49 protein-coding genes and 3 pseudogenes are annotated in these 49,896 nt (G+C 65.0%); 29 read left to right on the top strand and 23 right to left on the bottom strand.

Translation table 11 applies throughout. The annotated features are described in order from the left end of the window. Positions 1–951: ATP-binding protein (locus Q0687_RS13010; protein WP_298877099.1), on the bottom strand; the 951-nt coding region annotated here is incomplete at its 3' end. A gap of 357 nt (positions 952–1,308) precedes the next feature. Here Q0687_RS13010 and Q0687_RS13005 point away from each other — a divergent pair. Further along, entirely contained in the window at positions 1,309–2,376 is a 1,068-nt protein-coding gene (locus Q0687_RS13005) for a hypothetical protein (RefSeq protein WP_298877096.1), read from the top strand. Between the two features lie 156 nt (positions 2,377–2,532). Here Q0687_RS13005 and Q0687_RS13000 read toward each other — a convergent pair. Further along, positions 2,533–2,802: pseudogene (locus tag Q0687_RS13000) on the bottom strand (MarR family transcriptional regulator); the annotation flags it as partial. Here Q0687_RS13000 and Q0687_RS12995 point away from each other — a divergent pair. Beyond that, a pseudogene (locus Q0687_RS12995) lies at positions 2,803–3,212 on the top strand (dienelactone hydrolase family protein); the annotation flags it as partial. A 26-nt stretch (positions 3,213–3,238) separates the two neighbouring features. On the opposite strand, the gene Q0687_RS12990 reads toward Q0687_RS12995, so the two are convergent. Beyond that, positions 3,239–4,099, bottom strand: a complete 861-nt coding sequence (locus Q0687_RS12990; RefSeq protein ID WP_298877094.1) for an SDR family oxidoreductase — start codon at positions 4,097–4,099, stop codon at positions 3,239–3,241. Positions 4,100–4,236: 137 nt separating this feature from the next. Here Q0687_RS12990 and Q0687_RS12985 point away from each other — a divergent pair, with 137 nt between their 5' ends. Continuing rightward, positions 4,237–4,980, top strand: coding sequence for an HAD family hydrolase (locus Q0687_RS12985; RefSeq protein WP_298877091.1), 744 nt, complete (start codon positions 4,237–4,239; stop codon positions 4,978–4,980). 24 nt (positions 4,981–5,004) lie between these two features. Here the strand turns inward: Q0687_RS12985 and Q0687_RS12980 are convergent, their stop codons facing one another. Both Q0687_RS12980 and Q0687_RS12975 read right to left on the bottom strand, forming a co-directional pair. After that, positions 5,005–5,412: a nuclear transport factor 2 family protein gene (locus Q0687_RS12980; protein WP_298877089.1), complete on the bottom strand. Its 408-nt coding sequence runs from the start codon at positions 5,410–5,412 to the stop codon at positions 5,005–5,007. An 89-nt stretch (positions 5,413–5,501) separates the two neighbouring features. Continuing rightward, the gene (locus Q0687_RS12975; RefSeq protein WP_298877087.1) at positions 5,502–6,971 is read right to left on the bottom strand and encodes a mannitol dehydrogenase family protein; all 1,470 of its coding nucleotides are present in this window, start codon (positions 6,969–6,971) and stop codon (positions 5,502–5,504) included. A gap of 129 nt (positions 6,972–7,100) precedes the next feature. Here Q0687_RS12975 and Q0687_RS12970 point away from each other — a divergent pair, with 129 nt between their 5' ends. The 3 genes from Q0687_RS12970 to uxuA all read left to right on the top strand — a co-directional run bounded on the left by Q0687_RS12970 (position 7,101) and on the right by uxuA (position 10,230). Continuing rightward, a complete protein-coding gene (locus Q0687_RS12970; protein ID WP_298877084.1) occupies positions 7,101–7,910 on the top strand; it encodes a FadR/GntR family transcriptional regulator in 810 nt (269 codons plus the stop codon). 66 nt (positions 7,911–7,976) lie between these two features. Then, positions 7,977–9,026 (top strand): L-idonate 5-dehydrogenase, encoded by a 1,050-nt coding sequence (locus Q0687_RS12965; RefSeq protein ID WP_298877082.1) that lies wholly within the window; start codon positions 7,977–7,979, stop codon positions 9,024–9,026. A 13-nt stretch (positions 9,027–9,039) separates the two neighbouring features. Further along, entirely contained in the window at positions 9,040–10,230 is a 1,191-nt protein-coding gene (uxuA, locus tag Q0687_RS12960) for a mannonate dehydratase (protein ID WP_298877079.1), read from the top strand. A gap of 126 nt (positions 10,231–10,356) precedes the next feature. On the opposite strand, the gene Q0687_RS12955 is transcribed toward uxuA, so the two are convergent. Continuing rightward, complete coding sequence (locus Q0687_RS12955) at positions 10,357–11,295, bottom strand: LysR family transcriptional regulator (protein ID WP_298877076.1); 939 nt, start codon at positions 11,293–11,295, stop codon at positions 10,357–10,359. Between the two features lie 210 nt (positions 11,296–11,505). Between Q0687_RS12955 and Q0687_RS12950 the strand changes: the two genes are divergently transcribed. The 6 genes from Q0687_RS12950 (at position 11,506) to Q0687_RS12925 (ending at position 17,377) form a co-directional block, all read left to right on the top strand. Further along, positions 11,506–12,585, top strand: a complete 1,080-nt coding sequence (locus tag Q0687_RS12950; protein WP_298877074.1) for an ABC transporter ATP-binding protein — start codon at positions 11,506–11,508, stop codon at positions 12,583–12,585. A 30-nt stretch (positions 12,586–12,615) separates the two neighbouring features. Next, positions 12,616–13,329 carry an HAD family hydrolase gene (locus tag Q0687_RS12945; RefSeq protein ID WP_298877071.1) on the top strand — a complete coding sequence of 238 codons (714 nt, stop codon included), beginning with the start codon at positions 12,616–12,618 and terminating at the stop codon, positions 13,327–13,329. Positions 13,330–13,339: 10 nt separating this feature from the next. Then, positions 13,340–14,647: an FAD-binding oxidoreductase gene (locus tag Q0687_RS12940; RefSeq protein WP_298877068.1), complete on the top strand. Its 1,308-nt coding sequence runs from the start codon at positions 13,340–13,342 to the stop codon at positions 14,645–14,647. A gap of 20 nt (positions 14,648–14,667) precedes the next feature. Beyond that, on the top strand, positions 14,668–15,714 hold the full coding sequence (locus Q0687_RS12935; RefSeq protein ID WP_298877066.1) for an ABC transporter substrate-binding protein: 1,047 nt from the start codon (positions 14,668–14,670) through the stop codon (positions 15,712–15,714). Positions 15,715–15,782: 68 nt separating this feature from the next. Beyond that, a complete protein-coding gene (locus Q0687_RS12930) occupies positions 15,783–16,595 on the top strand; it encodes an ABC transporter permease (RefSeq protein ID WP_298877102.1) in 813 nt (270 codons plus the stop codon). Next, positions 16,592–17,377, top strand: a complete 786-nt coding sequence (locus tag Q0687_RS12925) for an ABC transporter permease (RefSeq protein WP_298877063.1) — start codon at positions 16,592–16,594, stop codon at positions 17,375–17,377. Before Q0687_RS12930 ends, Q0687_RS12925 begins: the two co-directional genes overlap by 4 nt. A 62-nt stretch (positions 17,378–17,439) precedes the next feature. Here the strand turns inward: Q0687_RS12925 and Q0687_RS12920 are convergent, their stop codons facing one another. Next, positions 17,440–18,087, bottom strand: coding sequence for a TetR/AcrR family transcriptional regulator (locus tag Q0687_RS12920; protein ID WP_298877060.1), 648 nt, complete (start codon positions 18,085–18,087; stop codon positions 17,440–17,442). A 213-nt stretch (positions 18,088–18,300) separates the two neighbouring features. Between Q0687_RS12920 and Q0687_RS12915 the strand changes: the two genes are divergently transcribed. From Q0687_RS12915 to Q0687_RS12900, 4 genes are all read left to right on the top strand, one after another. Beyond that, positions 18,301–19,638 (top strand): MFS transporter, encoded by a 1,338-nt coding sequence (locus Q0687_RS12915; protein ID WP_298877057.1) that lies wholly within the window; start codon positions 18,301–18,303, stop codon positions 19,636–19,638. Positions 19,639–19,651: 13 nt separating this feature from the next. Then, positions 19,652–21,148 carry a carboxylesterase family protein gene (locus Q0687_RS12910; RefSeq protein ID WP_298877054.1) on the top strand — a complete coding sequence of 499 codons (1,497 nt, stop codon included), beginning with the start codon at positions 19,652–19,654 and terminating at the stop codon, positions 21,146–21,148. Next, the gene (locus tag Q0687_RS12905; protein WP_298877051.1) at positions 21,145–22,788 is read left to right on the top strand and encodes a carboxylesterase family protein; all 1,644 of its coding nucleotides are present in this window, start codon (positions 21,145–21,147) and stop codon (positions 22,786–22,788) included. Before Q0687_RS12910 ends, Q0687_RS12905 begins: the two co-directional genes overlap by 4 nt. A gap of 111 nt (positions 22,789–22,899) precedes the next feature. Next, complete coding sequence (locus tag Q0687_RS12900) at positions 22,900–23,058, top strand: hypothetical protein (protein ID WP_298877049.1); 159 nt, start codon at positions 22,900–22,902, stop codon at positions 23,056–23,058. 15 nt (positions 23,059–23,073) lie between these two features. Here Q0687_RS12900 and Q0687_RS12895 read toward each other — a convergent pair whose 3' ends face one another. Both Q0687_RS12895 and Q0687_RS12890 read right to left on the bottom strand, forming a co-directional pair. Further along, positions 23,074–24,375: an MFS transporter gene (locus Q0687_RS12895; RefSeq protein ID WP_298877044.1), complete on the bottom strand. Its 1,302-nt coding sequence runs from the start codon at positions 24,373–24,375 to the stop codon at positions 23,074–23,076. Positions 24,376–24,620: 245 nt separating this feature from the next. Then, a complete protein-coding gene (locus Q0687_RS12890) occupies positions 24,621–25,457 on the bottom strand; it encodes a transporter substrate-binding domain-containing protein (RefSeq protein ID WP_298877042.1) in 837 nt (278 codons plus the stop codon). 105 nt (positions 25,458–25,562) lie between these two features. Between Q0687_RS12890 and Q0687_RS12885 the strand changes: the two genes are divergently transcribed. The 9 genes from Q0687_RS12885 (at position 25,563) to Q0687_RS12845 (ending at position 33,700) form a co-directional block, all read left to right on the top strand. Beyond that, entirely contained in the window at positions 25,563–26,480 is a 918-nt protein-coding gene (locus tag Q0687_RS12885; protein ID WP_298877040.1) for an NAD(P)-dependent oxidoreductase, read from the top strand. A 17-nt stretch (positions 26,481–26,497) separates the two neighbouring features. Beyond that, positions 26,498–26,851, top strand: coding sequence for a RidA family protein (locus Q0687_RS12880; RefSeq protein ID WP_298877037.1), 354 nt, complete (start codon positions 26,498–26,500; stop codon positions 26,849–26,851). Between the two features lie 113 nt (positions 26,852–26,964). Continuing rightward, positions 26,965–28,626, top strand: a complete 1,662-nt coding sequence (locus tag Q0687_RS12875) for a thiamine pyrophosphate-binding protein (RefSeq protein ID WP_298877034.1) — start codon at positions 26,965–26,967, stop codon at positions 28,624–28,626. Between the two features lie 4 nt (positions 28,627–28,630). Next, complete coding sequence (locus Q0687_RS12870; RefSeq protein ID WP_298877030.1) at positions 28,631–29,896, top strand: FAD-binding oxidoreductase; 1,266 nt, start codon at positions 28,631–28,633, stop codon at positions 29,894–29,896. A 9-nt stretch (positions 29,897–29,905) separates the two neighbouring features. Next, positions 29,906–30,649, top strand: coding sequence for an aspartate/glutamate racemase family protein (locus tag Q0687_RS12865; protein ID WP_298877027.1), 744 nt, complete (start codon positions 29,906–29,908; stop codon positions 30,647–30,649). Between the two features lie 93 nt (positions 30,650–30,742). After that, positions 30,743–31,444, top strand: a complete 702-nt coding sequence (locus tag Q0687_RS12860; protein ID WP_298877024.1) for a GntR family transcriptional regulator — start codon at positions 30,743–30,745, stop codon at positions 31,442–31,444. 292 nt (positions 31,445–31,736) lie between these two features. Next, positions 31,737–32,267 carry a thiamine pyrophosphate-binding protein gene (locus Q0687_RS12855; RefSeq protein WP_298877022.1) on the top strand — a complete coding sequence of 177 codons (531 nt, stop codon included), beginning with the start codon at positions 31,737–31,739 and terminating at the stop codon, positions 32,265–32,267. A 5-nt stretch (positions 32,268–32,272) separates the two neighbouring features. After that, on the top strand, positions 32,273–32,863 hold the full coding sequence (locus Q0687_RS12850; protein WP_298877019.1) for a thiamine pyrophosphate-dependent enzyme: 591 nt from the start codon (positions 32,273–32,275) through the stop codon (positions 32,861–32,863). Positions 32,864–32,920: 57 nt separating this feature from the next. Further along, entirely contained in the window at positions 32,921–33,700 is a 780-nt protein-coding gene (locus Q0687_RS12845; RefSeq protein ID WP_298877016.1) for an SDR family oxidoreductase, read from the top strand. Between the two features lie 11 nt (positions 33,701–33,711). Here the strand turns inward: Q0687_RS12845 and Q0687_RS12840 are convergent, their stop codons facing one another. From Q0687_RS12840 to Q0687_RS12830, 3 genes are read right to left on the bottom strand one after another with little or no spacing between them, the layout of a single operon-like run. Then, a complete protein-coding gene (locus Q0687_RS12840; protein ID WP_298877013.1) occupies positions 33,712–34,506 on the bottom strand; it encodes an IclR family transcriptional regulator in 795 nt (264 codons plus the stop codon). A gap of 17 nt (positions 34,507–34,523) precedes the next feature. Further along, positions 34,524–36,257 carry an FAD-dependent oxidoreductase gene (locus Q0687_RS12835; RefSeq protein WP_298877011.1) on the bottom strand — a complete coding sequence of 578 codons (1,734 nt, stop codon included), beginning with the start codon at positions 36,255–36,257 and terminating at the stop codon, positions 34,524–34,526. Positions 36,258–36,265: 8 nt separating this feature from the next. Next, positions 36,266–37,480 carry an ABC transporter substrate-binding protein gene (locus Q0687_RS12830; RefSeq protein ID WP_298877008.1) on the bottom strand — a complete coding sequence of 405 codons (1,215 nt, stop codon included), beginning with the start codon at positions 37,478–37,480 and terminating at the stop codon, positions 36,266–36,268. A gap of 369 nt (positions 37,481–37,849) precedes the next feature. Here Q0687_RS12830 and Q0687_RS12825 point away from each other — a divergent pair, with 369 nt between their 5' ends. Next, positions 37,850–39,151, top strand: a complete 1,302-nt coding sequence (locus Q0687_RS12825) for an MFS transporter (RefSeq protein ID WP_298877005.1) — start codon at positions 37,850–37,852, stop codon at positions 39,149–39,151. Between the two features lie 4 nt (positions 39,152–39,155). Here the strand turns inward: Q0687_RS12825 and Q0687_RS12820 are convergent, their stop codons facing one another. After that, positions 39,156–40,691, bottom strand: coding sequence for a hypothetical protein (locus Q0687_RS12820; RefSeq protein WP_298877002.1), 1,536 nt, complete (start codon positions 40,689–40,691; stop codon positions 39,156–39,158). Positions 40,692–40,914: 223 nt separating this feature from the next. Between Q0687_RS12820 and Q0687_RS12815 the strand changes: the two genes are divergently transcribed. Both Q0687_RS12815 and Q0687_RS12810 read left to right on the top strand, forming a co-directional pair. After that, a complete protein-coding gene (locus Q0687_RS12815; protein WP_298876999.1) occupies positions 40,915–41,706 on the top strand; it encodes a fumarylacetoacetate hydrolase family protein in 792 nt (263 codons plus the stop codon). A 132-nt stretch (positions 41,707–41,838) separates the two neighbouring features. Further along, positions 41,839–42,255, top strand: a complete 417-nt coding sequence (locus Q0687_RS12810) for a hypothetical protein (RefSeq protein WP_298876997.1) — start codon at positions 41,839–41,841, stop codon at positions 42,253–42,255. 67 nt (positions 42,256–42,322) lie between these two features. On the opposite strand, the gene Q0687_RS12805 is transcribed toward Q0687_RS12810, so the two are convergent. Together Q0687_RS12805 and Q0687_RS12800 are read right to left on the bottom strand one after the other, a co-directional pair. Further along, complete coding sequence (locus Q0687_RS12805) at positions 42,323–43,174, bottom strand: CoA ester lyase (RefSeq protein ID WP_298876995.1); 852 nt, start codon at positions 43,172–43,174, stop codon at positions 42,323–42,325. Beyond that, positions 43,174–43,296 (bottom strand): annotated as a pseudogene (locus Q0687_RS12800) (MaoC family dehydratase); the annotation flags it as partial. The gene Q0687_RS12805 and the pseudogene Q0687_RS12800, both read right to left, overlap by 1 nt. A gap of 264 nt (positions 43,297–43,560) precedes the next feature. Between Q0687_RS12800 and Q0687_RS12795 the strand changes: the two are divergent. Beyond that, positions 43,561–44,727: an acyl-CoA dehydrogenase family protein gene (locus tag Q0687_RS12795; protein ID WP_298876989.1), complete on the top strand. Its 1,167-nt coding sequence runs from the start codon at positions 43,561–43,563 to the stop codon at positions 44,725–44,727. On the opposite strand, the gene Q0687_RS12790 is transcribed toward Q0687_RS12795, so the two are convergent. The 8 genes from Q0687_RS12790 to Q0687_RS12755 all read right to left on the bottom strand — a co-directional run bounded on the left by Q0687_RS12790 (position 44,724) and on the right by Q0687_RS12755 (position 49,801). Next, positions 44,724–46,292, bottom strand: a complete 1,569-nt coding sequence (locus Q0687_RS12790) for an AMP-binding protein (protein WP_298876986.1) — start codon at positions 46,290–46,292, stop codon at positions 44,724–44,726. The genes Q0687_RS12795 and Q0687_RS12790 overlap by 4 nt on opposite strands. A 33-nt stretch (positions 46,293–46,325) precedes the next feature. Further along, positions 46,326–46,961 (bottom strand): uracil phosphoribosyltransferase, encoded by a 636-nt coding sequence (gene upp / locus Q0687_RS12785; RefSeq protein ID WP_298876983.1) that lies wholly within the window; start codon positions 46,959–46,961, stop codon positions 46,326–46,328. 97 nt (positions 46,962–47,058) lie between these two features. Next, positions 47,059–47,184 (bottom strand): hypothetical protein, encoded by a 126-nt coding sequence (locus Q0687_RS12780; protein ID WP_298876980.1) that lies wholly within the window; start codon positions 47,182–47,184, stop codon positions 47,059–47,061. Positions 47,185–47,275: 91 nt separating this feature from the next. Further along, complete coding sequence (locus tag Q0687_RS12775) at positions 47,276–47,659, bottom strand: hypothetical protein (RefSeq protein WP_298876977.1); 384 nt, start codon at positions 47,657–47,659, stop codon at positions 47,276–47,278. A gap of 17 nt (positions 47,660–47,676) precedes the next feature. Next, positions 47,677–47,868: a hypothetical protein gene (locus Q0687_RS12770; protein ID WP_298876974.1), complete on the bottom strand. Its 192-nt coding sequence runs from the start codon at positions 47,866–47,868 to the stop codon at positions 47,677–47,679. Between the two features lie 128 nt (positions 47,869–47,996). Next, positions 47,997–48,914, bottom strand: coding sequence for a 4-hydroxy-tetrahydrodipicolinate synthase (dapA, locus tag Q0687_RS12765; protein WP_298876971.1), 918 nt, complete (start codon positions 48,912–48,914; stop codon positions 47,997–47,999). Positions 48,915–48,940: 26 nt separating this feature from the next. Next, on the bottom strand, positions 48,941–49,189 hold the full coding sequence (locus Q0687_RS12760; RefSeq protein WP_298876968.1) for a hypothetical protein: 249 nt from the start codon (positions 49,187–49,189) through the stop codon (positions 48,941–48,943). Positions 49,190–49,333: 144 nt separating this feature from the next. Then, entirely contained in the window at positions 49,334–49,801 is a 468-nt protein-coding gene (locus Q0687_RS12755) for a hypothetical protein (RefSeq protein WP_298876966.1), read from the bottom strand. Between the last annotated feature and the right edge of the window lie 95 nt (positions 49,802–49,896).

Genomic DNA, 49,896 nt, shown 5'->3' with positions numbered 1-49,896 from the left:
CTCTTCGGTGCTGATGTCAGGCGCCGCCGCCTTGGCCGCGCGGAGCTGCTCGAGCAGATCGGGCGCCGGCCGGCGCTGCGGCCGGCTCGCGTCCGGCGGCGGCGCAGCCAGGATCACGGCGCGCGCATCTTCAAGCGTCGCTTCCGGGAGCGGCATCAGCCGCGGCGTCGAATTGCGTGGGGACGTTTCGGTCGGGCCGATGTTCAGCCGCAGCGGACGGCGCGACAGCGCAGGTCCCAACGCCATGAACTGGCCGCGTTCGAGGTCGCGAAAGGCTTCCGCCTGCCGCCGCTCCATGCCGAGCAAATCGGCGGCGCGCGCCATGTCGATATCGAGGAAGGTGCGGCCCATCAGGAAGTTCGAGGCTTCGGCCGCGACGTTCTTGGCGAGCTTGGCGAGGCGCTGCGTCGCGATGATGCCGGCAAGGCCGCGCTTGCGGCCGCGGCACATCAGATTGGTCATAGCGCCAAGCGACAGCTTCCTCGCCTCGTCCGACACTTCGCCCGCGACCGCCGGCGCAAACAGCTGCGCCTCGTCGACCACCACCAGCATCGGGTACCAATGGTCGCGCTCGACGTCGAACATGCCGCCGAGAAAGGCGGCCGCGCGCCTCATCTGGTTCTCGGCATCCAGCCCTTCGAGGTTGAGCACGGTGGAGACGCGATGTAGCCGGGCGCGCTCGCCCGCGACTTGCAGGCCGCGCTCGGTGTGGTCTTCGGCGTCGATCACCAGATGGCCGAAGCGATCGGCCAGCGTGACGAAATCGCCTTCGGGGTCGATGATGGCCTGCTGCACCCACGGCGCGCTCTGCTCCAGGAGGCGCCTGAGCAGATGCGACTTGCCGGAGCCCGAATTGCCCTGCACCAAGAGACGGGTCGCCAAGAGTTCCTCGAGGTCCATGGCCGCCCCGGCGCCGGCCGTGGTCAGCCCCATCTCGATCGCAACCGTCATGTCCCGACTCAAAGCCCCGTCATTCGCGGACAGGGGCTTATCAATCGAAGCGGGATGCGTCGAGCGAAACAGGTGGGAACACGCCGCGTTGCCCACGGTGGAATTTCAGCTGTGAATTGAAAGTCGTAGAAGTGCGGGCGGGAATCGCTGCGGCATCGGCCAGGCCATCATATTTCGGTTAAGCCGCAATGGCTGCGAGGTGGCCGATCCGTCTGTCCGTCCGCGTGGCGGAATATGCTGCTTTCCTTGTATGCATTATCCCAGTTGCCATCCCCGGACGGTTTGCCTTAGATGCTGCAATGCACCCGCGGATAACGGCCGGGGCCCAAAATCACACACATTCTCGAGGGGACGAACATGGCGCGCAACGTTCTGATTCTGGGAGCTTCCTACGGCTCCCTGCTAGGCACCAAGCTCTTGATGGCCGGGCACAACGTGACCCTGGTTTGCCGCGCCAAGACTGCGGAGCTGATCAACCGTGATGGCACGGAAGTGCGCATCAAGCTGCGCGATGAGGCGACCCATCGGGCGATCTTCTCGCGCGATCTGCGGCCGGGCAAGCTCGATGCCGTAACGCCGCAGAATGTGGACCTCTCCCGCTACGATCTCGTCGGTCTTGCGATGCAGGAGCCGCAATACACCAATCACACGGTTCGCATGCTCATGGTCAAGATCGCCGCGGCGAAGCTGCCGTGCCTGTCGATCATGAACATGCCGCCGCTGCCCTATCTCAAGCGCATTCCGGCGCTGGCAGACATGGATCTCGAGGAGGCCTACACGAATGCACAGGTGTGGGAGCGCTTCGAGCCTGGCCTCGTGACGCTGTGCTCGCCCGATCCGCAGGCCTTCCGCCCGCCGGAGGAAGCGGCGAACGTGCTGCATGTCGGCCTGCCGACCAACTTCAAGGCCTCGGCCTTCGCCGACGAGAAGCACAACAAGGTGCTGCGCGAACTCGAGGCCGACATCGACGCTGTGACGCTCGACGGCAAGGACGTGCCGGTGAAGCTGAAAGTGTTCGATTCCCTGTTCGTGCCGCTGGCGAAGTGGTCGATGCTGCTCACCGGCAATTATCGCTGCATCACCCCGCAGGAGCCGCAGTCGATCCGCGACGCCGTGCACGGCGACCTCAAGCGCTCGCAAACGATCTACGATCATGTCGATGCCATCGCCCGCCGCCTCGGCGCCGACCCCGAGGACCAGGTGCCGTTTGCGAAATACGCCAAGGCCGCCGAAAGCCTGCTCAAGCCGTCCTCGGCCGCGCGGGCCGTGGCCAGCGGCGCGCCCTTCATCGAGCGCGTCGACCTCCTGGTGAAGCTGATCTCGCATCAGCTCGGCGTGCCCAACGCCGAGATCGACCGCACTGTCGACACGGTCGACCAGAAGCTGAACGAGAAGATCGTGCAGGGCGGATCGGGCGCGGAGTAAACGGCGCGCGCCGATCGTCGGCTAATGCGGGCGGCCGGCGCGCAGCAGACCGCGGGTGCCAGCCGGCACCCGGCTTTCCCTGCGCCCCTCGGATCCGAGGGGTGGAGAGATCAAGCAAAGTTCGGACGAATTGCGTCGGAGAACCAGACCGCCCCCTCAGCCCTGGCTTGCGACGCGCGCGCGATCGAAATGATCCTCGATCTTGGGGCGGTCGCGGGTGCGCTCGAAGCTGGTGCACAGCAGCTCGGTCTCTTCGAGCGAGACGGGGGCGCGGTACAGCCGGCACATGAACTCGGCGGTGGCGCGGCCCTTGCCCGTGGCGGGGCTGCGCTCGGCCAGGAACATGCAATCGCGGCAGATGCTGGCATCGAGCCGCTGATGCGCCGCATCGAGATGATTGAGGACCTCGCGGAGCGAGTCGCGCAGCAAGGCGGCGACACTGCCAAGCTCGGCATCATTGGCTTTTGCCGCGGTGCCCGCACTGTCTGGGAATATGCCGCCCATAGCGGCACCTCAAGGCCGGCGTTGCCTTCTATGGTCCGCCGGTCGTCGCGCCCAATCCGCTCTGGCCGAAGAGCCCGTTGCAGCTCGCGCCCGAGATGAAGGCGCCGGTGTTCGGCCTCTATGGCGGCGCCGATACTGGCATTCCCGTCGCCCAGATCGAGCAGCTCAAGGCCGCGCTCGCGGAGAACAAGAAGACGGCGGAGTTCAAGATCTATCCCGAAGCGCCGCATGGCTTCCATGCCGACTATCGCGGCAGCTACCGGAAGGACGCAGCAGGGGATGCGTGGGCGCAGGCGCAGGCCTGGTTCAAGAAATACGGCGTTCTGAGCTGACGCCAAAGGGCGGCCGATCGGCCTTTCTATTTCACGACGGGTCGCGATTCTGCCTCGCGCCACAGCGCATCGAGGCCGTGCCGATAGGTCGGATAGGCCAGCGTGACGCCGAGCTCGCGCTTCAGTTTCGTATTGGAGACGCGGGCGCTGCTGGCATAGAAGCTTCGCGCCATCGCTGACATCTCGGCGGTCGCGAACGCCTCTTCCGCCGGTGGCGTAACGCCTATCAGCTGCGCGGCATAGGTGATCACGTCTTGCGGTGGTGCGGGCTCGTCGTCGCAGAGGTTCCAGGTGCCGCCGCTCCCGTGGTTGATTGCGGCCATGATGGCGCTCGCGATGTCCTCGACGTGGATGCGATTGAAGACCTGGCCGGGCTTGATGATGCGCCGGGCGGTGCCGCCCCGCAGCGTCACTAGCGCGTTGCGGCCGGGACCGTAGATGCCGGCAAGCCTGAGGATCGCGACATTGCCGTGCGCCGTCTCCGTCCAGGCCTGCTCCGCCGCGACGCGCATCCGCGCGCGGTCAAGGGAAGATTGCGGCGGCGTGGTCTCGTCGACCCATCCGCCGGCGTGATCGCCATAGACGCCGATGGTGGAGAGATAGACGACCTTGCGACGGTCGGCCGCCAGCACATCGCCGAGCGTGGCGAGTGCGGGATCGCCGGTGCTGCCGGGCGGGATGGAGACGATGAGGACATCGGCATCGCGGATGCGGTCGACCGTGGCGTCAGCCGGGCGGCTGCCGGCAAAGCCGTGCAGCTCGAGGCCGGCGAGGTCGTCTCTCGTGGTGGGATCCCGCACCGTGCCGGCGACATGCGAGAAACTGCCGCCGTACCGGCGGAAGAAATGCCGGGCGCTATAGCCGAGGCCGAGGATGAAGAGCCGCATGCGTCTCCCGTAAGTTCCAGATCGCGCTGGTCGCGCCTCCTCGCTCATAAGAGATTTTTGGGGCCGGCAAAAGATATTGCGATTTTACTCGCCTGCTGCCTCGGGCGATGGTCGCGCGTGACAGGGAGGCGGCGACCATGCAGGCGGAGGCGATCGTGCCGTTGGATGCGGCAGAGCGGATCCGGGCCGCGGCCGCGCTGATCTTCGATGTCGACGGCACCCTGGCCGAGACTGAGGAGCTCCACCGGCGCGCCTTCAACCATGCCTTCGCCCGTCACGGTCTCGACTGGCAATGGGACCGTATCCTCTACCGGGACCTGCTGCGGGTGACCGGCGGCAAGGAACGCATCCGCGCCTTCCACGCCGGCCAGTCGACCGCGCCCGCCTTGTCGGACGTCGAGATCGCCGAGCTTCACCGCATCAAGACGGCGCATTATGCCGAGCTGATCGAAACCGGCTGCTGCCCTTTGCGGCCCGGCGTGGCGGAGCTGCTGGCCTCCGCAAAGGCGCGCGGCCAGCGGCTTGCGCTCGCGACCACCACCTCGCACGGCAATATCGATGCACTGCTGTCGCGGGCGCTGGGGCCGGCGTGGCCTGCGGATTTCGCTACGATCGTTGCCGGTGATGATGTCAGGCACAAGAAGCCGGCGCCTGATGTCTATCTCGAGGTCCTGGCGCGGCTGAGGCTGGCGCCTTCGGATTGCGTCGCGATCGAGGATTCCGCCAACGGGCTGGTCGCGGCCTCGCGGGCCGACATTCCCGTGCTCATCACGCGCAGCCTGTATTTCCGGGATGATGATTTCAGCACGGCGCTGATGGTGCTGGACGATCTGTCGGAACTTGCTGAACCAAAAGACACAAAACAACCCCATGCACAGTAGATCACCCCAACGTGATCGTTGTCGTCAGTGCACCCGGTGGCTCGCTCTATCGTCCTCGACCTGCTCGACAATCTGCGCGATCGGGCTCGACTGGTGATGCACCATGCGCCAGGCGTCGCCGACGCGGCGAAAATGGTTGGCCGCGGCCAGCGCGGTGCCGTCGACGATCTCGATGCAGAGCACGCGCGCGCTGTCGCCATCGACGATCGCCTGCGGCTCGGCGCAGACGATCTGCGGCCTTTCGGGATTTTGCAGGATGTCGCGCCAGCTTCCGATCACCGTCGCATGGCCGACGATCGCGGGCCAGCCGGGATGAATGCAGGAAATGGCGTCGTCATCCGCCCACATCCGCTTCATGCCGTTGAAATCGCCCGTCGAAAAGGCGGTGTAGAAAGCCGCGTTCGCGGCGATGATCTTGCTGTCCTTTGCCATCACTCTCGGGTGGGCCAATGGCAGGCAAAAATCAAGCGCGACTTGCGTCCGACTTTGAACGCAGTGCAGCATCGCTGCCCAGTATCTGGTCACGCCGAAACCTGCGTCTCCACCGTGCGCCGCGCACCTTCCGCGTAGAGGCGCCGGAGCGCTGCGATGACGGCCTCGCGCAGCCGCGGCTCGGCACCAAGCGGTCCGAATATTTTTTCCACGCCGAGAAATGCGGGCGCAAGCCGTTCCGCCATGGGACCTGCCTCGCGCGCCAGCGCCGCCAGCTCGGCAGCGAGGGGATCGCGCACGTCGATGGCGCGGCCCTGTTCGTCTGACGCGGTGACGTAACGCATCCAGCCGGCCACCGCGAGCGCATGCGTCGCGATCGGCAGGTTCCTGGCGAGACGATCCTGGATCGCACCGAGCAGCCGCTGCGGCAGTTTTTGCGAGCCGTCCATCGCGATCTGCCAGGTGCGGTGACGCAGTGCCGGATTGGCAAAGCGCTTGAGCAGCGAGGCGCGATAGGCGGCAAGATCGGTGCCTGCAGGCATCGTCAGCGTCACCGCGGCCTGTTCCATCACCTGTGCGGCGAGGCGCGCGAAATGCGAATTCTGCATGGTGTCGGCAATGGTCTCGTAGCCGGCGAGGTAGCCGAGATAGGCGAGTGCCGAGTGGCTGGCATTGAGCAGCCGCAGCTTCATCAGCTCGAACGGCTTGACGTCGCTCACAAGCTCGACGCCTGCCGCGGCGAGATCGGGCCTTCCCGCGGCAAAGTGATCCTCAACCACCCATTGCGTGAAGGGCTCGGTCATCACGGGCCAGGCGTCACGCATCCCGAGCGCCACAGCGACCGCGTCACGATCAGCATTGGTTGTTTCAGGCACGATGCGGTCGACCATGGTGCAGGGGAAGGTAGTGCTATCCGCGATCCATTTGCTGAGCTCCTTTGAGCGGAGCGCGGCGAATTGCGTCACGATCCGCTGCACGGTGTGGCCGTTGGCGGCGAGATTGTCGCAGCACAGCACGGTGAAAGGTGCAATGCTCAGCGCCCGCCGGCGCGCCAGCGCCGCCACTATGAAGCCCGGCGCCGAGCGCGGCGCCTCGATGTTGTTGAGGTCGTGCACCACGTCGGGATGGCGATCGTCGAGATCGCCTGACTGCGGCGTGTGGCAATAGCCCTTTTCGGTCACCGTCGTTGAGACGATGCGAATGGCGGGATCAGCCATCCGCTCGACCAGCGCAGCCGGCTTCTCGCGCGCGACGACGCTGTCCAGCAGCGCGCCGACGATCCGATGCTCGGTGCCCTCGGCCGCGCGCACGGCGAGTGTGTAGAGATGATCCTGCGGGGCGAGGGCGTCGCGTGTGTCAGGGCTGCGCAGGCTCGCGCCGACGATGCCCCAGGCGTTGCTATCAGCGGCAAGGCAATCGTCGATGACGACAGCCTGATGCGCGCGATGAAACGCGCCGAGACCAAGATGCACGATGCCTGGTGTGACGCGGGAACGGTCATAGGCCGGGCGGCGGATCGAAGATGGCATCTGGTCGAGATTGGCGTGACCCAGCCGCATGGTCGTCTCCCCTCTATTCCGCTGCTGCTTGACATGATGGCCGTCATCGGTCAATTGGTAAGGCCAATTATCCAAAATCGACGGGGCCGCCGGACAGCAAGCCGCCCCGGCGAGACCCCGGAGGCCGGCGTGCCGCTGGAAGCTGTGGAGGCGAGACGGCTTTACCGCCAGGTCGCCGATCAATTGCGAAGCCTGATCGACAGCGGCGAGTACGCGGTCGGCAGCCGCTTGCCGACCGAGCGCGAGCTCGCCGAGCAGCTCAGGATCTCGCGGCCGACGGTGCGCGAGGCCCTGATCGCGCTTGAAGTGGAAGGACGCGTTCGCATCCGCGTCGGCTCCGGCATCTATGTGACCGAGCCCGCCGACGCTGCGCCGGTGTCGTCGGCCGCCATCGAAGGTCCGTTCGAGCTGCTGCGCGCCCGCGAATTCCTCGAAAGCGTGATTGCGGAGCAGGCCGCGCGCGTGGCCACCAAGGACGACATCGCCCGCATCGACGCCGCGCTTGTCGCGATGGAGAGTGTCGAGCATCCCGGCGAGGCCTCGATGGTCCATGACCGTGCCTTCCACATCGCGATCGCCGGATGCCTCGGCAACGCCGTGCTAGTGCGTGTGGTCGGCGAGCTGTTTGACCAGCGCCTCAATCCCTATTTCGCGCAGCTCGCGCATTATTTCGAAAACCCCGGAACCTGGCGCGCCGCGCTCGATGAACACCGCACCGTGCGCGATGCCATCGCGGCGCGCCGGCCAATGTCGGCTCACGACGCCATGCGTGACCACCTCGCGCATTCGCAGGAGCGCTTTGCGCAGAGCTTTGGTGCCGAGACATCAGCAGGTGTGCCGGCGGCGCGGAAGCGGGCGGCGCGATCCGGAGGTGAGCCGGGCAAGCCAAAACGCTCTTCTGCCGTGCAGGCCAAAAGCGGCAGCGCGCGGCGGCGATGAGATTGGAGGACTCGCCTCGATCTCGGGGCGGGTGAACGAAGCTGCAGACACAATGGGATTTGACAGATGACCTCGACCTCTCTCGCCGCAACACTGTTCGGACCCGAAGATCTGCGCATGATCGAGCATCCGCTCGACAAGCTCGCTGACGGCATGGTGCGCATCCGCTTCGGCGCCGGCGGCATCTGCGGTTCGGACATGCATTACTTCCGTCATGCCAGGACCGGCGATTTCGTGGTGAAGTCGCCGCTGGTGCTCGGTCACGAAATATCGGGCCAGGTCGTCGAGATCGCAGGCACGGCCGCGAACCTGAAGGTCGGCGACCGCGTTGCCGTCAATCCGTCGCGCTGGTGCGGCCATTGCGCCGCTTGCCGCGAAGACCGGCAGAATCTCTGCGAAAATATCTACTTCATGGGCTCCGCCTCGAAGACGCCGCACATGCAGGGCGGCTTTGCCGACTATTTCGACGCGGTCCCGGCGCAGTGCGTGAAGATCCCCGACCACGTATCCTATCAGGCCGCAGCTCTCGCCGAGCCGCTCTCTGTTTGCCTGCACGCCGTTGCGCGCGCCGGCAACATCCAGAGCAAGCGCGGCATCATCTTTGGGGCCGGCCCGATCGGGCTTCTCACCATGCTCGCCGCGCGCCGCGCGGGCATGGCCGACGTCACGGTGGCCGACATCGCGCCCGCCCCGCTGGCCTTCGCGACCAGGCTCGGTGCGTCCCATGTCGAGAACGTCTCCGGCGGCGAGGAGGGCTTCAAGGCGCAGGCCGCATCGCGCCCCTTTGACGTCGCCTTCGAGGTGTCGGGAACGGCCGCGGGTCTTGCCAGTGCGATCGGCATCGTGAGGCGCGGCGGCGTGGTGGTGCAGATCGGCAACCTGCCGGGCGGCCAAATCCCGACGCCGTCGAATGCGGTGATGGCCAAGGAGATCGACCTGCGCGGCTCGTTCCGCTTCGGCCTCGAATTCATGACCGCGGTGGAACTGATTGGCGACGGCAGCGTCGATGTGCTGTCTCTGGTCACCGCCGAGCGGCCTCTCTCGACCGCGCCGGATGCGCTGCGGCTGGCGCTCGACCGCTCGCAGAGCGTCAAGGTCGTGCTGACCGCGAACTGATTGGAGAGCCTCTATGATCCTTGAAGGATGGCGCTGGTACGGGCCCAATGATCCCGTGTCGCTCGACGATATCAGGCAGGCCGGGGCGAGCGATATCGTCTCGGCATTGCATCAGGTGCCGATTGGCGAGGCCTGGGCGCGCGAGGCCGTCGAGGAGCGCAAGACCTTCATCGAGAACGGCCAGCCCGGCCGCTCGCAATTGACCTGGTCGGTGGTGGAATCGATTCCGATTCCTGATGACGTCAAGCGTCTCGGGGCCAAGGCGACCAAATCCATCGACGCCTGGATCGCGAGCCTGGAGGCAGTGGCAGCCTGTGGTATCAAGGTCATCTGCTACAATTTCATGCCCGTGGTCGATTGGTGCCGGACCGATCTCGAACGGGAGCTGCCGAACGGCGCTCGCGCCCTGCGCTTTGATCAGGACCGGTTCGCGGCGTTCGAGCTGCATATCCTGAAGCGCCCGGCGGCGCTTCAGGAGTACTCGCCGGAGCAGCAGGCACGCGCCAAGGCGCGGTTCGAGAAGATGAGGCAGGCCGACATCGACTATCTCATCATGGCGATCGCCAGCGCGCTGCCTGGCTCGACCACCGAGCCGCTGACCATTCCGCAATTCCGCGACAAGCTGGATGCCTATCGCGACATCACGCCAAAAATCCTGCGGCAGCATCTCGCCGAATTCCTGAGCCGCGTTGCGCCGGTTGCCGAGCAGCTTGGCGTCTCGCTGACGCTGCACCCGGACGATCCGCCGCGGCCGCTGTTCGGCCTGCCGCGCATCGCCTCGACCGCCGACGACTACCAGGCGCTGTTCGACGCCGTGCCGTCAAAAGCCAACGGCATCTGCCTGTGCACGGGCTCGCTCGGTGTGCGGCCCGAGAACGACCTGCCCGCGATGGCCTCGCGCTTCGGCCCGCGCATTGCCTTTGCGCATCTGCGCGCGACGAAGCGCGAGGCGGACGGGCTATCGTTCCATGAGTCGGATCATCTCGACGGTGACGTCGACATGATTGCAGTGCTGAAGGCGCTGCTCAAGGAGAACGCGCGACGCTCAGCCGATCAGAGGATCGTATTCCGCCCCGATCATGGTCACCGCATGCTCGACGATCTCGTCGCCGCCAAGCGCACCAATCCCGGCTACACCGCGATCGGCCGTCTCCGCGGCCTCGCCGAGCTGCGCGGTGCGATCAGGGCGATCGAGCATCGGTAGGGTGCAAAGCTCCATCCACATCGTCATTGCGAGCGTAGCGAAGCAATCCAGAGTCTTTCCGTAGAGGCAGTCCGGATTGCTTCATCGCTTCGCTCCTCGCGATGACGCGGGGAGAGCGGCGCCAGCTCAATAACAGGCCGCCATCGCGCCGAGCTTGGGATAGAGCTTGTCGATCGCCGCGATCTCGCTGTGCATCTGGTCGATAATCCAGTCGCGGATCTCGGCGGCGATGGGGCGCATTGGGCGATTGCGCGGCGGCAGGAATTCGCAGATGCGGCGCGTGGTGCTGAGCCTGTCGGAGGCCGGCACCAGCGCGCCGGTCAGCAGCCAGTGCGAGGCGACTGTGAGCCAGCCGAGCGCGATGCCCTGGCCGAGCAGGGCGGCCTGCACCACAACGGCATAGTCGGTGAAGCTCAAGCCCTTGGCTGCGCCGCGGCGTCCGGTGAGCAGTGATGCGTAATCCTCGGCCCAGTCGCCAGGCGTCTCGGCAAGGCGGATGATGGTGTTGCCCTCGGCGGGATCGGTCTCGCCGAGATAGGCTGGGCTGCACATCGGCAGCATGACCTCCTTCATCACCAGCGTGCCGCCTGAGGACGGCTCGTCGCGGTCGCGAAAGCGCATACCGAGATCCACATTCTCGACCGGCCCGCGCAACGCGCCGGAAATGAGCTGGAAGCGCAGATCGACCTGCGGAAACTGCTTCTGCAGCTTGTCGATGCGCGGCATCAGCCAATGCGTGGTGAAGGCGGAGGAGACCGACAATGTCACGGTCTCGGTGTCCTTGCGGCGCCGCTCGATCTCGGTGAGCCCGGTCTCGATGCTGCGAAATCCTTCGAGCACGCGGCGATAGAGTAATTCGCCTTCCTCGGTGAGCACCGCGCGGCCTGCTCGACGGTCGAACAGCCGCACGCCGAGATGCTCCTCGAATTGCCCAAGCATCCGGCTCACCGCCGGCTGCGTGACGTTCAACTCGGCCGCCGCAGCCGTGAAGCTGCCATTGCGCGCCGCTGCGTCGAAGACGAACAGGGCGTTGCTGGAGGGCAGCATGCGGCGGAGCTCTGGCATAACGTCATGTTATGAGGCGCGTGAGAATTTGGCAATTGCCGGATTTTCGCAAGTCTGGTGTCATTGACATGACAGCTTAAACGCAGGGGCTTCCGGAGAGGTTTGGTTGCGGTGCACGCTGCAACCAAGAGTATTCCGAGCTTCTGTCTATAAAGCAGTCTTATGGCGTGCAGTGAGGCACGCCATTGCGGGATTGCGCGAGGTCGATCCTTGGACAAACGAGCGGAAAGCGTCGAGATCAGGTCCGCGAGCAAGGCGTATGGCGCCGTTCGCGCCCTAGACGATGTGTCCCTCAATGTCGGTGCCGGCGAGTTCCTCTCGCTGCTCGGCCCGTCCGGTTCCGGCAAGACCACGCTGCTTGGCATTTTGGGCGGCTTCATCCTGCCGACCTCCGGCACCATCCTGTTCGGCGGCCGCGACGTCACCTACATGCCGCCGCACAAGCGCGATATCGGCGTGGTCTTCCAGAACTACGCGTTGTTTCCGCATATGAGCGTGGGCGAGAATGTCGCCTTTCCCCTGCGCGCACGCCGCCTGCCGAAAGCGAGCTGGCCCGACAAGGTGCGCGCGGCGCTCGGCATGGTCGGCCTTGCCGGCTACGAGGAACGCGGCATCGCGCAGCTCTCCGGCGGCCAGCGCCAGCGCGTGGCGCTGGCGCGTGCCATGATCTTCGAGCCGCAACTGATCCTGATGGACGAGCCGCTCTCGGCGCTCGACAAGCAGCTGCGCGAGACCATGCAGATCGAGCTGCGCGCGCTGCACAGGCGCATCGGCGCGACCATCATCTACGTCACCCATGACCAGCGCGAGGCGCTGACCATGAGCGACCGCGTCGCCGTGATGAAGGACGGAAGACTGATCCAGATCGATGCGCCCGCCCGGCTGCACGATTATCCGGCCGATTCTTTCGTCGCCAGCTTCATCGGCGAGGCGACTATGCTGCCGGTCCGCCGCGTCGACGCCACAAGCATCGCGCTCGGCAACGCGCTGCTGCGCAGCGCACGCGCCATTCCCGATGGCGACGCACTGATGCTCGCCGTACACAGCGAAAAGCTGCTGATCGAGGACGGCGCGCAGGATGCCGCCTGCAACCGGCTGACCGGGACGGTCACCGACATCGTCTATCAGGGCGAGAGCCTGCGCATCTTCCTGGCGCTCGAAGGCGGCGTCGCGCTCAGCCTGCGCCAGCCCAGCTATCACCAGGCCTATGGCCGCATTCCGCCGCTCGGCGGCAGCCTCATCGTCACCCTCCACCCCGAGGACACCATTGTCGTGCGCCGGGTGGATTGAAGCCCTGTTGCAACCTGAGAGAAGAAGCCCATGTCGACCCAAGCCGCGTTCAGCAATTTCAAGGTTCTCACCTTCGACGTCGTCGGCACCTTGATCGATTTCGAAACCGGTGTGCTCGAAGCCGTGCGCAGGATCGGAGGCAAGCAGGCGGCCGGGCTCAGTGACGAGCAGATCTTCGAACCCTACAAGCGCGGCCGCGACAAGCACTACGAGCGCTCGAGCGAGGTGATGTTCCACGTCTATCGCCATCTCGCGACCGAGCTCGGACTGCCGGCTGATGATGCGTCCTGCGACGTATTCCAGCTCTCGGTGCTGCGCTGGGGGCCCTTCGCCGATTCCGCCGAGGCGCTGAAGCGGCTGCGGACGAGGTTCCGCCTGGTGGCGATGACCAATGCCGACCGCGTCGCGCTGTCGTGTTACGCGCATGCGCTCGGCAATCCCTTCGACGACACCGTCTGTGCGGACGACACCGGCGTCGCCAAGCCGAACCCCGAATTCTTCGCTTACAACAAGGGTCGCCAGTCAGCGTTCGGCTACAAGCAGTCCGACATTCTGCACGTGGCGCAGAGCCAGTACCACGACATTGGGATCGCGCGGAAACTCGGATACAAGGTGTGCTGGATCGAGCGCCGCCAGGGCATCGCAGGTTTCGGCGGCACGCCGGCGGTGGAGGCATTGACCAAGCCGGACTTCCACTTCCCGACGCTGAAGGCGCTCGCCGACGCCGCCATCGGTCCGGCGTAAGGCCGCGGGCATGGCACACGACTGGCGCGCACTGGCATCTGCCAACTCGCTGTGGGAAGCCACGGCGGAGCCGGCGCGCGTCTTTCCGGTTTTGTCCGGCGAGCAACAGGCGGACGTGGTGATCATCGGCGCGGGCTACACCGGCCTCTCCGCGGCGCACCACATCGCCAAGAGCGGGTTGTCGCCGATCGTGCTCGAAGCCAACAAGCCCGGCTGGGGCGCCAGCGGCCGCAATGGCGGTGTGATCACCGCGAAGTTTCGTCTCTCGTTTCGCGAGATCGACGCCGTGCATGGCCGCGCGATGGCCAGGCGCATGTACGAGATCGCACATGAATCGACCGACATGGTCGAGGAGCTTGTATCCGAGTTCGGCATCACCAGTGCGAATCTGACCCGCACTGGCCAGGTCAAGGCCGCGCACAACGAGACCACGTTGAAAGCGGCCATCGACGAAGCTAACTGGATGACGCGCGAGATGGGTTCCGCCGAGGTCCGCATTCTCGACAAGCGCGGCGTGCGCGACGAGACCGGCTCGGACATCTTTGTCGGCGGCGTGCTCAATCCTGGCTCGGGCGGCATTCATCCGCTGCATTATCTGCGCGGCCTCGCCGACGGCGTGGCGCGCCGCGGCGTTCCGATCTTCCAAGAATCTCCGGTCGTGAGACTTCGGCGCGATGGCGACGGTATCGTCGCCGAAACGCCGCAAGGCGCGGTGCGCGCCAGGCAGGCCATAATCGCCACCAACAGCTATTCCGATCTGACCGGTGCGACCGCGCATCTGCAGCGCAGGCTGATCCCGTTTCGCAGCGCCATGGTTGCGACGGAGCAGCTGCCGCGCAATCTCGCCGGACAATTGATGTCGACGGGGCGCACGTACACCGAGACTAAGCGCATGATGCGCTGGTTCCGCATGGTCGACAACCGCGTGATTTTCGGGGGCCGCGGTGCGTTCGGCAAACAGGACTCGCAAGCCGCCTTCGACGCTTTACGCAAGGCGATGGTGGGCATCTTCCCTGAACTCGCCGATGTCCCGCTTGCATTTAAATGGTCGGGTCTCGTCGCCATGACGCTGGACTCGGTGCCGCATATCGGTCGGCTCGATGACCGCACGCTGTTCTCGGTCGGCTACAACGGCGCCGGCGTTGCGATGTCGAGCCTGATGGGCCGCTATCTTGCCGCGTTCGTGCGCGGCGAGACGCCCGACGTCGGCCTGCTCGATGCGCGGCGGATGAAGGCGATTCCGTTCTATCCGCTGCGCGAGCCCGCCGTGCGCATGGTCGCAGGCTGGTACCAGTTTCTCGATGCGATCGGTCAGTGAGATCATTGGAGGAGGCGAGGATGACGATGAAGCAGGGCTTTGGATTGGGCTGCGCGCTGCTCGGCGCATTTGGGTTCACCACGGCGGCCGATGCCGCCGAGCAGATCACGTTCGTGTCGCAAGGCGGCGCCTATCAGGAGGCGCAGACGGTGGCGATCCTCGATCCCTCCGCCAAGAAGCTCGGCATCACCATCAACCAGGATTCGATTCCCGATGCCTGGCCTGCGATCAAGACCCAGGTCGGCAGCGGCAAGCCGATCTGGGACGTCGTCGACACCCCGACCGGCAACTGCCTGCGCGGCGGAGAGCAGGGGTTGATCGAGAAGCTCGACTTCTCGAAGATTCCAAACGGCGCGGCGATGCCGGAGTCCTATCGCAGTCCCTATTCGGTCTCCTATGAGTTCTATTCCAGCGTCCTGTCCTACAGCCAGAAGACGTTTCCGAAGGACGCGCCGAATAGCTGGGCCGATTTCTGGGACGTGAAGAAATTCCTCGGCCGTCGTGCGTTGCGCAACCATCCCTTCGCGACGCTGGAAGCGGCCCTGATGGCCGACGGTGTCGCGCCTGACAAGCTCTATCCGCTCGATGTCGACCGCGCCTTCAAGAAGCTGGAGGAGATCAAGCCGCACATCACCGTGTGGTGGACATCAGGTGCGCAGTCGGCGCAGCTCCTCAACGACGGCGAGGTCGACATGGAGATGGCCTGGAACGGCCGCGTCAGCGCGGTTGCGAAGGAAGGCGCCAAGGTGGCCTTCACCTACAACCAGGGTATCCTGCAGAGCACCTCGCTTTGCATCCTCAAGGGCGCGCCGAACCTCGACACGGCCGTCAAGTTCCTCAACGAGGCCGTCGATCCCATGCACCAGGCCAACCTGCCGCTCAACATCGACTACGGCCCGGGCAATCCCAAGGCTTTCGAGACCAATGTGATCAAGCCCGAGCGTGCGGCGCAATTGCCGAGCGAGCCGGCGAACGCATCGAAGCAGGCGCTGATGTCCTACGCCTGGTGGTCCTCGCCCGCGGGCGAAGCCGCCGAGAAGCGCTGGGCGTCCTTCATGCAGAAGTGAGCGAGGCAGCGTTGACGATATCTGTGCCAGATCCATCGCAAAAGCATCAGCGCCGTGAGCACGGCCTGATGCTGGCGCTGGTGTCGCCGGCGCTGCTCGTGATTTTGCTGCTGATCGTACTGCCGGTCGGATGGCTGGCCTGGCAGTCGATCTACCATGACGGCTTCACGCTGGAGAACTATCGCCGCATCTTCACCGAGGACATCTACTGGCGGAGTTTCGCGCTGACCTTCGAGATAAGCCTCGCGGTGACGGTGATCGCGCTGCTGCTCGGCTATCCCGTAGCTTACCTCGCCAATTCCGTGCCCAAGTGCTGGAGCATCCTGATCCTCTCGCTTGTGGTGCTGCCGTTCTGGACTTCCGTGCTGGTGCGCGCCTACGCCTGGCTGGCGCTGCTCCAACGCACCGGTGTGATCAATCAATTGCTGCGCTATCTCGACGTGATCTCCGAGCCGCTCGCGCTGGTCCACAACACCTTTGGCACGGTGGTCGCGACCGTGCATATCCTGCTGCCGTTCATGGTGCTGCCGCTCTATGCGACCATGCAGAAGATCCCCGGCGATCTCATGCAGGCCGGAGCGAGCTTAGGGGCAAGCCCGTCGCTGACCTTCTGCCGCGTGTTCCTGCCGCTGTCGCTGCCGGGCGTGCTCGCGGGCTGCACCATGGTGTTCGTGCTTTGCCTCGGCTTCTACATCACGCCTGAATTGCTCGGCGGCGGGCGGACGGTGATGGTGTCGATGCTGGTGAGCCGCAATGTCGAGCTCTACAACCAGTTCGGCGCCGCGAGCGCGGTTGGCGTGGTGCTGCTCCTCAGCGTGCTCGCGATCTTTTTCATCGTCAGCCGCTTCATCTCGCTCGATCGCGTGTTGGGGCAGAAATGACACGGATCTCGCCCGCACGCATTGCCCTCTATGTGATCAGCGCGCTGGTGCTGATCTATCTGATCCTGCCCGTGCTGATCATCGCGCCGATCTCGTTCTCTAGCGCGCGCTTTTTGACCTTTCCGCCGCCGTCGTTCTCGACGCGCTGGTATCAGCAATATTTCGCCAATCCGGCCTGGATGCAGGCGACTCGGGTGACGCTGACGGTCGCGCTCCTGACGGTGGTGATTGCGACCCCGTTCGGGGTGGCGGCCGCCTATGCCATCAGCCAATCGAAGCTGCGCATCATGCGCGTCATCCACATGGCGCTGCTACTGCCATTGGTGGTGCCGATCATCATCACCGCGGTCGGCATTTTCTTCGTGTACGCAAAAGTCGGCCTGGTCGCGACCATGCCCGGCCTCGTGCTGGCGAATGTGATGCTGGGCCTGCCCTATGTCGTGATCTCGGTGCTGGCGGGCCTGCAGAGCTTTGACCCAGCGCAGGAGATGGTGGCGCGCAGCCTCGGCATGAACCGTTTGCGCAGCTTCTTCGCGGTAACGCTGCCGCAGATCAAGTCGAGCGTGGTCGCCGGGGGCATCTTCGCCTTCATCTCGGCGATGGACGAGACCATCGTCGCGCTGTTCATCTCCGGTGGCCAATATCAGCCGCTGACCAAGCGGATGTTCACCGCGCTCCGCGACGAGATCGACCCGACCATCGCCGCGATCTCGACGCTGATGACGGCGGCCTCCTTCATGCTGGTGCTGCTGGCGAGCGCGCGGCAGAAGAAGGCGGGGTAGGGGCAACTTGTCGTCCTGGCTTTTCGCCAGGACGACAGCGGAGTTTGTAGCGCGGTTGCGCCTTACTTCTTCCCCAGCCACGCCAAGATCATCTCCACGATCTGCGTTCTGCTCTTCGCAAGCACCTTGGGCTCGCTCAAATCCCGGTCGAACAGCGCGCCGAACGTATGGCGGTTGGCGACGCGGAAGAAGCAGTAGGAGGAGATGGCCAGATGCAGATCGATGGCGTCGACGTCGTCGCGGAAGACGCCCTCGCTGCGGCCGCGCTTGAGGATGCTGTCCAGCGTTGCGATCACGCTGGCGTTGAGTTGGCGGAGCTGCAGGTTCTGCTTCAGATGCTTGCCGTGGTGGATGTTCTCGATTGAGACGAGCCGGATGAAGTTCGGGTTGCGCTCGTCATGGTCGAAGGTCGCCTCGATCAGCCGGCGCAGGCCTTCGCGCGCGTCGCAGCTCGCGATATCGAGCTGGTCCTCGAGCGCGCGGATGCTGCGATAGGCTTCTTCCAGCACCGCGAGGTAGAGCTGCTCCTTCCCGCCGAAATAATAATAGATCATCCGCTTCGACGTGCGCGTCCGCGCGGCGATCGCATCGACGCGGGCGCCGGAATAGCCCTCCGAGGCGAATTCGGCCATCGCCACTTCGAGGATGTCGCGCTTGGTGCGCTCGGGGTCATTGGTGCGCTTCGATGGCGGTGGCATGCGCTTGAGCATCACTGTTTCTCCCGCACGTTTCTATGGATCACCTTGAAGGTGAAGGCAAATTTCGCCCAATCCGACGTTTTCCCGCATCAGCTTGCATAAACGGACTAGTTCGTACATTATGTGCTCAAACCAAGGTTGCGGCAACAAAAGCAAAAAGCGCGCGCATGGCCGGACGGGCATGAGGCGAGCTGCGACCGCCATCGCACACGGGGAGGACTACTGATGAGCTTGACCTCAACTGCATCGCTGCGCGCGCCTTCAGCCTCGGAGCCGACACAGAGCAGGCTGCCGAACCGCGCCGCGCTCGTCAGCTTCGTCGGCAGCATGCTCGAATACTACGACTTCTTCATCTACGGCACCGCGGCGGCGCTGATCTTTCCGAAAGTGTTCTTCGCCAATGTCGCCCCCGGCACCGCGACGCTGCTGGCGCTGCTGTCGTTCGGCATCGGCTATATCGCGCGTCCCGTCGGCGCCGTCATCCTCGGCCATTTCGGCGACCGCATCGGCCGCAAGACGGTGCTGCTGTTCACGCTGGTCGTGATGGGCTTCTCGACGCTTGCGATCGGCCTGCTGCCTGATGCCAAGACCATCGGCAACGCCGCGCCCATCATCCTGACGCTGCTGCGTCTGCTGCAGGGCCTGTCGGCGGCCGGTGAGCAGAGCGGGGCGAACTCGCTGACCCTGGAGCATTCCGCCAATTCCAACCGCGCCTTCTTCACGAGCTGGACCCTGAGCGGCACCCAGGCCGGCGCGATTCTGGCGACGCTGGTGTTCATCCCCGTTTCCAGCATGCCGGAAGATCAACTCCTGAGCTGGGGCTGGCGCATTCCGTTCCTGCTCTCGGCGCTGGTGCTGCTGGTCGCCTATCTGGTGCGCCGGACCATGCCCGAGACGCCCGTGTTCGAGAACATCAAGGACAAGGCGCAAGTGGCGCGCTTTCCCGTCATCGCGCTGCTGCGCGACTATTGGCCGGATGTGCTGCGCGTCATCGTCTGCGCGCTGATCGCGACCGTCTCTACGCTGACGGCGGTGTTCGCGCTCGGCTATGCCACCAGCAAGTTCGGCGTCGCCCGTCCAACCATGCTGTGGGCCGGCGTGCTCGGCAATGTCGTGGCGCTGTTCGCGCAGCCGCTCTGGGCTTTGCTTGCCGACAGGATCGGCCGCAAGCCGGTGTTCATCGGCGGCGTGCTCGGCTGTGCCGCCTTGCTGTTCCCGTATTTCATGCTGGTGACCTCGGGCAGCACGCCCGCGATCTTCACTGCTGCGATCGGCCTCTACATCATCTATTCCGCGCCGAACGCGATCTGGCCGTCGTTCTACGCGGAGATGTTCGAGGCGCGGGTGCGCTATTCCGGCACCGCGATCGGCACCCAGCTCGGCTTCCTTGCCGCCGGCTTCACGCCGCTGGTGAGCGCGAGCCTCGTCGGTGAAGGACCGAACGGCTGGATCCCGGTTGCGATCTTCGTCGGCGGCTGCTGCGTCGCCTCGGCCGCGGCCGCAATGACGGCGCGCGAGACCCACAAGGTCGACATCGCCGATCTCGGCAAGCGCCGCGCGTGAGACAGGGCTGGGCATGCTGACCAACGCTGTTACGACCACGTTCGGCCCCGTGATCGGGGCCGAGCATGGGCACGTCCGCGCCTTCAAGGGCGTGCCGTTTGCGATGGCGCGGCGCTTTGCCAAGGCTACGCCGCCGCTCGCGTGGACGGAGCAGCGCCGCTGCACGGACTACGGCGCCTATGCGCCGCAGCCCGGGCATCTCGATCAGGCGGAAGAATCCTGTCTCAGCCTGAATATCTGGACGCCCGATGGCGCCGAGCACCCGCTGCCGGTGCTGTTCTTCATTCATGGCGGTGCCTTCGTCACCGGCGGCGGCGCCGACTATGACGGCGCCTTCCTCGCCGCGCTCGGCCCGGCCGTCATCGTCACCATCAACTACCGGCTCGGACCGCTCGGTTTCCTGCAGCTGCATCGCCACGGCCTTGGCGAAGCCAACAACCTCGCCATCTCGGATTCACTCGCCGCGCTCGACTGGGTGCACGCCAACATCGCCAATTTCGGCGGCGATCCTGACCAGGTGACGCTGTCGGGCCAGTCGGCCGGCGCATCCATGGTGATTGCGATCGCAAGCTTGCCGCAGGCCAAGGGCAAATTCGCCCGCGCGCTGGCGCTGAGCGCGCCCGGTCGCAGCATCATGAGCGCTGATCATGCCGACATCGTCGCGCGCAACGTGCTGGCCGAGCTCGAACTCGCGCGTGATGCGAGCGCAATCGCATCCACGCCGCTCGCAAGACTCTTCGCGGCTGTCGAGCACGTCGGCCGCAGGATCGCGGACGAAACCGATTCAGGCACCGTGTTCGGACCGGTGCTCGACGGCACGGTGATCCCGCGCGAGCCGCGCGACGTGTTTGCAAGTGGGGCCTTGCGCGATATTCCGCTCTGGCTGGGCTCCTGCCGTGACGAGATGGTGATGTTCCTGAAGAGCACGCCGCCGGCCGCGATGATCCGCACCACCGAGCGCAATGTGCGCACAGCTTTCGGCGATGCCGGCTGGGAGCGCCTGCTGGCCTGCTATCGCGGCTCGGCACGCCCTGACGAGGATCCGTACGAGGCGCTGCTGTCGGATGCGTTCTGGCATCGTCCGATGGCCGATCTGGCGCGGAGCCACGCAAGCGCAGGCGGCGCAGTGTGGCTGAGCCGGTTCGACCATCGTCCGGCGCTGCAGCCGTTCCTGTCACAAGGGCCGACCCACGGCGCCGACAATGCCTGCCTCTGGGCGCATCTGCCTGATTTCATCGATCGCCCGATCCTGAAGCGCAAGGGCGGCCCGATGACGCCTGGTGATATCGACGTCGCGGCGCGGTTCCAGACCAGCCTGCTGCGGTTCGTGACATCAGGAAAACCCGATGTCGCAGAAGCCTGGCCGCGGTTCGCGGAAGGCAAAGAGCCGTTCGCTATCTTCGCCCAGCCGTTTCATATTGTGCCGCTGAACGAAGGCGCGCGCTTCCGCGTGTGGGCGGAGCTTAGCGCCGGCGCCAACGATAAAAAGAACATGAGGCAGGCCGTATGAGCAACTTGAACAGGAAAGCTGCCTGGTCTTCGATCGCTTCGCTCTTCATGGCGCTCGCGGCATCGTCCGCGTCGGCGCAGATCGTCGCGACCCCTGTTCCCGGCGATCCCGTCAGCATCGACAGCGGCGCCGTGTCCGGCAAGGTGCTGCCGTCCAACGTCAAAGCCTATTTCGGCATTCCGTTTGCCGCACCGCCGCTCGGTGAACTCCGTTGGCGCGCGCCGCAGAAGGTCGAGGCATGGAAGGGCGTCTATCACGCCGACCGCCTCGCGCCGGAATGCATCCAGGTGCTGCGACGGCACAATCTCAACCATTATTTCGGCGAGGAGGCGACCAGCGAAAATTGCCTCTATCTGAACGTCTGGGCGAGCGCGGATGCCAAGCCCGGCGCAAAGCTGCCGGTGGTGGTGTGGATCTATGGCGGCGGCTTCACGCTCGGCTCCAGTGGCATGGCGATGTATGACGGCGAGAACGTCGCCAGGAAAGGCACGATCTTCGTCAGCTTCAACTACCGCGTCGGCATTTTGGGCAATCTCGCCCATCCCGAGCTGACCGCGGAATCACCGCATCACGCCTCCGGCAATTACGGCCTGATGGACCAGGTCGCGGCGCTGCAATGGGTCAAGCGCAACATCGCGCAGTTCGGCGGTGATCCCGACAACGTCACCATCACCGGGCAGTCGGCCGGCGCGATGTCGGTGTCGGCGCTGGAAGCGAGCCCGCTGGCGAAGGGCCTGTTCAATCGCGGCTTCGCGATGAGCCTGAGCATGTTCGATGCCAGATTCAAATTCCCGGCTCTTCCGGCGGCCGAGAAGATCGGTCTCGAGGTGCAGTCGGCGCTCGGTGCATCGTCGCTGGCCGAGATGCGCCTGATCCAGGCCGACAAGATCCAGAAGGATTGCCAGCTCGGCTGCGCTGGTACGATCGCCGTGACGCCCGACATCGACGGCTACGTGCTGCCTGACACGGTCTCGAACATCTTTGCGGCCGGAAAGCAGAACGACGTCGCGACGGTGGCCGGTTTCACCAGCGATGAAAGTTCGAACGATTTGCGCACCGCCGGGACATTGGAGGCCTATGTGGCCGCCGCAAAAAAGCTCTACGGTGATCAGGCTGACCGCTTCCTCGCGCTTTATCCCGCGAAGACCGACGCCGAGGCGAAGGCGATGGGCCTGCTTGCCGCACGCGAGGGGCTAGTTGAGATCGGCACGCGCAACTGGGCCGAAGCGCAGGCCAGGAACGGCAAGGCGCCGTTCTACATGTACATGTTCTCGCGCGTGCATCCGTTCGCACCTGGCGTCGAATTCTTCGACAGCCCGCAGAAGATCGGCGCCTATCACACCTCCGATGTGCCTTACTGGTTCGGCACGCAGGATGCCTTCAACAAATTCCGCACCACGCGCAACTGGACCGAGTTCGACCGCGCACTGTCCGACCGCATGATGGACACGCTGGTCGCCTTCGCGCGGTCAGGCAATCCGGCGACCGCCGCGACGCCATGGCCGCAATGGAAGCCGGACGCGCAGACCTATGTCGAGTTCGGCGATCAATCCGGCGTGCGCGAGGAAAACCGGGCCCGGCTCGAATTCCACACGCCCGCCAACGTCACGCCCTCGACGCCGCGAGTGTCGCGCGACTAGCGCCGGGCCGATCGCTCCGCCGCACCTGTAATCTGCTTCACAGGCAGGCGCGCCGATCTGCGCTAGATGAAGTCAGGCCCCGCGTCCGCGCGGCCGGCTTCGGAGCTGGCGATGATTGCTGCACTGGCAAGAGCATTATCCCGCGCGATGGGAACCAATGTCGATATCGAGACTCTGAAGATCCTGGTGATCTTCTCGGGCGCAGGCCTGCTGGTCTCGCTCGTCGCCGCGATGATCTACGGACAGGCCCTCAACGCCGCTCTGTTCTGAGCGCCTCGCGATCCGTCAGGCCACCGGTTCCTTGGGACGGCTTCGCTCACGCGGCGCCAGCGGCGGTGCCTGCTTCAGCGGAGCTGTGTCGCGCGGCGCGGCGTCGCTGCCTGAGACGTGTTCGACCGGCGCAGGGCCGGTGTCGCGCCAGGCGACCATCCAGATCAGAAGACCGAGGACCGCGAGGCCGGCACCGACCGGACCGGTGGAGGTCCAGCCCCAGCCTTGACGAATGGCGAGGCCACCGAGGAAGGGGCCGAGCGCGTTGGCCGTGTTGAAGGCCGAATGGTTGAGCGCGGCGGCAAGCGCCTGCGCGTCGCCGGCGACGTCCATCAGCCGCGTTTGCAGAACAGCGCCGAGCGCGACGCTGGCGCCGATCGCGAAAATGTCGATTGCGAGGAGCCAGGGGTTGCCGGCGACAAGCGGAAAGGCCAGCAGCGCCACGGTGGCAAACACCAGAATGCAGCCGGCCGTCGGCATCAGCGCGCGGTCGGCAAAGCGCGGCACGACCAAATTGCCGAGCGTGGCGCCGATGCCGAAGATCGCCAGGAAGAACGGGATGACCTCGGTACTGACCTTGGTGACCTCGATCAAGGTCGTCGCCAGATATGTATAGACGGCGAACATGCCGCCGAAGCCGATGGCGCTGATCGCGAGCGTGGTCCAGACACGGCGGCTTTTGAGCGCGCCCAGCTCGCGCAGCGGATCCGACCGGCCGGCCTGGTCGCGCGGCGCGTACAGCGCGCAGAGCACCATCGTCAGCAAGGCCAACACCGACACGAGGCCAAAGCTCGCGCGCCAGCCCATCGCCTGGCCGATCAGATTGGCGAGCGGCACGCCGATGATGGTGGCGATCGTCAGGCCCAGCATCACCTGGCCGACCACCTGCGAGCGGCGATGTTGCGGAACGAGCGAGGCGGCAACCAGCGCGGCGATGCCGAAATAGGCGCCGTGGGGCAGGCCTGAGAGGAAGCGAGCCGCGACCATCGAACCAAAGCCGGGTGCGAGCGCGGTGAGGGCGTTGCCCAGTGCGAACACTGCCATCAGCGCCAGCAGCTGCGTGCGCCGCGCGAACTTGGCGCCGAGCACCGCGATCAGCGGCGCGCCCAGCACCACGCCGAGCGCGTAGGCGCTGATCGCATGGCCGGCGGTCGGCTCGTCAATATGAAGGTCGCCTGCGAAGAACGGCAGCAGGCTCATCGATGCGAATTCGGTGGTCCCGATCGCAAAGCCGCCCATCGCGAGCGAGAACAGGACGATGGCGAGATGAGGGGGCACTGAAGTGCGAGGCGAGGTCGCGTGAGGCGAGGTCGTCATGTGTCCTGCTTAGGTGACGGCAACGGGAACCAGCCCAGAAAACGTCGCCATCCCTGCAGTCTTTGTCTCACCTACTTAAACGCGCATGTGTCAGCGTCAACACCGGAAGGCCCACGTGAGGCGGTGCGCATATCTGCGTCCCGGTTTGCTCAGGGCATCCGCGTCAATCTGTCCAGTGGATCAGCACAAAACCGTCACCAGCCGCGTGTTGCGCAGCTGGAGACGCTTCAGACCCAAATGACCGATCAGAACTGCACTTCGCTCGGGATGTCCCCGGCGCTGAGGCCGACGGTTTCATAGGCCTTCAGCAGCCATTCACGGGTTTGGCCGAGCGAACGGTTGTAGTCGGCCCAGGCGCTGAGGAAATCCTTATAGCGGCGATCGGCTTCGGCGCGGATGCCGAGATTGGTCGGCAGCGTCAGCAGCGGCCGCGGGATCGCGAGCTCGCCGAGCGTCGGATTCTTCTTGAGCGTGAACACCGAAAGCACCGCCAGCGAGACATTGCAGTCGGCGCGGCCGGTCGACACCGCCAGGATCGCCTCGTCGCGGGTCTTGAAGCCGAGGATATCGGCCGTCGGGCAGTAATGCCGTGCGATCGTCTCATGCGTCGAGCCGATGTCGACGGCGATCTTGACCTCGGGCTTGTTGAGCTCGGCCCAGCTCTGCGGCTTGGCGAAGCCCTTCTTGGTGATGACGGTGAAGGAGTGCACCAGGATCGGGGTCGAGAAGTCGATCACAAGCGAACGCTCGGGCGTGGGGTTCACGGCGAAGGCGAGGTCGATCTTGTCGGCCTGCAGATCGAGGATCTGGTTGCCCCAGGTCGATTCCAGCGTTTCCACCTTGGCGCCCAGCTTGGACGCGATGTCATTGGCCATGTCGATGCAGGCGCCCGACCATTTGTTAGTCGCGAGGTCCTTGTGGAAATATGGGTCCTGGCCGGCGATCACAGCGATGCGCAGCACGCCGCTCTTCTTGATGCGATCGAGCGTGGAGGTCGGCGCGGTGTCGGCCTTGACTGAAGTGGTCGCGGCCATTGCGGCGCCCGCCAGTGCCACGGTGGTGAGTGCGTCCCTGCGATTCATGGCAGTTCTCCTGCGCTTCTGGACATTCAACCCGGCGGTGGACTATTCCTGTATTCAGATTAAAATGCAATACGGTATTTCATTATTGGCCGGGACACACAGATAGTGCGCGCTCTCTTCGTCGACGCCAACGACACCCTTGCCGCGGTCGCTGAAAAGCTGCTGCGCACCGATCATCTGCCGGTCGACATCAACCGCAATCCCTCCATCAAGCCTGACGATCTGCCCGGTCTGCTCGGGGACGCCGAGATCATGATCGTCGATCACACGGCCGTGCCATCGGCGATTGCCGCGAAATGCGCCGGGCTGAAGCATGTCGTTTTCCTCGGCACCGGTGCGCGCAGCTACATGAATCCGGAGGAGCTCGCTGAGCGCGGCATCGCCGTCCACACCATCAAGGGCTATGGTGATACGGCCGTGGCCGAATGCGCGATCGCGCTGATGTGGGCGTCGGCCAAAAGCTTTGGCGAGATGGACCGCGGCATGCGCGAAGGCAACTGGCTGCGGCGAGATGCCGTGCAGCTCACCGGCAAGACGCTCGGCCTGATCGGCTTCGGCGGCATCGCCGCGGAAGCCGCACGGATGGCGGCAGGCTGCGGCATGAAGGTGATCGCCTGGAACAGGACGCCGAAGACGCATCCGGGCGTCGAATTCGTCTCGCTGGAGAAGCTGCTGGCCGAGAGCCACGTCGTCTCGCTGCATCTCCTGCTCAATGACGAGACCAAGGGATTCCTGTCGCGCGAGCGCATCGCGCAGATGCGCAAGGGCAGCATTTTGATCAACACCGCGCGCGGCGCGATCGTTGACGAAGACGCGATGCTGGAGGCGCTGCGCTCGGGCCACATCGCCCATGCGGGCCTCGACGTCTTCACCGTCGAGCCGCTGCCGGCAGGACATCCGCTGACAAAGCTGCCGAACGTGACGCTATCGGCGCATTCGGCGTTTCGCACGCCCGAGGCGAGCGACAACCTCATCGGCGCGGCCCTCGATCACTGCCGCCGCATCATCGCAACCGGCAAGTAAAGCAAGAAGGACATCCCATGTCTGACATCACCCGGATCGACCAGAACGCGCGCCGCAGCCGTGCCTCCGTGTTCGGCGATCTCGTTTTCCTCGCCGGACAAGTGGCGGACACCAAGTCCGCCGACATCACCCAGCAGACCAAAGAGGCCTTGGCCAAGGTCGACGACATGCTGGCGCGCGCCGGCACCGACAAGTCGCGCCTGCTCAGCGTGCAGGTCTGGCTGAAAACCATGGACGATTTCGATGCGATGAATGCGGTCTACGACGCCTGGGTCGTATCAGGCGACACGCCGTGCCGCGCCTGCGGCAAGGTCGAGCTCGCCGATCCCGGCTTTCGGATCGAGGTGATCGCCATCGCCGCGCGACGCTGACATGCGCGGCGGTGCCCTCTGCACTGCCCGCATCGGCCTTGCACCTCATGTCCGCCTGTCCTAGGCCACGGCGGAACAAAAAACACATTCGCCAAAGCCTGCAGGGAGCTGTCATGACCATCAGAAACACCCGCACCGGGGGCCAGATCCTGATCGACCAGCTGGTCGCGCAAGGCGTCGAGCGCGTCACCTGCGTGCCGGGGGAGAGCTACCTGGCGGCACTCGATGCGCTGCATGACAGCCCGATCGACGTCGTGATCTGCCGCGCCGAAGGCGGCGCGGCGATGATGGCGGAGGCGTATGGCAAGCTGACCGGGCGGCCGGGCGTCTGTTTCGTCACCCGCGGCCCCGGCGCCACCAATGCCAGCCACGGCGTTCACATCGCGATGCAGGATTCGACGCCGATGATCCTGTTCGTCGGCCAGGTCGACACCGGCATGCGCGAGCGCGAGGCGTTCCAGGAGCTCGACTACAAGGCGGTGTTCGGCTCCATGGCGAAATGGGCCGTCGAGATCGATCGTCCCGACCGCATTCCGGAGCTGGTCGCGCGCGCCTTCCGCGTCGCCATGCAGGGTCGCCCCGGTCCCGTCGTGATCGCGCTGCCGGAGAACATGCTGACCGAGACTGCGGCCGTTGCCGATGCGATGCGCATCGAGCCGGCGGTGAGCTGGCCGTCGCCTGCGGACATCGAGCGCGTCAGTTCGATGCTCGCGAGCGCCAAGGCGCCGCTGGTCATCCTCGGCGGCTCGCGCTGGACTGACGAGGCCACCAAGAGCATCGCGCGCTTTGCCGAGCGGTTCGATCTGCCGGTCGCAACCTCGTTCCGTCGTGCCTCGCTGATCGACGCCGATCATTCGCACTATGCCGGCGATCTCGGCATCGGGCCGAGCCCGGGTCTGAAGGCGCGCATCGACAACGCCGATGTCATTCTCCTGATCGGCGGCCGCATGTCGGAGATGCCATCCTCGTCCTACACGCTGCTCGACATTCCCTCGCCGAAGCAGAAGCTGATCCACGTGCACCCGGGCTCCGAGGAGCTCGGCCGCATCTATCAGCCGGAGCTTGCGATCCAGGCAACGCCTGCGGCGTTCGCCGCCGCCGTCGAGACGCTGAAGCCTTCAGGCGCGGTCGCCTGGAAGGGCGAGGCCGCCAAGGCGCATGCGGACTATCTCGCCTGGACCGGCAAGGCGCGGGAGCTGCCGGGCACGTTCCAGTACGGCCAGGTCATGACCTGGCTGCGCGATCGCCTGCCGAAGGACGCGATCGTCTGCAACGGCGCCGGCAATTATGCCGGCTGGATCCATCGGCATCACCGCTTCCACAGCTTCGCCTCGCAGCTTGCGCCGACCTCGGGCTCGATGGGCTATGGCGTGCCGGCGGGCGTGCTGGCCAAGCGGCAATTTCCTGACCGTGTAGTCGTCGCCTTCGCCGGCGACGGCTGCTTCCTGATGAACGGCCAGGAATTCGCGACCGCCGTGCAGTATGATGCGCCACTGGTCGTGATCGTCGTCGACAACGCGCAATACGGCACCATCCGTATGCACCAGGAGCGCGACTATCCCGGCCGCGTGGTCGGCACCCAGCTCAAGAATCCTGACTTTGCGATGTACGCAAAAGCGTTCGGCGGCCATGGCGAGCGCGTCGAGCGCACCGAGGAATTCGCACCGGCGTTCGAACGCGCGCTCGCCTCCGGCAAGCCGTCGATCCTCCATTGCATCATCGATCCCCGCGCGATCTCGGTCGGCAAGGATTTTGTGCCGGCGGTGAAGGCGTAAAGCGATGGCAGAGGCTCGCCACGTCGCCATCATCGGAGCCGGCGCGGTCGGCGTGATCAGCGCCATCGAGGCGCTGCGCGAGGGCCATCGCGTCACGCTGATCGATGCGGGCGAGCCCGGTGGCGAACAGGCGGCGAGCTATGGCAATGCCGGCTGGCTCTCCTCGCATTCGGTGATTCCGCCGGCCGAGCCTGGCACCTGGAAGAAGGTGCCGGGCTATCTGATGGATCCGCTCGGCCCGCTGGCGATCCGATGGTCTTATTTGGGGAAGGCGTTGCCCTGGCTGATCAAATATCTGCTGTCGGGCTGGACCGCGGGGCGGGTCGAGCAGACGGCCTTTGCGCTGCGCGATCTCCTGAAAGACGCGCCGCTCTTGCACCGGAAGCTGGCCGAAGAAGCTGGTGTCTCCGAGCTGATCGAGCGCAACGGCGTGATGCACATCTTCCCCTCGCGCGGCAATTTCGACAACGATCTCGGCTGGCGCCTGCGCAAGAAGGTCGGCGTCGCGTGGATGGAGCTGAGCGCCGACGAGATGCGTCAGCGCGAGCCGGATCTGCATCCGCGCTACACCTTTGGTGTGGTGGTGGAAGAGGCCGGCCGTTGCCGCGATCCCGGCGCCTATGTCGCCGCGCTTGCCCAGCACGCGCTGGCGAGGGGCGCGAAGCTGGTCCATGCCAAGGCGACCGGGCTCAAGCTCAGCGGCAACAAGCTTGTCGCCGTCCTCACCGAGACAGGTGAAATTCCTTGCGATGCCGCGGTGGTCGCGGCCGGCGCGCATTCAAAGAAGCTCACCGCATCCGTCGGCGATCCCTTGCCGCTCGAAACCGAGCGCGGCTATCACGTCATGATCGAGAACCCGGAAACCGGCCCGCGGAGCTCGATGATGGCATCCGACGCGAAGATGGTGGTGAACTGGACCAACAAGGGCCTGCGCGCCGCCGGCACGGTCGAGATCGCCGGCCTCGAGGCCGCGCCGAACTGGAAACGCGCCGAGATCCTGCGTAACCACCTTCTCAGCATGTTCCCCAAGCTACCGAAGGACATTCCGGCCTCCCGCATCAAGATGTGGTTCGGTCATCGCCCGAGCATGCCCGACGGCATTCCCTGCATCGGCTATGCGCGCGCTTCGCGCGACATCGTCTACGCCTTCGGCCATGGTCATGTCGGCCTGGTCGGCTCGGCTCGCACCGGCCGTCTTGTCGCCCAGCTCTTGAGCGGCAAGCAGCCCGAAATTCCACTCGCGCCGTTTTCGCCCAATCGCTTCCTCTGAGATCGCGCCATGACTTATCCCAGCAACTCACCCTCCCGCATCGCCCGCGGCGGCAAGGCCATCTATGGCGCGCCGCTCGGCATCCTGATGCTGGAAGCGCGCTTTCCGCGGATCGCCGGCGACATGGGCAACGGCACGACCTGGCCATTTCCGGTGCTCTATCGCGTGGTGAGCGGTGCATCGCCCGAGAAAGTGGTGCTGAAGGGCGCGGCGGGCCTGCTGCCTGACTTCATCGATGCGGCCAAGGACCTGGTGCGGCTCGGGGCCGAGGCCATCACCACCAATTGCGGCTTCCTCTCGCTGTTTCAGAAGGAGATCGCCGCGGCTGTCGGAGTGCCCGTTGCGACCTCGTCGCTGATGCAGGTGCCGTGGGTGCAGGCGACCTTGCCGCCGGGCAAGCGCGTCGGCCTCGTCACGGTGTCGGGCTCGACGCTGACGCCGGCCCATCTCGAAGGCGCCGGCGTGCCGCTCGATACGCCGCTGGTCGGCACCGAGCACGGCAAGGAATTTTTCCGCGTCCTGATCAAGGCCGAGAAGGACGATATGGACGTCGCGCAGGCCGAGCGCGACGTGGTCGAGGCCGGCAAGGAGCTTGTCGCCAAAAATCCTGACGTCGGCGCCATCGTGCTCGAATGCACCAATATGCCACCTTATGCGGCGGCGTTGCAGGCCGAAGTCGGGTTGCCGGTCTACGACATCTATTCCATGATCACCTGGTTTCATGCCGGACTGCGCCCGCGCGCGTTCGGCTGAGTCTTGGCGTCACAACCTGCACTATTGTCTGCATTGCAATCGCTCCTGCAGCGCCGATATATTGGTCTGTGTGCGGGTATGAATGCAGCTGATATGAGCAACGTAGAACTGGCTTCCGATAGCATCGTCGATCGCGTCTATGAACAGCTCAAGGCCATGGCCGTGAGCTACGAGTTCAAGCCGGGCGAACGGCTCAACGAGGGCGAGCTGGCGAAACGTCTCGGCGTCAGCCGCACGCCGCTGCGTGAGGCGCTCAATCGTCTCAACACCGAGGGTTTCCTGCGCTTCACCCCGGGCAAGGGCTTCTTCTGCCGCGAGCTCGACGCGCACGAGATCTTCGATCTCTACGAGCTGCGCAAGTCGATCGAGGTCGCCGCGGTCCGCCTCGCCATCAAGCGCGCCAGGGACGAGGACATCGATGCGCTGCTGAAATTCCTCGAAGCCACCGGCCCCGATCCGGGCGAGCGCACCTCGGTCGAGCTGGTCGAACTGGATGAGACCTTCCACGAGCGGCTGATGGCGATGTCTGATAATGCCGAGATGCTGCGCGTCCTGCGCAACGTCAACGCCCGCATCCGCTTCGTGCGATGGATCGACATGGACAGCATCAACCGCTCCAACACCCAGGCCGAGCACCGCGTGGTGATCGAGGGCCTGAAGGCGCGCAACGAAGAGGTCTGCGTCTCGGTGCTGGAGAAGCACATCGACCGTCGCCTCGATCGCATTACCTCCGCGATCAAGGAAGGTTACGCGCAGATCTATATGCCGGCGGCGAGAGCTGGGGCGAATAATTGAGGTTCCGCGAGCGGCGATGCCTCTTCCCTTCTCCCCTTGTGGGAGAAGGTGGCGCGAAGCGCCGGATGAGGGGTATCTCTCGGCGCGTACGGATGGGCCTGAGTGCGGGAGACATACCCCTCACCCAAGCGAGTCCGCGTCATCCAGCGGCGATGCCCTCTCCCACAAGGGAGAGAGCGCAGTCATGCGCACCCCAGCTATACAATCCTTCAATATCTGATCGTGCCAGACGGTCAGCGCCTTCGCGCGCAGACATCGCTAGCGTGCCGTTAGACATCCGCGGAGACCTCTGGTGCATAGCCCCACGCCCAATCCTGAAATCGACTGGCCATCCGAGCTCTATCGCGTCCTGAAAGCCGCCGACGTCAGGCAGATGTCCTACGTGCCGGACGCCGGCCACAGTCAGCTGATCCGCATGTTCTCGGCCGACAAGGACGTCATCACCAATGTGCTGACGACCGAGGAGGAGGGCATCGCCATCGCCGCGGGCGGCTGGCTCGGCGGCCAGCGCAGCGTGCTGCTGATGCAGTCGAGCGGGGTCGGCAATTGCATCAACATGCTGTCGCTGTCGGTGATCGGCCGCTTCCCGCTGCTGATGCTGGTGACGATGCGCGGCGAATGGGCCGAGTTCAATCCCTGGCAGGTGCCGATGAGCCGGGCGACGCAGCCTTCGCTGGAGGCGATCGGGGTGAAGGTGATGCGGGCTGAGACGGCGGAGGATCTGATCGAGACCGTCGAAGCCGCAGCCGCGCTCGCCTATGACTCCGACCAGCAGATCGCGGTCCTGATCGGGCAGCGCCTGATCGGCAAGAAGAAATGGTGATGTCGATGTCCAACCCCTCCCAGCTCGATCGTCGTGCGGCCGTTGCCGCCCTTTTGAAGAACCGCGCAGATACGCTGGTCGTCTCCGGCCTCGGTTCTCCCACCTATGATCTGCATGCGACCGGCGACCGCGACGACAATTTCTATCTCTGGGGCGCGATGGGCGGCGCCGCGCTGATCGGCCTTGGCCTTGCCCAGGCGCAGCCTTCCAAGCGCGTCCTTGCTCTCACCGGCGACGGCGAGCAGTTGATGGGCCTCGGCGGCATCGCCACCATCGGCGTCGCGCGCCCGTGCAACCTCGACATCGTCGTGATCGACAACCAGCACTTTGGCGAGACCGGCATGCAGGCGAGCCACACCGGCCGTGGCGTCGATCTCACGGCGATCGCTGCGGCCTGCCGCTTTGCCGCGACCGCGACGGTGCGGACACTCGAGGAGGTTCAGCGCCTCGCGGCTGACATCGCCGAGCCTCCTCATGGCCCACGGCTTTTTGTCATCAAGGTGAGGGCGGAGAACCCGCCGCGCTCGCTGCCCTCGCGCGATGCCGTCTTTATCAAGAACCGGTTCCGTGCTCATCTCGGCTTTGCGGCGGCCTAGCGCCTGGTCCTCATTCGGAGTAGGCCTGCCGCAAGCAGCTATTCTGGAGTGAGACCCATGAAACTATCCGGCAAGGTCGCCGCCATCACCGGCGCGGCACGCGGCATCGGCAAGGCCTGCGCAAAGCGATTCCTCGATGACGGCGTCAAGGTCGTGATCTCGGATGTCGATGCCGAGGGCCTTGCTGCAACGGCTGCCGAGTTAGCGCGCCCGGATGCCTTGCGCACAATCGTCGGCAATGTCGCCAAGCGTTCTGACGTGGATCAGCTGGTCGCAATCGCCGTGAAGGAATTCGGCCGGCTCGACATCATGGTCAACAATGCCGGCGTCGCGCGTAATCGCGACATCCTGGAGATCACCGAAGCGGAGTTCGACGAAATCATCGGCATCAACCTGAAGGGCGCGTTCTTCGGCGTGCAGGCCGCGGCCAGGCAGATGATCGCGCAAGGCGGCGGCGGGGTCATCATCAACATGTCCTCGGTGAATGCGCTGCTGGCGATCCCGGCGCTCGCAACCTATGCGATGTCCAAGGGCGGCATGAAGCAGCTGACGTCGGTTGCCGCCGTCGCGCTCGCCCCGCACAACATCCGCGTCGTCGCGGTCGGGCCGGGCACGATCCTGACCGACATGGTGGCCTCGTCAATCTATACCTCCGAGGATGCCCGCAAGACCGTGATGTCGCGCACGCCCGCGGGGCGCGGCGGCGAGCCGAGCGAGGTGGCGTCCGTCGTGGCGTTCCTCGCGAGCGACGATGCGTCCTACATCACGGGGCAGACCATCTATCCGGATGGCGGCCGGTTGATCCTGAACTACACGGTGCCGGTGAAGGACAAGTAGGGGCACGCCACTCACTCCGCCGCGTTCGTCATCCCATAACCGAGCCGCTTCGAGATGCCGCCGGCGCAATCCCGCAGCGCGTGCGCGATCGGGCTGTCCCAGCGGGCATCGAACGTGCCTTCCGGCCCCATCGCGGTGATGACCAGCGCGACATGGCCGGCATGGTCGAACACCGGCGCCGAGAACGCGTTGACGCCGGGCAGGGGATCGCCGAGCGCGCGGGCGAGGCCGTGCTTGCGGACCTCGGTGAGCATCTCGGCGACCTTGGCGCCTTTCACCGGGCGTTTCGGGTTGTAACCGACGCCCTGGCGATCGAGACCGCTTTCGAGCGCGGCATTGATGGTCTTCTCCGGCAGGAACGCCGCAAAGGCGCGTCCCGTCGCGGTTTCCAACAGCGCCATCACCGAGCCGGCGCGCATCACGATGTGCACGGGAAGGCCGGGCTCTTCCAACTGCACCACGGTCGGGCCATGCGTGCCCCACACGGCGAGCGAGACGGCGTGCCCGATCTGGCTTGCGAGCGCAGCGATCTTCGGCTGCGCGATGCGAACGCCGGAGAGACGGCGCAGGCTGATCAAGCCGAGCTCGAGCGCCAGTGCGCCGATTTCATAGCGGCCGGTGGTCTCGTCCTGCTCGATCAGGCCGATGCGGGAGAAGCTGGCAAGATAAGGATGCGCCTTGGCCGGCGTCATGCCGGCTTCGCGCGCGAGATCGCGCAGCATCATCGGCTCGCCGCACCTCGCGAGCGCGCGGAGCAATTCTCCGCCGACCTCGATCGACTGGATGCCGCGGCTTTCTTTCTTCATGCGCCTCCTGGCGTGGCCTAAGCCGCATTGCGCTTGGTGGCGCTGTCGGCGAGATGACGGCCGGCAATGTAGCCGAAGGTCAGAGCCGGCCCAAGCGTGATGCCGGCGCCGGGATAATTGCCGCCCATGATGCTCGCCATGTCATTCCCGGCGGCATAGAGCCCGGGAATCACCCGTCCTTCAGCGTCGAGCGCCCGCGCATTCTCGTCGGTGACGATGCCGGCATAGGTGCCGAGATCGCCCGTGACCATCTTGATGGCGTAGAACGGACCGTTCTCGATCGGCGCGATGCAAGGGTTAGGGCCATGCATGGCATCGCCCTGATAGCGGTTATAGGCTTTCGAGCCTTTGCCGAAGGCAGCATCCTGGCCCAGCAGTGCGGTCGCGTTGAACTGCTTGACCGTCTCGGCGAACGCCTTGGCATCGATACCGGCCTTCGTTGCGAGCGCCTCCAGCGTGTCGCCGCGCATGAGATAGCCGGTCGAAAGGTGATGACCCAGCGGCATCGGGAACGGCGGCACGCAGCCGAGACCGTATTTGCGCAGCGTCTTGTGATCGCAGACGAGATAGGCCGCGATCTCCTCGCCGGGTTTTGCCGCCTTGATCATGGCCTGGACGAAGTCGTGATAGGAATTGCCCTCATTGGCAAAGCGCTTGCCGTCGCGCATCACCGCGATCACGCCGGGCTTGGCGCGGTCGATGAAGTGCGGCATCACGCCCTTCGAGCCGTCCTTGCGCGTCGTCAGCGACACCGGCACCCAGGCGGCCGCATTCGGCAGGCGCTCCTCGACATGCCCGCCGGCGCTCTCCGCAAGGCGCAGGCCGTCGCCGGTGTTGCCGGTCGGGCCCGGCGAGAAATGTTCATGGCCGGTCGGTGCATGCGGAAACATTTTCTTGCGCCGTTCGACGTCATGCGGAAAGCCGCCGCAGGCGAGCACGACGCCTTGCCTTGCACGAACGCGCACTTCGCGCCCCTCGCAGGTGACGATCGCGCCGGTGACAGTGCCGTTTTCGACCGTCAGCTCACGCACCGGCGAGGACAGCCACATCGGAATCTTCAAATCCTGCGCGGATTTGGCGAGGCGCCCCGCCAGCGCATTGCCGTTGGTCAGCGTCATGCCGCGGCCATAGCGCAGCACATCCATCAGATGCCGCGACAGGCGCTTGGCGACATAGATCGCCGAATTCAGCGATTTCGTCACCCGCATGAAGTGAATGATCTCCTTGCCGCTGCCCAGCATCATGCCGAACACGGTGAGCTCGGGCAGGGGCATGCCGAGCGTCTTGATGAGGTCGCCGAGCTCGCGGCCGTCGAACGGGCGCGTCACCATGGAGCGGCCGCCCTGCGCGCCGCCGGGCGCTTCGGCGTGATAATCCGGAAACACCAGCGGCATGTCGAAGCACAGAGACGTCTTGGTGGTGAAGAAATCGACCGCCTCGGGGCCGGCGCTGAGGAACGCATCGACGCGGGCCGCGTCGAAATTGTTGCCGGCTTCGTGCCGCAAGTATGTGCGCGCCTGGTCCGGCGTCTCCGCGATGCCGTAGGCCTTCGCCAGCGACGTGCCGGGAATCCAGAGCCAGCCACCGGAGCGGGCGGTGGTGCCGCCAAAGCGCGGCTCCTTCTCGACGATCAGCACGTCGAGGCCGCGGTGGCGCGCAGTGATCGCCGCCGACATGCCGGAGCAACCCGATCCGGCCACGAGCACATCGCACTCGTAGGTTTCGCTTGCGCTATGCTCGTTGCCGGCCATGTCTCACCTCACTTCTTCAGGAGCGGGCATTTGGATTCGGAGACGGGGCGGAAGGCGTCCTCGCCCTTCACGGTCTTGATGATCTCGAGATAATCCCAGGGCTCCTTGGACTGCTCGGGCGACTTTACCCTGGCCAGATACATGTCGCGGATGACGCGGCCATCCTCGCGCAGCTTGCCGCCGTGAACAAAGGTATCCTCGATCGGCAGCTCGCGCATCTTGGCCATGACCTTGGCGGGATCGTCGGTTCCGGCCGCCTTGATCGCCTTGAGATAATGCAGCACCGAGCCGTAGACGCCGGTGTGGATCATGGTCGGCATCACATTGGTGCGCGCGAAGAATTTCTTCGACCAGGCGCGGGTCGCCTCGTCCATGTTCCAGTACGAGGCCGTCGTCATGTAGGTGCCCTGCGCCGATTTGAGTCCAATCGCATGCACGTCGGTGTCGAACATCAGAAGCCCCACGAGCTTCTGGCCGCCTTGCACGAGACCAAACTCGCCTGATTGCTTGATGGCGTTGTCGGTATCCTGGCCGGCATTGGCGAAGGCGACGACGTCGGCCTTGGAGCTCTGCGCCTGCAGCGCGAAGGAGGAGAAGTCCGCGGTGTTGGTCGGATGCTTGACGCCGCCGAGCACCTTGCCGCCCATCTCGTTGATGAAGCGGGTGGCATCCTTCTCGAGCTGCTGGCCGAAGGCGTAGTCCGCGGTGATGAAGTACCAGGATTTGCCGCCTTCCTTGATCACGGCGGAGGCCGTCACCTTCGACAGCGCATAGGTGTCGTAGGTGAAGTGCACGGTGTTCGGGCTGCACAGCTCGTCCGTCAGCGAGCTCGCACCTGGGCCTGACAGCAGTGCGATCTTGTTGCGCTCGCGCACCATGTTGTGCACGGCGATCGCGATGCCGGAATTGGGAATGTCGGCGACCGCATCGACCTTGCCGTTGTCGAACCAGCCGCGCACGATATTGACGCCGACGTCGGTCTTCATCTGGTGGTCGGCGCTGATGATCTCGATCGGCTTGCCGAGCACGGTCGGCCCGAACTCCTCCACGGCCATCTTGGCGGCTTCGACCGAGCCGGGCCCGGAATTGTCGCGGCCCCAGCTCGACAGATCCGTCAGCACGCCGATCCGCACCACGTCGTCGGAGACTTGTGCACTGGCGGCTGTGGTCATGGCAGCAGACATCATGGCCGCGAGCATGGCGCAGGCCAAAAGCCCTCTCATCGAAGTTTCCTCTCTTTTATGGACCGGTTGGCGCGGCGGTTGTTATGGAGGTAAATTAGATATTAGCGAATAAATTTGTCAATGGCGAATGAGGGAGTTGAGGCGAGTTCCGCGATCGCCGGAGTGCCGTCACAGAGAGCGCACACAACTGCTTCAACACCGTCATTGCGAGCGGAGCGAAGCAATCCAGGCTTTCTCCGTGGAGGCAGTCTGGATTGCTTCGTCGCAAGAGCTCCTCGCAATGACGGTCGTGGAGGCAGCGACGCGTAAAATCTCGCGGTGTTATCCTGTGAGAGGCAATACCTCTACAGATTGCAACAGCGATCGCGATTGACCATGATGTCCTCTGAAAGCTTGGGGCTGAAAGCAATGACTGTGGCAGCGGGGGTCTCCGGCGCGGCGGAGCGATCGACGACGGCGCATGTGGTGTGGGCGAGCGCGCTCGGTACTGCGATCGAGTGGTACGATTTCCTGATCTACGGCACGGCGGCCGCGCTCGTGCTCAACAAGCTGTTCTTCCCGAGCTTCGATCCCTTTGTCGGCACGTTGGCGGCGTTCTCGACCTATGCTGTCGGCTTCGTGGCGCGGCCGATCGGCGGCGCCATCATCGGGCATTATGGCGATCGGCTCGGCCGCAAGAGGATGCTGGTCGCGACCATGATCGCGATGGGGCTCGGCACCTTCCTGATCGGCTGCCTGCCGACCTACAGCCAGATCGGCGTGTGGGCGCCGATCCTGCTCGTCATCCTCCGTTTCATCCAAGGCATCGGTCTCGGCGGGGAATGGAGCGGCGCGGTGGTGATGGTGGCCGAGCACGCCGGTCACAGGCGCGGTTTCTATGGCAGCCTGGTGCAGATAGGTTTTCCCGTCGGCGTTGCGGCCTCCACCGGCATCTTCGGGCTGATGACGCGACTGCCGGAAGCGGACTTCCTTAGCTGGGGCTGGCGCGTGCCGTTCTGGATCAGCATCCTGCTCGTCGGCTTCGGCTTCATCGTCCGGCTGAGGCTCGCGGAGACGCCGCACTTCAAGCAAGTGGTCGAGCGCAAGGAAGTTCTGGCGCAGCCGGTGTGGGAAGTGCTGCGGAGCGACTGGCGCAGCTTTCTGCTGGCGATCGGCATCACGGTGTCGGAAGTCGGGCTCGCTTATCTCCTCACCGTGTTCGTGGTGGTCTATGCCACGGCAAAGCTCGGCGTGCCGCGCCAGGTGATCCTGAATGCGGTGGTCTATGCCGCGATCGTCGAGTTCGCGACGTTGCCGCTCGCCGGCTGGCTCTCCGATATCTTCGGCCGCAAGGCACTGTATCTCGCCGGCGGCGTGTTCACGGTGGCGCTGGCGTTTCCGCTGTTCTGGTTCCTCGACACCCGAGAGCCAATGCTGATCACGCTTGCGCTCGTCGTCACGATGACGCTGACGCATGCGCTGCTGTTCGGGCCGAAGGCTGCCTTCATGCCCGAACTGTTCCGCACGAAGGTGCGCTACAGCGGCGCTTCGCTCGGGGCAAATGTCGCAGCCGCGCTCAGCGGCGGCTTCTCGCCGCTGATCGCGACCGCGCTGCTAGCCTGGGCCGGCACCTACTGGCCGGTGTCGCTCTACATCATCGCGCTCTCGATCATCACGATCATCGCGACCTTGATGACGTCGGAGACGGCGCGCGACGTGCTGAAGTCGTAGGCGGTCAGAGGCAGGCGGGGTTGGCCACGCTGGGGATCGTCAGGAATGTGATCGTGGCCGGCGCGAGATGGATCATGCCGGCCGGCGTTGGAACGCCCGCGATGTCAGGGATTCTGTCGCCAGCCACAAGCGCGAGCGGGTTGCCGTTCAATTGCACACTGGCACTCGGCAGCCGGGCGGAGCTGAGCGTGTAACGCTCGGACGGAAGCGGCAAAGCGAGCGAGCGCGAAGCGTCGCGCGAGGTGTTGATTGCGAGCAGCGTGACCGCGCCGTGCAGCTTCGGATGGCAATGCGCGTAGACGTGAAGACTCGGGACGACGGCGAGGCCTGCGTCGAGCACCGTCGTTCCCATCAGCCGATGCCAGAGCAGCGCAGCCCAGTAGTTCGGGCGGGGACGGAATGTCGTCTCGTCCAGCAGGCCGTAGTCGCTGGCGGCCAGCGTATTGTGCATCACCACCTGGACACCGGCTTTGGCCAGGCGCCCGAGCTGGTCGAGATAGCGAAAAATGTCGAGGAACGTCTTGTCCCAGCGATTGCCGCCGCAGGCCGCATTCGCCGTCTCCGTCAGCCAGATCGGCTTGCCCGGCTCGAAGCTGTCGCGCAAGTCGCGATAGATCGCCAGCGTGGAATCGGTGCGCGCGAGCCATTGCTCCGAAAGCGCTTGCGCTGGATCGTCGCGGCCTCCACAGCGCGGCGAGATCGTGTTGTAGTGATGATAGGAGAAGCGGTCGACGCCAGGGCCGGATGCTGTGAGCAGATCGCGCGTGGTGATGCCTGGGGCAGATGGGGAGGCGGTATCGCCGACCGAGCCGGGGCCGACGATCAGCGTTTCCGGCGCACTGTTCCGGATCCATTGGCGAAACGTTTTGACGTCACGGCCATAGGCGGTCGCGTCATAGCCGGGCGGAGCGCCGACTGCGAGCGTCGGTTCATTCATGAACTCGATGGCGTCGAGACGACCGCCGAGCGAGCGCGTGACATCGATCAGCCATTGAGCCTGATCCGGTTGCCAGGCCCCACTGCTGTCGCGGCTGCCGGAACTGATGGCCAGGGAGGTGACGATCTCCGCATCGACAGCGCGCGCGAAATCGACGACGCCGCGCCATTGCGCGCGGTTGAGCACGGAGTTGAAGCCGGCCGGCGGTTTCGCACGCGCGCTCTCCGTGTCGGAAAAGTACGTCGCATTGGCCCAGGTTCCGCTGACGCGCATGTAAGCCGGCGACAGGGCGGCTGCGAGCCTGCGCAGGCGCGCGTTGGACAGATCGATCGGAGGCCTGAAGCTGTAGCGATCGCGCTGATCGAAGCCGTGGCCCGCGCGCGGATACGGCTTCCAGAACCGCCCGCCCGTCACCTCCACCATTTCGATATTGTAGGACTGAAAGCGCAGATCGATCTTGCCGATCGCTTGCAGCGTCGCCGCCGCAACGGATGTTTCACCGGCATGCGCGGTGTGCGAAATTGCGGCAACGAGCAGCGCGATCGTCGCCGCCGCTGCCGCGCGAAGAGCCCTACGCCGTAGTCTGCGTGTGCTTGTATGCACGGCCTGACGCCTTATGCGCGCTGCAGAAAGAAAATGCAGCGACCTGATCCGTTAGCCACGTTTATACGCCGAATTTTTCACGAAACATCCGCCAGGCACAAAAGGACCGCCGGTACTTCCGCTGTGCCTCGACTTTAGGCGTAGCGGATGGCCCATTGGCCGGATGTGCGTTTGGCTCTAAGAACGATTTGAGGAAACGATTGCCCGAGCCAGGGAATAGAACATGACAAAGACGACACGACGAAATGTGCTCACGGCCGTAGCCGCAGTGGCGGCGACGGGTCTTGCGGAAACGGTGCCGGCCGCTGCGCAGGCCGCGCCCAAGCCGATCTTCCCGGTGCCGATGGTCACGATTCCGATCGTCGGCGAAACGGATGTGTTTCAGGTCCGCCGCATCTACTGCATCGGTCGCAATTATGCGGCGCATGCGATCGAGCGCGGCTCGGATCCGAACCGCGAGCCGCCGTTCTTCTTCCAGAAGCCGACCGACGCGATCCAGAACGTCGCGATCGGTGAGGTCGCCGATCATCCCTATCCGTCGCTGACCAAGAACTACCACCACGAGGTCGAGCTGGTCGCCGCGCTGAAATCCGGCGGCAGCAACATCGCGCCTCAAAAGGCGCTCGATCACGTCTATGGCTACGCGCTCGGCCTCGACATGACCCGGCGCGATCTCCAGAACGGCATGGCCGCGGAGAAGAAGCCCTGGGAGATCGGCAAGAGCTTTGATCACGCCGCGGTGCTCGGTCCGATCCATCCGGCGAGCAAGACCGGCCATTTCGAGAAGGGCGCGATCTCGCTCGCGGTGAACGGCACGGTGCGCCAGAGTTCGGATCTCAGCAAGATGATCTGGAGCGTCGCCGAGCAGATCGCAAAATTGTCGGAAGCGTTCGAGCTCAAGGCCGGTGACATCATCTATTCCGGCACGCCGGAGAATGTCGGCCCGGTGGTGAAGGGCGACGTGCTGCTGTGCAAGCTCGACGGCTTGCCTGATATGTCGATCAGGATCGTCTAGCTCCGCGCTTCTTGCCGGCCGCGGCCCTTGAATTGCCGGAGTTCCATCGGCGGTTGCCCCGCGTCGGGCAACGAACAAACTTCGTGCGGCCATATTTGAGTCAGAGGGATCTCAGGTGGGGGAGACGCTCTGATGAAGAAGGTTCTGATCACTGCCATCGTGATGCTGGCCGGCGTGCCCGCAAGCGCAATTGCACAGGAGCGCGCGAGCTCTGCGGCGATCGGAGCCGTGTCCGGCGCGGTCGTGCTGGGGCCGGTCGGTGCCGTTGCGGGCGCGGTGATCGGCTATACCGCCGGTCCTTCCATCGCCCGGTCATGGGGCGTGAGAGATTCGCGTTCGGCAAGACACCGGCAGCCGCCACGTCGCGAGGCGTACCGGTCGGCCGCGAGCCTTGCTCCGCCACGCACGCGCCAGGCGATGGAGGCCAACGGTCAGATGCGAGGGGCCGGCAATCCGCCGGTACAGGCCGCTCCCGTGACGCAACCGGCTCCAATTGCGCCGGCAGCGGCGGCGGCAACCACGGCGCCACCCGTTCAGGGATTCGATTGAGACTCTCCGCGGTCAGCCACAGCCGACCCGCCGCCCGCGCGATCGATCATGACCAGGCCTTTGCGTCCTAGCTCTGGCCGAGGATCTTCTTCGCGGCACGAAGATGCGGCTTGTCGATCATCTGGCCGTCGAGGCGCAGCGTGCCGGCATCCGGATTGCCGGCGAACGCAGCGATCACCTTCTCCGCCCATATCCGCTCGGCGTCCGTTGGCACGAACGCGGCATTGACGATGTCGACATGCTTGGGATGGATCAGCGCCTTGGCCGCAAAGCCGTCGCGCCGCGCTGCGCGCGTTTCCTGCTCGAGGCCCGCGAGATTGTCGATATCGGTATAGACAGTGTCGATCGGCGCCACGTCCGCCGCGGCCGCCGCCATCAGGCAGAGATCGCGCGCGAGGCGATAGGGGCTGTGGAACACGCCGCCCGAGGCCTTTTCCGTTGCGCCCAGCGACGCCGAAAGATCTTCCGCGCCCCACATCAGGCCGGCAAGGCGTGGGGAGCAGCCCTTGTAGCTGCCGAGCCCGAAGATCGAGCCGGCGGTTTCCGTGGCGACGCAGACGATGCGTGTCGCGCCGACCGTGAGGCCAGATGCCGCTTCCAGCGCTTCGAGCCAGGTCGCGACCTGCCGCACGTCGTCGCCGCCCTGCGATTTCGGCAGCACGATGCCGTCGGGCTTGCCGGGTATCACCGCGGCAAGATCCGTCAGCGTCATTCCGGTATCGAGCGCGTTGACGCGGACATAGAGCTGGTGCAGGCCGGGGCGGCTCTCGAGCATCTCGCGCGTCAATCCGCGCGCCTCCGGCTTCTTGTCGGTGACGACGGAGTCTTCGAGGTCGATGATCAACGCGTCGGCCTTGCCTTCGCTGGCCCTCTCGAATTTGCGCGGGGAATCGCCGGGCACGAACAGCATCGAGCGCATCAGACCGGCCTCTTGTGCATCATCGCCATGCGGCGGCATTTGCCGACGACCTCGTCGTTCTGGTTCAAGGCGTGGTGCTCGAATTCGACGATGCCGGCTCTCGGGCGTGATCTGGATTCTCTGAACTCCTGGCCCACGGAAAAGTCCTCGAAATAGAGTCCGGCCATCGCGGTTTCCTCCTCACGAAATAACGGCGCTTCGCACCGCATGACGCCATGCATGTTAGACACAGTTGGTCGGCAGATTCACGTATCTGGATGCGGTTTTTCGAGCTAAAGAACGCGAAGCGAAGGCATGTCGGGGCGCGGCAAGCGGCCATGGCCTTCGGGTGGGGAACGCGATCGGGAGATGGCGCAAGCGCGGCTCCCAGCAAGGAGATCAGGACCATGGATTTCGCGCTCACCGATCAGCAGGAAGCCATTCGCGACGCTATCGCCAAGATCTGCGAAGGCTTTCCCGACGCCTATTGGCTGAAGAAGGATCACGACGGCGGTTTCCCGCACGACTTCCACAAGGCGCTGGCCGACGCCGGCTGGCTCGGCATCTGCGTGCCGGAGGCATATGGCGGCTCTGGCCTCGGCATCACCGAGGCGGCGATCATGATGCGCACCATCGCGGAGTCCGGTGCCGGCATGTCCGGCGCCTCCGCGGTGCATATCAACGTGTTCGGTCTCAACCCCGTCGTCGTGTTCGGCACCGAAGAGCAGCGCAAGCGCATGCTGCCGCCGATGGTCGAGGGCCGCGAGAAGGCGTGCTTCGCCGTCACCGAACCCAATACCGGCCTCAATACCACGCAGCTCAAGACCCGTGCGGTCGCCAAGAACGACCGCTACATCGTCAACGGCCAGAAGGTGTGGATCTCGACCGCGCAGGTCGCGCACAAGATCCTGCTGCTGGCGCGCACGACGCCGCTGGAAGACGTGCGCTCGCCTACTCACGGCCTCAGCCTGTTCTATACGGACTTCGACCGAAAGAAGATCAAGGTCCACGAGATCGAGAAGATGGGCCGCAAGGTCGTCGATTCCAACGAGCTGTTCTTCGAGGATTTCGAGATCCCGATGGAGGACCGCATCGGCGAAGAGGGCAAGGGGTTCCAGTACATCCTCGAAGGCATGAACCCCGAACGCATCCTGATCGCGGCGGAAGCCGTCGGCCTCGGCAAGCTCGCGCTGTCGCGTGCGACCGAATACGCCAAGACGCGCACCGTGTTCAATCGCCCGATCGGCAAGAACCAGGGCATCCAGCATCCGCTGGCGGTGAACTGGGTCGAGCTCGAGGCGGCCTGGCTGATGGTGATGTCGGCGGCGTGGCAATATGACAAGGGCATGCCCTGCGGTGCCGCAGCCAATGCCGCGAAGTACCTCGCGGGCGAAGCGGGTTTCTCGGCTTGTGAGCAGGCGGTGATGACCCATGGCGGTTTTGGCTACGCCAAGGAATTCCATGTCGAGCGCTATTTGCGCGAGGTCCTGATCCCGCGCATCGCGCCGGTCAGCCCACAACTCGCGCTCAGCTTCATCGCCGAAAAGGTGCTCGGCCTCGCAAAGTCGTATTAGCTTGGTTCAGCCGCGATCCGCTCCATCGCCATGTCGCGGAGTTTTGCGCGCTGGATCTTGACGCCATTGGCGCTGTCGGTGACGGGGAAGGCATCCACCACATAGATCCGCGCCGGGACCTTGTAGCCAGCGAGCCGTTCGCGCAGGCGCGCCGTCAGCACGTCCTGCTGCGGCGGAGTCTTCGCCGGAATCACAAAAGCAACGCAGCGCGCCTGGCCCTTCAGATCGACCGCGACAACCTGCGCATCGGCAACGCCGGCGCAGGATTTGAGCTCGTCCTCGATCTCGCCGGGCGCGACCAGGAAGCCGCCGAGCCGCATCGCATCGCCGGCGCGGGTCTCGTAGACGAATGCGCCGCCGCGCAGGCGACCGATATCGCCGGTGCGGAAGAAGCCGTCCGCGGTGATCGCATCGCGCGTTGCCTCGGGATTGTTGAAATAGCCGAGGAAGAGCGACGGCGCGCGGATCTCGATCTCGCCGGAGACGCCGGGGCCTGCGAGTTCGCCGCTCTCGGTATTGCGGATTCGGACTTTCGCCTCTGGTGACATCGGCCAGCCGCCGCCCTCGACGCGGTCGGCGAACGCGTCACTTGCACGCCCGATCGAGAACAGCGCCTGCACCTCGCTCGATCCGTAGAGGCCGAACAGCGGCAGGCCGCGTGCCTCGGCCTCCGCAGCAAGCTCTCGCCAGCCAGGTTGGAATGCGGCGAAGCCGCAGACTTCCAGATGCGGGAACGGCGCACCGGTCAGCTCAAGGATCCGGCGGAACATCTCGTCGGAGCCGAAGCTGTGCGTAATCCTGTGCTCGCTGAGGATCTTCAGCGCCAGCGCCGCCTCGAAGGCGTCGAGTACGTGAACAGTGGCACCGGCCGCGATGAAGCCGAGCAGGCTCGTCATGCCGAAAGTGCCGCAGAACGGCAGCATCGCCAGCAGCGCATGACGCTGCGGGGAAAGCTGGAGCGCCCTGGCAACGGCGTTGGCGTGGCTCGCAAGCGTTCGCTGCGAATGCGCGACCAGCTTTGGCCCCTTGGTCGTGCCCGATGTGGTGTAGAGCAGCACGGGCAGATCGATGTCATGCTGAGATGGAGCCGGGGGATAATGCGTGTCGAAGGCGTCGAAGCGTATGCAAGGCCATTGTGCCGGAATCGCATCCGCGCCGACCACAGCGAGCTTTTGCAGACCGGGGACATCGGTCTTGGCGATGTCGGCGAGAATGGCCGCGAAATCGATCGAGCGGAACGCCGCCTCGATGATCAGGAGCTTTGCGCCTGATAGTTTCAGGAGATGCGAGACCTCCGCGCTGCGATAGCGCGTGTTGACGGCCGCGACGATCGCACCGAGCCTGGCGGCGGCAAACAGCAGCGCAACCCATTCGACGCGGTTGACCAGCCAGACCGCCACGACGTCGCCCGTTCCGATGCCCTGCGCGGCAAGCCAGGCCGTGGTCTGTTCGACCTTCCCGGAAAACTCCGAGCGCGAGACCGACGTGCCGTCAAACACGAAGGCGGGATCGGCTGTGATCTCCGATCTGATCAGCGATTGCAGGGAAGCATCGTCAGCATGCATGGAAACCGGAGTAGCCCGATCGCGCAAACCTGTCTACTTGGTGCCGAACATCCGGTCGCCGGCATCGCCGAGACCCGGCACGATGTAGCCGTGATCGTTGAGCCGCTCGTCGATCGCGGCGGTCCAGATCGGGACGTCGGGATGCTCGCTCTGGAACTGCGCAATGCCCTCGGGGGCCGACAGCAGGCAGACGAAGCGGATGTCGCGGGCGCCGCGCGCCTTGAGCAGGGTGGCGCCGGCGCAGGCCGAATTGCCGGTCGCCAGCATCGGGTCCATCAGGATTACGGTACGGTCGGACAGGTCCTGCGGCGCCTTGAAGTAATATTCCACGGCCTGCAATGTTTCGGGGTCGCGGTAGAGCCCGATATGGGCGATGCGGGCCGAGGGCATCAGCGCCAGCATGCCGTCGAGAAAGCCGACGCCGGCGCGCAGGATCGGCGCAAGCGTGAGCTTCTTGCCGGCGATCTTCGGCGCCAGCATCGGGGCGATCGGCGTCTCGATGTCGACCATCTCCAGCGGCAGGTCGCGCGTCACCTCGTAGCCGAGCAGCATCCCGACCTCGTTCAGGATCTCGCGAAAGCTCTTGGTCGAGCGGTCCTTCTCCCGCATCAGCGAAAGCTTGTGCTGGACCAGGGGGTGGGCGACGACGTTGACGCTGCTTGTGCTCATGCGGCCGATCTAACACGGTTCCGCGAAGCGGCGCCAGATCGGCCGGGGCGTTTTCCGCAAGGTGCGAAGCGCCCCTCGGTGCGGAAGCGATGGGGATCTAGACGCCGAGGCCTCGTGCGGCGAGCGTGATCACGACCGTCAGGACCGCGCCCCAGACCAGGCTGAGCGCCATGGTCAGGAGGGTCGTGGCTGCGTGCTCAAGATGTCCTTTGAGGAGCTGCACGTCTAGCTGTCCGCGGCGGGCGCAGCGGTGGCGCGCAGGCCGAGCAGCAGCGCTGCCATCAGCGCGAGCAGCAGGGCAATCTTGAGCTCGATCATTTGCGTGATCTCGCGGCGAAGCGCGCCAGAACCCGCCCGGCATGTTCCGCGAGCCCGATCAGCAGATTGCCGCGGTTCTCGATGTCGAGCTCGAAAGTCTCGGCGGGAAACACCAGCGCGCACCGCGCCGGCGCGCTCTGGCGGTTAGCGAAATCCACGGCCGAGCTCTTGAACAGGAACAGTCCGCCGATGCGGCCACGCGCTTCGCGGGCGACCCAGATGCCAGCCCGGTTGCGGCCGATGAAGAAGGCCGGAATGGCAGCGCTGACCACGTCGGGGTCGAGCGGCTTGAGTTCCGTCACTGGCCGTGGTGGCTGGCGATGGATCGTCTGAAGAGCAATCGCGGCCATGGCGGCCTCCTCACACATCTGCAAGGTCATGATGGTTGCCAACGCTTTCAGGCGTGAAGGTGCCAGACATAGACGGCGGTCTTCAGCGCGATGAGTGCGGCAAGGACCCCGCCCATCGTCAGCACGGCCAGCGCGCGCAGCGCGACCTGCTTGAGTTGGGCCTTGCGTTCCCGGGAGATCAGCGCCGGGCGTTCGGCCCAGTCGGAGGACCGTTCAAAGCCCTGTGTCAGCATCGACATGTCAGAAGTCCTTGTCCGCAGGGCGACGCGACGGTCGCCCCAATCTGCCTCTCATGATGAGCATTGCAGCATAGGAATGCGAGACGGGCGGCGGTGCAGTCATATAGGAGGGCCATAAAGGCGCACCTCTATGCACCGATGCCGTCGATCAGCTCCTCGTCGGCGATGGCGGCGAAGGCGCGGACCACCTCTCTCTGGGCGGCCGCGTCCAGCGGCACGATCGGCAGCCGCGTTGCCGGCGACATCAGGCCGAGCACGCTCAATGCATATTTCAGCGCTGCCGGGCTCTCTCGACCAAGGCACGCGATCAGCGGCATCAATCGCTTGTCGAGATAACGCGCCGATTGCAGGCGGCCCTGCCTGACGTGCGAGAAGATCGTGCGGCATAGATCGGGCGCGATATTGGCAACTTCCGAGATCGCGCCATCGCCGCCGTCCGCAATGAAGCCGAAGGCGGTGGTATCGTCGCCGGATAGAAAACGAAAGCCGGCCGGCAGGTGTCGGGCGAGGCGCATCGGCCGCGTGGCGTCGCCGGAGCCATCTCGCAGGCCGACGAACTGGCGCGATTCGGTGAGACGCAGAAGCGTCTCGTCGGCCAGCGGCCGTAACGTGCGGGAGGGGACGTCGTGGAGGATCATAGGAAGTCCCGTCGATCCGGCAATCGCGCGGAAATGCGCCAGCATGCCCTCCTGCATCGGCTTGTTGTAGGCGGGCACCACCGACATGACGGCGTCGGCACCGGCGGCCTCCGCGCGGCGCGCAAGCTCGACCGCGCGGCTGGTCGCGTTCGACATCGCGCCGGCAATGACACGCACGCGGCCCCTGATGACGTCGACAGCAGTGCGGATGACGAGCTCCTGCTCCGCAGGCGAGAGCGTTGGTGCCTCGCCGGCCGTCTCGCAGACCAGGATGGCGGGGACACCGGCCGCAACCTGGCGCTCGCAGAGTGCGGCGAAGGCCTTCAGATCAATTCCATCCGACGCATCGAACGGCGTCGGCAGATCCGGAATGAAGCCGGTGAACCAGGCTGAGGGAGGGATGAACATGATTGTCTCGCCGGATAGCGCCCGGCTCAGGCGGCGCGCTGCGAAACGCCGGGGGACTTACCCATCTCGAGCTCGATCTCGCGCGACAGCTCGACGATGGTCTCGGGATGCTGTCCATTCTCGAACAGGGCGTATTTGACGGCTTGCGCGCGGCTGACGAACAGACCGCCATAGAGGCCGTGCTGCTGCTGCGCGATCCACTGGCCGCGACGGTTTTGGCCGATGAACACGATGCTCGAGAGCGAGCTGCACGACGGAGGTTCGACGAGTTTCACGGAGGTATTCCTTCCAATGACGGGCGCTGCGGGATCTCGTCCCGTTGGTCGCCCGACCAATATCTTTCTCAATGGATAGGATTTCGAGAGAGAGCGCGCGGCGATCTCATAGGAACGCCATAAGGCTCAAGGCCTCGTATCCGCTCAGCTGATATTCACGCAAGCCACCGGTTCATAGAGCGCATCCGGGGCGGGGCGCACACTGGGAACGCTCGGCCGCGAGGCTTCCACAGCCAGGGCCTGGACGTCCACAAAGGCCGACATCAGCGCGATCGCGAGGTCGCCGTGGCATCCCTCGACAGCCGCGTCGAGCCATTCAGGAAGTTCGCGTTCACGCGACAATGCGCAATGCCATTCGCCTTCGTCATAGGCGATGCGGCGGACGTGCCACAGCGGCAGCTCCAGCTCCATCAGTGCCAGCGCGGCATCGGTCCAGGCCTCCGCATCGATCAGTTTGATCAGGCGAGCAGTGCGATCGGTTTGGCGGAGCGAGGGGATTCGTCGGCAGGTCTTGTCAATGATCTCGTGCATCAGCGGACCGGTCATGCCTTGCGCATTGCGCAAGCGGTCGCTGAGGGAGGGGACATCGAAGTATCGGAAAGCAACGGTCATGTCAGCCTCCTGGGGCGAGTGTCGGTCAGTCGGCCGGCCTCTTCAGGATGGCGGGAGGGGCATTGGAAAACGAGATGGGAGGGGGGCGGGAGATA

Source organism: uncultured Bradyrhizobium sp. (assembly GCF_936928535.1).
Classification (GTDB): domain Bacteria; phylum Pseudomonadota; class Alphaproteobacteria; order Rhizobiales; family Xanthobacteraceae; genus Bradyrhizobium.
This window is presented reverse-complemented; position numbering and strand designations above follow the sequence as displayed.

Coding starts and splice junctions, on each gene's coding strand:
- Q0687_RS12795 (WP_298876989.1), top strand. CDS start 43,561: ATGGATTTCGCGCTCACCGATCAGCAGGAAGCCATTCGCGACGCTATC.
- upp (WP_298876983.1), bottom strand. CDS start 46,961: ATGAGCACAAGCAGCGTCAACGTCGTCGCCCACCCCCTGGTCCAGCAC.
- Q0687_RS12865 (WP_298877027.1), top strand. CDS start 29,906: ATGACTTATCCCAGCAACTCACCCTCCCGCATCGCCCGCGGCGGCAAG.
- Q0687_RS12770 (WP_298876974.1), bottom strand. CDS start 47,868: ATGTCGATGCTGACACAGGGCTTTGAACGGTCCTCCGACTGGGCCGAA.
- Q0687_RS12775 (WP_298876977.1), bottom strand. CDS start 47,659: ATGACCTTGCAGATGTGTGAGGAGGCCGCCATGGCCGCGATTGCTCTT.
- Q0687_RS12985 (WP_298877091.1), top strand. CDS start 4,237: ATGCAGGCGGAGGCGATCGTGCCGTTGGATGCGGCAGAGCGGATCCGG.
- Q0687_RS12810 (WP_298876997.1), top strand. CDS start 41,839: ATGAAGAAGGTTCTGATCACTGCCATCGTGATGCTGGCCGGCGTGCCC.
- Q0687_RS12935 (WP_298877066.1), top strand. CDS start 14,668: ATGACGATGAAGCAGGGCTTTGGATTGGGCTGCGCGCTGCTCGGCGCA.
- Q0687_RS12850 (WP_298877019.1), top strand. CDS start 32,273: ATGTCCAACCCCTCCCAGCTCGATCGTCGTGCGGCCGTTGCCGCCCTT.
- Q0687_RS12965 (WP_298877082.1), top strand. CDS start 7,977: ATGACCTCGACCTCTCTCGCCGCAACACTGTTCGGACCCGAAGATCTG.
- Q0687_RS12825 (WP_298877005.1), top strand. CDS start 37,850: ATGACTGTGGCAGCGGGGGTCTCCGGCGCGGCGGAGCGATCGACGACG.
- Q0687_RS12990 (WP_298877094.1), bottom strand. CDS start 4,099: ATGCGGCTCTTCATCCTCGGCCTCGGCTATAGCGCCCGGCATTTCTTC.
- Q0687_RS12845 (WP_298877016.1), top strand. CDS start 32,921: ATGAAACTATCCGGCAAGGTCGCCGCCATCACCGGCGCGGCACGCGGC.
- Q0687_RS12870 (WP_298877030.1), top strand. CDS start 28,631: ATGGCAGAGGCTCGCCACGTCGCCATCATCGGAGCCGGCGCGGTCGGC.
- Q0687_RS12945 (WP_298877071.1), top strand. CDS start 12,616: ATGTCGACCCAAGCCGCGTTCAGCAATTTCAAGGTTCTCACCTTCGAC.
- Q0687_RS12915 (WP_298877057.1), top strand. CDS start 18,301: ATGAGCTTGACCTCAACTGCATCGCTGCGCGCGCCTTCAGCCTCGGAG.
- Q0687_RS12975 (WP_298877087.1), bottom strand. CDS start 6,971: ATGCGGCTGGGTCACGCCAATCTCGACCAGATGCCATCTTCGATCCGC.
- Q0687_RS12815 (WP_298876999.1), top strand. CDS start 40,915: ATGACAAAGACGACACGACGAAATGTGCTCACGGCCGTAGCCGCAGTG.
- Q0687_RS12905 (WP_298877051.1), top strand. CDS start 21,145: ATGAGCAACTTGAACAGGAAAGCTGCCTGGTCTTCGATCGCTTCGCTC.
- Q0687_RS12890 (WP_298877042.1), bottom strand. CDS start 25,457: ATGAATCGCAGGGACGCACTCACCACCGTGGCACTGGCGGGCGCCGCA.
- Q0687_RS12805 (WP_298876995.1), bottom strand. CDS start 43,174: ATGCGCTCGATGCTGTTCGTGCCCGGCGATTCCCCGCGCAAATTCGAG.
- Q0687_RS12875 (WP_298877034.1), top strand. CDS start 26,965: ATGACCATCAGAAACACCCGCACCGGGGGCCAGATCCTGATCGACCAG.
- Q0687_RS12860 (WP_298877024.1), top strand. CDS start 30,743: ATGAGCAACGTAGAACTGGCTTCCGATAGCATCGTCGATCGCGTCTAT.
- Q0687_RS12830 (WP_298877008.1), bottom strand. CDS start 37,480: ATGAGAGGGCTTTTGGCCTGCGCCATGCTCGCGGCCATGATGTCTGCT.
- Q0687_RS12925 (WP_298877063.1), top strand. CDS start 16,592: ATGACACGGATCTCGCCCGCACGCATTGCCCTCTATGTGATCAGCGCG.
- dapA (WP_298876971.1), bottom strand. CDS start 48,914: ATGTTCATCCCTCCCTCAGCCTGGTTCACCGGCTTCATTCCGGATCTG.
- Q0687_RS12940 (WP_298877068.1), top strand. CDS start 13,340: ATGGCACACGACTGGCGCGCACTGGCATCTGCCAACTCGCTGTGGGAA.
- Q0687_RS12910 (WP_298877054.1), top strand. CDS start 19,652: ATGCTGACCAACGCTGTTACGACCACGTTCGGCCCCGTGATCGGGGCC.
- Q0687_RS12900 (WP_298877049.1), top strand. CDS start 22,900: ATGATTGCTGCACTGGCAAGAGCATTATCCCGCGCGATGGGAACCAAT.
- Q0687_RS13005 (WP_298877096.1), top strand. CDS start 1,309: ATGGCGCGCAACGTTCTGATTCTGGGAGCTTCCTACGGCTCCCTGCTA.
- Q0687_RS12930 (WP_298877102.1), top strand. CDS start 15,783: ATGCTGGCGCTGGTGTCGCCGGCGCTGCTCGTGATTTTGCTGCTGATC.
- Q0687_RS12835 (WP_298877011.1), bottom strand. CDS start 36,257: ATGGCCGGCAACGAGCATAGCGCAAGCGAAACCTACGAGTGCGATGTG.
- Q0687_RS12880 (WP_298877037.1), top strand. CDS start 26,498: ATGTCTGACATCACCCGGATCGACCAGAACGCGCGCCGCAGCCGTGCC.
- Q0687_RS12790 (WP_298876986.1), bottom strand. CDS start 46,292: ATGCATGCTGACGATGCTTCCCTGCAATCGCTGATCAGATCGGAGATC.
- uxuA (WP_298877079.1), top strand. CDS start 9,040: ATGATCCTTGAAGGATGGCGCTGGTACGGGCCCAATGATCCCGTGTCG.
- Q0687_RS12980 (WP_298877089.1), bottom strand. CDS start 5,412: ATGGCAAAGGACAGCAAGATCATCGCCGCGAACGCGGCTTTCTACACC.
- Q0687_RS12840 (WP_298877013.1), bottom strand. CDS start 34,506: ATGAAGAAAGAAAGCCGCGGCATCCAGTCGATCGAGGTCGGCGGAGAA.
- Q0687_RS12920 (WP_298877060.1), bottom strand. CDS start 18,087: ATGCTCAAGCGCATGCCACCGCCATCGAAGCGCACCAATGACCCCGAG.
- Q0687_RS12755 (WP_298876966.1), bottom strand. CDS start 49,801: ATGACCGTTGCTTTCCGATACTTCGATGTCCCCTCCCTCAGCGACCGC.
- Q0687_RS12895 (WP_298877044.1), bottom strand. CDS start 24,375: ATGACGACCTCGCCTCACGCGACCTCGCCTCGCACTTCAGTGCCCCCT.
- Q0687_RS12955 (WP_298877076.1), bottom strand. CDS start 11,295: ATGCCAGAGCTCCGCCGCATGCTGCCCTCCAGCAACGCCCTGTTCGTC.